This is a genomic window from Lutimaribacter degradans (genome assembly GCF_023703375.1).
In the GTDB taxonomy this organism is placed as follows: Bacteria; Pseudomonadota; Alphaproteobacteria; order Rhodobacterales; family Rhodobacteraceae; genus Lutimaribacter; species Lutimaribacter degradans.
In genome coordinates this window covers 275595-331502 of record NZ_JAMQGO010000002.1, presented here as the reverse complement: position 1 = coordinate 331502, position 55908 = coordinate 275595, and the positions used below count along the sequence as shown (strand labels likewise).

The window sequence follows — 55908 nt, the reverse complement described above, 5'->3', positions numbered from 1 at the left end:
TCTGGTTCGGGGGTGTCTGTCTCGCTCATCTCAGGCGTGGTTCTACGATGGCCAGCACCGTGGCTGCAACCGCGTCGATGGGCTGTGCGCCGTCTACCTTGACGATCCGCGACGGATATTCCCGTGCCAGGTCGAGAAAACCCGCCCGCATGTCGGCCTGCAACGCGGCGCCGAATGTTTCGAAACGCTCTTCGCCGCCATTGCGCCCCAGCGCGCGGGACAGGCCGGTTTCAGGGTCCATGTCGACCAGCACGGTCAGGTCGGGCTCGACCCCGATCATCAGGTTGTGCAGCGCGTCCACCTGGGCGCGCAGACCCGCGCCGCGCAGGCCCTGATACATGCGCGTGCTGTCGGCAAAGCGGTCGCAGATGACGATCTTGCCCGCCGCCAGCGCGGGGCGGATCGTGCGTTCGAGGTGGTCGCGCCGCGCCGCGGTAAACAGCAATATCTCGGTTTCCGCCGACCAGCGGTCGGGCGCGCCCTCCAGCACCAGGCTGCGGATTTCCTCGGCGCCGGGGCTGCCGCCGGGCTCGCGCGTCAGGACAACGTCAAACCCTTTTTCGCGCAAGCTGTCGGCCAGCCGTCTTGCCTGTGTGGATTTGCCCGAGCCGTCGATGCCTTCGAAACTGACAAAACGCGCGGGCGCGGGGGCGGTGACGGTCAAAATCCACCCTCGGGGCCTTCGTTCAGCCTGCGCAGCAGCACGGTCGAGGCGGTGGTTACGCGAGACACGAAGCCGCCGCGTTCTATCGCGCGGTCGGCCACCAGGGGCACGCGCGTTTCGGGCAGGCCCTCGGGGGCAAGGATCAGTTCAGCCAGTTCCTGGCCCTTTTCGATGGGCGCGCGGATGGGGCCGGTATAAACCACCTCGGCCTTGACCTCGTCGGCCATCAGCACCGGCACCAGCGCGGTCAGTTCCTTGGCCGGGACAAGGCCAACCCTGGGTTCGGCGCCCATCCAGACATCGGCTTCGGCGATTACCTGGCCTTCTTTCGCCAGCCGGCGTTCGGCAAACTGGCGAAAGGCCCAGTTGACGATGGCCTGGCTTTCCTCGGCGCGGGCGTGCTGGCTGGGCAGCCCGGAGACCACGAAAATCACCCGGCGATCCCCTTGCCTGGCCGAGCCAACCAAGCCATAGCCGGCCTCTTGCGTGTGGCCGGTTTTCAACCCGTCGGCGCCGATTCCCAGCCCCAGCAGCGGGTTGCGGTTACGCACGTTTTGCGGCGCGCGCCCGTCGAAGGCAAATTCCTCTTCCGCGAACATCGGGTAGAAATCGGGGAAATCCTCGATGATGCGGCGGGCCAGCAGCGCCAGGTCACGCATGCTCATCACGTGGCCCTCTTCGGGCCATCCGTTCGAGTTCTTGAAGGTCGAGTTCGTCATGCCCATCTGCTGCGCGCGCTGCGTCATCAGGCGGGCAAAACCAGCCTCGGTGCCATCGGGGCTGAGCGTTTCGGCGAGCACCGCGCAGGCATCGTTGCCCGACAGCACGATGATGCCGCGCAACAGGTCCTCGACACTGACCCGGTCGGTGGTGTCGAGGAACATGGTCGATCCGCCATAGCTCATGGCGTGGCTGGATACGGCCAATTCCTCGTCCAGGCGCAGCCGGCCCTCGCGGATCGCCTCGAACGCCATGTAAAGCGTCATCAGCTTGGACATCGACGCCGGCGGCAGCTGCTCGTCGGCGTTTTTCGACAGCAGGATCGTGCCGGTATTCATGTCCAGCACGAAGGCAGCCGAGGCCCGCGTGTCAAAGGCCTGCGCCGGCAGGACCAGCAACAGTGTCGCCAGAAGCGGGGCAATAACGCGTTTGGCGCAGACGATCATGGCAGCGATGTCCTTTCAGTATGTCCGGTCAGTTGGTTACGGCATAGGCGTCCTCGAACCCCTTGGCCTTGATCTTCTTGAGCAAGGCCGCGCGTTCCGAGGCGCTTGTTGCGGGACCGACAAGCACCCGCCAGAAAGTCTTGCCCTTCGATGTCTGTTTTTTCACTGTCGGTACCATGCCCGATGTGCGCATCGCCTGGGCGGTGTTGCTGGCGTTGGTCTCGACGCTGAAGATGCCGATCTGAAGATAGGGCTTGTCAAGCCCGCCTGCCCGCGGCCTGGGCGCGGGGGCCGAGGCGGGCTGCGGCGTCGGTTCGGCACTGGCGCTTGCAACCGCCGGCTCGGCCTCGGCCGCGTCAAGCGCGGCACTGGCCGCGGCGATCGGGTCGGTTTCCGCGTCAGCGGGGGCCAGTTCGCTGGCCGCGACCTGGGCCGGCGCGTCAAGCTGCGCGGCATCGTCTTCCTCTGCCTCGGGGCCATCGGCGGGCACCTCTTCGCGGCGCAGAGCGGTGATGTTCAATTGCATGGGCTGGCCGGCCAGCATTTCAAGCGCGGCGGCCGCGTCGGATGACACCTGCACCGCCGGGCCCGGGTTTTCACGTTCGCGCCGGAAAAGGGCACCGATGACGAACTTGTCGTTCTTGGTGTTGCGAATGATCACCCGCTCGGGCTCATCCACATCCGGGTGCGCAACCCAGACACCGCCCAGCGACGGGCGGCCATCCCACAGGCCGGGCTCGGTTACCTGGAACACTTCGGGGGCCTCGACGTCGCGCTCGATCAGCTTGACGGTGCGGGCCGCTGCCGAAACCTCGGCTTCGCCGTCCTGCGCCTTGGCCTTGAACGGGTTGAAATTACCGACGTCGCCGCAGGCTGTCAGCGCCAAAACCATTGCGCCCCCCGTGGCCAGTCTCGTCATGTGCTTCACGGGTGCTGTGCCCATCGCCCAGATGTTCATGTCTTGCCCTCTGCCCTCTGCGCGGGCTGCCGCGCGATTGCCGGGTTTTCCCGGTCGTTGCATGCCTCGCGACGCGATCAATATGCGCCGTTGTGTGCAAGAATAGCGTTAACCGGCCGTCAAGGAAAGTCTCTCGCTAGGGCTAGGCGAAATTCCCCTTGAACTATGATGCGTTTCGGACTCATACCTCCGAAAGTCGCACCAACTGCGGAGGAGTGGCAGAGTGGTCGAATGCACCGGTCTTGAAAACCGGCGTGCGTGAAAGCGTACCGTGGGTTCGAATCCCACCTCCTCCGCCACCATCACCCTATCGAACCTGTTCATGCCGCCCGTCCGAGGCGGAATTTCTCCTGTTTTCAAAGGGGTTTGCCGTATGGGTGCGAACCGCTAAGACGGCGGCGCGGAGCGATTTCCGTCTCTGAATGGCCTCTTGTCTCTGGTCGGGCGAACCGCGCCGATTTCGGTTCGGTCGGAATTCTCCCCGCCTTTCCAATGGCCTGAACCGCAACCCCGCCAAAACTGCGAGCACTGTTTCCATCGCTATCGAGCGGAACGGAGACCAATAATAAACCGTACCGCTGACCGGCTTCCCTCACCGGGAGTGCGCGGCATCGGGTTGCACTGAAGGCCACCATATCGCGACCGCTCCGCATCGTGAACACTAGGAGGGCGCGCACGCAAACAGCTTCTTGATGCCTGCGCGATTCATCAAACCGCTTGCCGCGGTGAACACCGAAGGCGCGAACTGCCAGATAGCGTGCAGCCGGCCCCGAGGATGGCAAGCGCCGCGAGGATGGCGGCGCGCTGGCTCAACTCAGATAGCGTCTACGGCCTTTGCCATGAGGTCGCGCACATCGCCTGCCACCGCCGTCAGGTCTGCGTTCTCGATCGCCTGCATCGAGGCCACCGGGTCTATGGCGCTGACCTCCACGCCGCCGTCCACCTCGCGCAGGATCACGTTGCAGGGCAGCATCGCGCCCACGCGCGGTTCGATCCCGATGGCCTGGTGCGCCATCTTCGGGTTGCAGGCGCCGAGGATGCGATAGGCCGGCATCTCGACATCGAGCTTCTTCTTCATCGTCGCGGTAACGTCGATCTCGGTCAGAACGCCAAAGCCGTGGTCGCCCAGCGCCTTGCGCGCACGAGCATCGATATCGTCGATACCGGCGCCGGAGATCAAGCGATTGATTGTGTAGGTCATGGTAAAGTCCTTTTTCTCATTTCCAAAGATGTCTTGATCAGCGCTGTTGCGACCGAAACAGGCTGCACGTTAAGCAGCAAAGCAAAGAGCCAACCAAACCCCATTCCGGGGCCTGTTTCGTTCCGGTTCATCGTCTCATCCTCCCTCGTTTCATCTACAAGATGCGCCTATTGAGCGGTCCTTGCGACAACATGGGGCAGGATGGCATCGGGTCGGGGTTGCAACGTCGGGGCGCTTTGCCCGGATGCACCGCCCGTTCAGACCGAAGACCCGTAACACTTGGCCGAGCAGATGGGGTGGCCCATCGTCTATATCGTCACTTTTGATTCAGCGAACAAAGTGGTCGCGTGGACAAGCATCAAGCATGGTCCGATTGTCCCGAAAGCAGCAGTTTTTTGCGCTGCCTGTGACCATGGCCGGGACTGGTAGACTGTTCACCGTGCCTGCTGAATGACCGCGTTCGGCAGGGTTTTGCACTATTTGCAGTGATTTGAACGTGACGCATGTCATTGCGCGGCATGTTGAGGTCGACTTGTCGGGGCCTCTATGAATTAGTGCACGGTTCGGGCAGGGCTGAAAGGTTTTCGGTGAATACCTTTTCGGCACTTGTCCGTGATTTGTCCGAAGACCAAATTGCATAAAGATCAAGCGGACCGATCGCGCAATCCGGCAGTAGCGGCCATAGTTCTCCCGAGCGGACGTAGCGTTCCACGAAATGTGTTGGCAACAACGCGATGCCGAGGCCGAGCCTGGCCAGCCTGACGATCTCATCAATATTGTTGGATGTCGCCACCACACGGCCTTGGAGGTTTTCGCGCTCTCTGAAGATCGTCAAGGGCGATAGAACTGCGCCCATTTGGTCGCTGCCAAAGGTGATGATCTCCGCGTCATGCAGGTCTTCGGGCGTTAGCCCTTTCTTTCCGTACAGTGGATGCGGTGGGCCGCAAAACGGCCCGTACACCTGCGCGACAAGCAGTCGGCTGCGGAAGCCGCGGGCATTCGCGCGCATGAGGCAGACGCCGGCCGTTGCTTGCCCCTGCCTTACCAGGCGCTGGATCTCCAGGCTTGGCAGCACGTCGATGGAAAGCGTAGCCGATGGATTGTCGGTCAAGAACCGCGCGATCAGATCGTCTAACTGGGCAGATTCAACACGACTGGCGAGCAGTAGGCGAACATGGCCCGTAACTTCCTCTTCGCCAGACATGGTCGCCACGCTCTTCAATCTGGCGACTTCGCGCATGATTACCAAGGCCATGTCATACGTGTTCCGACCCGCTTGCGTGACCCGGAAGGTTCGCGGCGAACGCTCGACAAGCCTGACCCCGAGCTCCGCCTCAAGTTTCTTCAATGACTGACTGACCGCCGGCTGGGTGAGGTGAATGATCTTGCTTGCGTTTGAAATGCCCTGTGCCTGCACGATAGCGACGAAAACCTTGAGAAGGTTGAGGTCAAGCCTGTCCAATCTGTCGTAAATGTCGTGGCTCATTAATCATAAGTATGACGAATATTTGAATTTAACAAATATTATTTTTGATAATTCAAAACCCTTGCTACGGTCATCTCAACTTGGATGCGAAGGAGACCGGGTGACATGCTGCCTACCAAGAAAACTGCGCTCGTCTACTCCGAACTTTTCATGTGGCACGATACCCAGCGTTTCAACATGCTCACCGAACCAGGGCTTTCGGTGCAGCCGGGTAAGCATGTGGAAAACGAGGAAACAAAACGAAGGATGCGCAACCTTATCGCGGTTTCGCAGCTTGAAGATTCACTTGTTCACTTGAAACCCGGCCCGGCCAATCGCGATGCTTTGCTGCGCTTTCACAGCGCGGCCCATGTTGACCGCATCGAGGCACTGTGCCTGACAGGTGGCGGGATCGCTGGCAACAAGACGCCAGTAGGACGGGCAAGCTTTGACATCGCCATGCTGGCCGTCGGGGGCGTGCTGGACGCCATAGATGGCGTGGTTTCGGGCGAATTCGACAACGCCTATGTTTTGTGCCGTCCGCCGGGGCACCATGCGGACCGTGAAACGGCCCACGGCTTTTGCCTGTTCGCCAACGGCGTGCTGGGTGTTCTTCATGCCCAGCAGGTTCATGGCATCCGCAGGATCGCCGTCGTCGATTGGGACGTCCATCACGGAAACGGGGCCGAGACGGCGTTTTATGACAATGCCGACGTGCTTACGGTTTCGCTGCATCAGGATAACCTCTTTCCTACCGATCGCGGGAAGGTGGAGGAAATCGGAAACGATGGTGGAGTAGGGGCGAACCTGAACATACCCTTGCCGCCGGGGTCTGGATCGGGCGCATATCGCGCAGCCTTCGAGGAACTGGTTTTGCCCAAGCTCGAGGCATTCCAGCCCGAGATGATTCTCGTGGCCTCGGGCTTTGACGCGGCAGCGATGGACCCGCTTGGGCACATGATGCTGAGCTCGTCGGATTATCGCTACATGACAAGGCGCTTGATGGATGTCGCGGATCGGCATTCCGGTGGGCGTATCGTCATGACGCACGAAGGCGGCTACTCGGAAGGATACGTGCCCTATTGTGGCCTCGCGGTGATGGAGGCGATGAGTGGGCAGGACAGCGGCCTGCAGGACCCATTTGAAAGCCACATTCTCATGTACGGGGGACAGGCCATCACGGCCCATCAAAAAGACCTGATACAACAGGTCAAAGGTCACCATTCGGACCTCGCGGAACTTGTGTAACGCTATGAAACAGGGAGATTTTGCAATGAAGACCAAGCAATCCAGAAATTCGGTACTTTCGCGTCGCGGATTCCTAAGATCCGCCGCGGCAGGCGGATCCGGCGCGGCGATGCTTGCCGGTATGAATAGCCAGGCCGCGGCACAGTCGTCCGATCCCGTGGTCGTGGGCGCGCCCCTTCCTCTGACGGGTGCGGCTGCAGCCGACGGCATAGAATTTCGTCGTGGGCTCGAGATGGCCGCGGACGAGATCAACGCCATGGGCGGCATTCTTGGCCGGCCCATTCAACTCGCCTTCGGAGATACAGAAAGCCAGGGTGATGACGTGATCAGCAGTGCGGGCCGGCGGCTTGTCGACCGGGAAAATGCTGCGGTACTTATCTCGGGTTACAACTTCGGTTCGAACTCGGCCTTGCCCCAGGTGGCTGCCGACGCGATGATTCCCTACCTTCATGCAGATACGGTGATCGCGCATGAAGCGCTTGTTCAATCCGAGCCCGAGACATTCTGGGGCTCCTGGATGTATGATCCGTCCGAAGCAATGTACGGTATCGGGTATCTCGACTTCCTGCGCAATCTGGAAGAGTCGGGCCAGTTCACCCCGCCCAACCGGAAGATCGCGATCATCACAGGCCCAATCGCCTATTCGATCAACATTGCCGAGGCGATCCGCGATCGGGCGGCCGATTACGGTTACGAGGTCTCCTTATACGAAACGGTGCAGGCACCGATCTCGGAATGGGGGCCCACGCTGGCAAAGATCCGCGCCGACGAACCCGGTATGATCGCCATGACGCACCTGTTCACGCAGGACCAGGCGCAATTCATGCTGCAATTCATGGAAAACCCGACCAACAGCTTGATCTACATGCAATATGGCGCGTCGCTCGCGGCGTTTCGTGAAATCACGGGTGACGCATCCGAGGGGGTGCTCTACGCGACAGTGATCGGTGCGTTGCAGGACGAAATCGGCATGATCTTCGCCGAGGGTTATAAAGAACGCTTTGGCGAAACGGCCTCGCCCAATGCCGGTGGCCAGACCTATTCGGCGCTTTATGCCTACGCGATGGCCGCGTCGCTTGCCGGTGGCGTGGGGGAACCCTATGAAGAAATGCAAAACCGCGCCATCGTGGAGCGGCTGCAGGGCTTGATTTTCCGTAGCCCGATGGGAACGATCCGCTTCAACCCGCAGACGCAGTCGGCCTATTCCTATCCCAGCCAAACCGACGACCCTTCGCTCGGGCTGCCGCATATCTTCAGCCAGATTAAGGATTCCGCCCAGGATGGCGTGATCATCGCACCGTCGCCCTACGACAAGGCGCCGTTCGAGCTGCCGCGCTGGATGAAGGCATAGGCGTGAAATGAGGATGGCTTCTGATTTCATCCTCAGCGCTCGGGGGCTCCGTCGAACGTACGGGGCCCTCCACGCGGTAGATGGCGTTGATCTGGACATCCGCGCCGGTGAGGCCGTTGGTGTGGGTGGGCCGAACGGTGCAGGCAAGACGACACTGTTCGACCTCATTTCCGGCGTCACACCGGCAAGCTCGGGCGAGATAACCTTCGACGGCCGGGTCATCAATGGCATGAACTCGCAGCAGTTGTTCCAACTTGGACTTGCCCGCACATTTCAGGTTGTCGACGGTTTCCCGCGCTTGAGCGTTTTGGAAAACATGCTTGTCGCGCAAGCGTTGGGTGTGGCCACCGCAAGGCGCGGCCTGATATTGCGGCGCCGCGATCGCGAGCGCGCCATGGCATCTCTCGACGGCTATGGACTGGCCGATATCGCCATGCAGCCTGTCGCTGAAATATCTGCTCTGCAGCGAAAGACGCTGATGGTCGCAACCGCCACCGTGGGCAACCCTCGCATGCTGATGCTCGATGAGCCGGTAGGTGGGCTGACGCCGCCTGAAATCGACGAGTTCATACAATTGATCGATCGAGTACGGGCATCAGGCGTGACGATTGTTTTCATCGAGCACGTGATGCGGTTTCTTACCACTGTCGCGGATCGGGCGGTTATCATGGATCAAGGCGGGCTTATCTTCGACGGCGCGCCGGGCGACATGATCCGCGACGAGACCATCCGCAAGCTTTACCTGGGCGAAACACCCGTCACGGAGGACGCACATGAGCCTGCTTGAGGCCAAGGGCCTGTTTGCCGGATACGGGCGTATTCGCGTTCTCTTCGACGTGGATATCACGCTGGAAGCCGGCCACGTCACGGCACTTGTCGGGCCGAACGGGCACGGCAAATCCACTCTCTTGAAAGCGTTGGCAGGACTTGTCCGCGCTCGGAGCGAGACGCTTGAGTTCGCTGGCCGGCCGCTTCCGCGCAGGGCCTCGGACCGCGCGCTTGCCGGTTTGACGCTCGTGCCTCAGGGAGACCGGCTTTTCACCGGAATGAGCGTTCAGGAAAACCTTCTCATGGGCGCCTACAGAAGAAACGAACCCGTGGATGACTTGCTTGCGCATGTCTACGATCTTTTCCCACGGCTCAAGGAGCGGCGCAGCCAGAGTGCCAGCAGCTTGTCCGGAGGCGAGCGGCGCATGGTCGGTCTGGGACGCGGAATAATGGCCGGCGGTGCGCTCATGATGATCGACGAACCATCTTTGGGCCTGTCGCCACTGCTGATCGAACAAGTCTACGAGGCGATCGAGACGATGGCCGGCGAAGGCATGTCGATCTTTGTTGTAGAGGAATCGCCAAAGCGCATCGAGTCGGTGGCTCGCTCGGTCTTGTTGATGGACAGTGGGCGTATTGCCTGGAAAGGCGACATGAGCGGCTTTTGGCAATCCGATGTCGCGCAGCAAGTCTACTTGGGGGCATGACCATGGACGCGGTGTTTCAGATTATCGTCGGCGGATTGACGCTGGGATCGACCTACGCGCTGGCCGCGATAGGCTTGTCGCTGACCTATGGCACGATGGGCATGTTCAACATGGCCCACGGTGTGCTGATGACGATAGGGGCTTACAGTGCCTACGTGGCTGCCTCGATTCTGGGCCTGCCGTTGTTCGTCGGCTTTGCCTTCGCGTTGCTCGTGGGCATGGTAACGGGCGGTCTGCTGCACCTTCTCGTGGTGCGGTACATGCTCGATACACCGCGATTCGAGATCAATGTCATCGTTGTCACGGCCGGCGTCGCCATTCTGCTAGAGGATCTGATCCTCAAGCAGTTCGGGGCCTATCCTTTCCGTCAGCCAGTTCAGTTGGCCGGATCGCTACGTATCGGCGAGGTCACTGTAACGGCGCAGAACTTGGTGACGTTCGCGGTTGCCTTTGTTCTGATTTCCGCCACCGCATGGGTTCTTTTGCGCACGCGCTTCGGACGGGCCATTCGCGCCACCGCCATGGACCGTGAGGCCGCTATGCTGATGGGGGTGAACGCCGATCGCACCTTTCTGCACGTGCTTCTGATCGCAGGGGGCCTGGCCGCGGCGGCGGGCGTGCTGATTTCTGCGCAGACGACACTCAGCCCTGCGATGGGCACCAACCCGCTGCTTCGCGCTTTTGTTATCTGCGTTTTCGCAGGGCTGGGCAGCGTCGGCGGAGCCGGGATAGCTGCCATCCTGCTGGGTCTCTTCGAGGTCGCGATACAGTACACCCTGGGTGTTCAGTATGGCTTCCCGTTCATGTTGGGCCTCGTTGTGGTGGTGATCATCTTTCGTCCGGCGGGCCTGTTCGGGCACACCGTTGTAGAGAGGAAGTGACGATCATGAACACCCTCGGAAAACATTTCGCAATTGCCGCGCTTTTGGTGCTGTCACTTGCGGTCCTGCCGGCGCTCATCACCGAACGTTATCTTTTGGGTGAAGTGGTCGTATTCATGATCTGGGCGGTCGTGGCAATGCACTGGAACGTGTTGACCGGCTATGCAGGCGTATTTTCTCTTGGGCAGATGCTGTTCTTTGCCTGCGGTGCCTACGCGATGGCCATGCTGAGCCATTACTATGATGTCAGCCCATGGGTCGGCATGCCGATTGGCGGGGCGGTCGCGGCTGCGGTGGCCTTTTTCATCGGCTTGGCCTGTCTTCGTCTCAGCACGGCGTATGTTGCGCTGCTGACCTTGGCTGTGGCGTACATGGTCTACACCCTTATCATCACCGAGAGCGGATGCATCAGCAACGAGGGTGGACGGTGCCAACGGTTGTTCGGCGGCACGACGGGGTTTTCCCGGATTGAGGATTTCGGATTCCGGCCGCTGCTGCGCGGCAACTGGATCCTGGGCAACTACTACGTAGTGCTGGGCGCGTTCGCGATCTCGATTTCAGCAGCTCTGGTGATCATACATGGCCGTCTCGGGCTGGCCTTTCGCGCGCTGGACGACAGTACCGCCTATGCTGCGGCGCGCGGCCTCAATCGTGTTCGCTACCGGCTGATCGCTTTCGTTGTCACCGCTTTTTTCACCGGCTTTATCGGTGCGGTACAAGCTATCCACTTCCGCTCGGCAGGGCCCAGCTTGTTCGATTTTTCGACGCTGCTCTTCGTGCTTTCAATGGTGATTGTCGGTGGGCTGCGTACGACCTGGGGGCCCGTTCTGGGGGCCGCGCTAATGATGATGTTGCTGGAAGTGGGCAAGAGTGTCGGAGACATCCGCAATACACTGATCGGGCTGAGCTTGGTGTTGGTTGTGGTCTTGATGCCGGGCGGTCTCATGGGGCTCATCGAGACCTTGTTCGGGCGGCTTTGGACCAGATCTAGAAAGGAAGGCTGAAAAATGTATGACACGATCATTGTCGGAGCGGGATCTGCTGGTTGCGTACTCGCGGCACGGTTGACGGAAGACCCCAACCGGAATGTTCTCCTGGTCGAGGCCGGGGGTGAGCCGCCTATCAACTCCAGGGTGCCGTCAGACTGGGTCACGCTGTTCAACACGGCGGCCGACTGGGGCTATTACACCGTTGCCCAGGAAGGGTGCCTGGGGCGGCGTATTTTCTGGCCCCGCGGCAAGATGATGGGCGGTTCCGGCTCGATGAATGCAATGATCTATATTCGCGGTCTGCCTTCGGATTTCGATGGCTGGGCTGCCAAAGGCTGCGAAGGCTGGGACTGGGAGTCGGTCATGCCCGACTTTGTGGCCTGCGAGCATAACCGCGAGTACGGCAATACCCCCTACCATGGCACAAACGGCCCGCTTCATGTGCAAAACCCAACCTACGTGCATGACCATGAACGCGACTATGTCGAGGCAGGTATCGCCGCAGGATACAAGCGCAATGATGACTTCAACGGGGCGGATCAGGAAGGTTTTGGTTTTTACCAGTTCACCATCCGCGACGGTGAGCGGCATGGCACATATTCGGCTTACTTGAAGCCCATCCAGGATCGGCCGAACCTTAAGATCATACGCGGCGCCACCGTGATGGGTGTGTCCTTCGACGGTACGCGGGCCAACGGCATCCGCTATTTCGCCCAAGGTGACACGCATTTCGCCGAGGGTGAAAAGGTCGTGCTGACTGCCGGCGCAATTGGCACGCCGCAGATTTTGATGCTGTCAGGCGTCGGCCCGGCCGACCACCTGCGGGCGCTTGACCTGGAGGTTGTCCACCATTCTGCCGAGGTTGGTGGCAATCTCAGTGACCATATCAACATTCCGATCTCGTTCTACACCAAGGACGCCGTTGGTGTTGGCGCTTGGGATGCCGAGTTCCTGACGAAAAGCTTGGCCGAGTGGGAAACGACAGGTGATGGGCCGCGTGCGGTTCCGTGGGTTTCGGCCGGAGCGCATATCCGCTCGCGCGAGGGGATAGAACCCGATCTCCAACTTTATGGGGCGGTGAGTCCGCACCGTGATTATGGGCGTTTCATGTCGGTCAAGCCCGGGATGACGCTACACTCGGTTCTCCAGCGGCCCAACAGCAAGGGCCGCATAAAATTGCGTTCCTCGTCCCCTTTCGAGGCGCCGGATATTGATCCCGCCTACTTTTCCTCGGACCCGACCGGTGAGGATCTTGCAACGCTTGTGCGCGCCGTGCGCATCCAGCGCGAGATCGCGAATTCCGAACCTTTGGCTGACCGTCTGGACGGCGAAATGCAGCCCAGCAGCGACTGCCAGACCGAGCAAGAGATCGAAACTTATGTCCGGGGCCACTGCACAACCCTATATCACGCGGCCGGCACCTGCCGGATGGGCACTGACGAGGCTGCAGTCGTGAATTCGTCGACCTTTCAAGTGAACGGGGTGGATGGCCTTTATGTTGCGGATGCCTCACTCTTTCCTGAAATGATTTCAGGAAATACAAACGCGACAACCATCATGATCGCGGAGCGCGCCGCGCGGGTGATCTGAGCCAGCTCCGCCGGAAGCGCGGTTTGCAAGACGCGACATAGGTAGTGATGCGGCAGGAAAAGCCCGTCGCATCACCAAGGGACGCCGCGATGCCTGATCGTGGCGCGGCGTCTCATCGGCGATCACCGAATTGGGGCAAGGTCGGGATCGTCAGCCATTCTTGTCCGCGATGGCACGGGCGAGAACAAACGCTGCGGTGAAGGCTACGAGCGATGCGGCATCGGGTGGGTCACTTGCAGGCACCTCTGCCTGGGCAGCGGGCGGATCTGGCGCGTCACGCTTGGATGGCTGCCGCCGCGCGAAGAGCAGCAAAGCACCCGCAAGAGACAGAAACCCGAGGCCAATCAGGAGGCATGCCGTTTCGGGCCCCAACGCAACGCTGAGAACGAGATACGCCCAAACCGTCAAGAACCCGAGGCCAGCGGCGCCGGCCAGCAAACAGGCCAGACCCAGAATAAGCGGGATCACGGCCTGCCGGGCCTGGTTGCGGGCTACACGGCCAAGGCCTTGCGCCAAGTCACCGACGCTGCTCATCAGCGGCGCGACAGCGTGCCAACCAGAAATCCCGTCGCCACCGCAAGGCCGATTGTCACGAAAGGGTGGGCTGCCACGGACGCCTCCAATTGGTCTTCTGCAGAGCGGCCCTTGCGTTCGGCATAATGCCTGGCCTCGTCGAACCCTTCTGCGATGTCGGTGGCCAGGTTGCTGCCACGCCGTCCGGCTATCCCGCTGACGGTTTCTCCAAGCTTTGTCATTTCCTCGCGCAGCGCGGTCAATTGCTGGCTGATCGCTTCGATGTCGTCGGTGGCCGATGCCGTTTTGGCGGTCTTGCTGTCATGTACCATGTTGGTCTCCATGTATTTCGGGTGATTTCGAATTCGGTATGCGTTGCCGCCATGTTTCGTGGAATGGGGTGGTGTGGGCCATTCTCAACTAGACCTGAACCGCCTTTGCGGCGCGTTCGCTGGCCTTTCCGTCAAACGCCTGGTCTGATGCAACCGCGTCGGCCCCTGTTGCCTGCACAAGCTGATCGCGGTGATGGGGCGGGCCATAAATCGTGTATAGCTTGAGCGTGTCATGGCCGGTGCAGATCACGTTGTGATGCGTGCCCGCCGGAACCACGATGCCATCACCGGCCTTTATCTTGTGGCAGGTGCCGTCGATCACGATACGCCCCTTGCCGGCCTCGACGCGAAAGAACTGATCGGTATTGGCGTGGATTTCGCCTCCGATCTCCTGCCCCGGCGTGATCGACATCACAACCAGCTGCAGCTTTGTGCCAGAGTAGAGAACGTGCCGGAAGTCTGTGTTCTCATCGGTCAGCGTTTCGATATCCGCAACGTAACCTTTCATCTTGGCTCTCCGGTCATGGCGTCACCCAGGCTGGCGACATGGGGCTTTTCTGCCGCAAATCCGGAGTCATCGCACTGATCGGGGTTAGCGTGTTGACGCGTTTCATCGCGCGGCCTGCCTTGCGCGGCAAAACTAACCTGCGTCAGTGCCGCGGGCGCTGACATCGGCTAAGTAAGATGTGTTCACCCAAGCTTTGGCGCCGCGTTTTTCAACTGCGCGACGAGCGCGCGGATGAGCCTGCCCACCGAAGGGCGACGCCTTGAAGCAGAGCGCCGCCGCGCAATAGGCGCGCGCTGCCACGAAAGAAGCCGAGTTCAATACAAGACTTGGCCCGGCGCCCTCTGCCGTACGCTGTTCAGTTGAAGCCCGATCAAATCCACGCGCCGTATCCGGGCCAGTTGTTCGGGCATCGCACTCCATGTCGACCACAGGTGTTCCCTGCGGAATCGCAATTCTTGAAAGGGGTCAAGTAATGACATCCAGATCACTCAAGACAACCACGGCAATTCTTACCGTGCTGTCGCTTATGCAACCGGCTACGGCCATGGCTCAGGTCCGGTCAGACCCCGGCAACGGCAACAATCGTGTAATTTCGAACCCGGGCGAGCGTGGCGATCCTGCCAACATCGGTGACCGTGCGAAAAATGATCGTGCGAAAAATGATCGCGCCAATAATCGTGCCAATGATCGGTCGACTGTCCGCTCGTTCCAAGAAATCTGCGACGAGGCCATGATTTCAGATGCACGCGCTTGCGAAATCTTGCTTCGCGAGCGTCTGCTAGTGGCCGAGGGCAAGGCCGAACTTGCGGCTGACAGGGCCGAAAAAGCCGTTGCCAAAGCCGAGGCTGCTGAAAAGTCAGCCGATGTTGCCAAGCCCACGGAAATGGGGGCAGCCAGGATCGAGGCCACAAGGCTGAAGGGTATGGCGGATGTCGCGACCGCGCGGGCCAGGGTGGCTGCTGAGACCGTTGAAACGCTAACAAGAGAGACCGAGGCCGCAGCCAAGGTTGCCGAGAACGCCGAGATCGATGCTGACGTCAAGACGCAGGCCGACGCTGACGCTGCTGCGCAAGTGGCAGACGACAAGGCGCGCGCCGACGCCAACGCTGCTGCGAAGGCGCAGGTCGACGCTCAGTCCGAGGCCGAGGCAGACGCCGCGGCCGCAGAGAAGGCCGAGGCACTTGTGACCGCCGATCTAAGCCAAGAAGACGCCGCAGACCCAGAAACCGCGCAGCCCCTGGCCACGTCCAACGCGCAAGACTGCCTGGCCCAGGTCTTGAATCCCGACGGAACAATCCGCTGCCTCGATGACCTGACACCAGGCTCCATTGCCGCGGTGGCGGCCGATGCCGACACCGAAACCCAGGGTGAAGTTGTCACCGAGACCGTCACGGAAAGCACGCACCGCTCCAGCAGCGAGGAGTTCAGCGAATGGACCCCGGAAGAGCAGGCGGAACGCGCGGCGTCGGGCGACGCGGATGCCGAGGTTGGCGCAACAGCGCAAACTGACTCGGGGATGAGCGACCTTGAAAAGGCCGGGCTTTTCGTCCTTGGGGCCGTTGCGGTCGGGGCAATCCTGTCCAACGGTCAGAGGGTGGAAACCAACACCGGCGACCGGGTGATCGTGCAAGATGACGACGGCTCGTACCAGGTGTTGAAGGATGACGATGCGTTGCTTCGCCAGCCCGGCTCGGAGGTGCGCACCGAACGGTTCAACGACGGCTCGACCCGCACCACTGTCACACGCGAAGATGGCACAAAGATCGTCACCATTCGCGATTCAACGGGCCGCGCGCTGCGCCGACTAAGCATAGCCCCGGATGGGCGTGAGTATCTGTTGATCGACGACACCCGCAGCTATGAGCCCGTGGTCGTGCGCCAATTGCCGCGCCCCGCCGAGGATGCGTTCGACTATCGTGAAGCGTCCGACGCCGCAACGCTGCGCCAGGCGCTGATTGCCGCCGAAAGGAACGACATCGGACGCAGTTTCAGCCTGCGCCAAGTGCGGGAATATTCCGAAGTCCGCCAACTTGCGCCTGTTATCAATCTACAGGCTGTCACTTTCGCCACGAACTCTGCCGCGCTTCAACCGTCTCAGGCCGAACGGCTTCGGCAGATGGGTTTGTTGATGCGGGAATTGATCGCTGAAGACCCGACCGAACTGTTTCTTGTCGAGGGTCACACAGACGCGGTGGGGGGCGCGGGCTACAACCTGCTTCTGTCCGACCGACGGGCGGAATCGGTTGCGCTTGCCTTTAACGAATATTTCGGCGTTCCAACCCAGAACATGATCGTTCAGGGCTATGGCGAACGTTACCTCAAGATCCCGACGCAACAGGCCGAACGCGTTAATCGACGCGTGGCCGTGCGCCGCATCACGACCTTGTTGCAGCGCAACTGATCCTTACTGACCTGGGGGCGGGCGGTTGTAAGCCTTTTGCTACCGGCCCGCCCTTGGCAATCGCTTTGCAAGACGCCATTCCTTGATGGTTGACCATCAAGGAATGGCGCGCAGGCGGCTTCGGTCATATGCCCGGCCGATTACCCCCTTGGGACCATGTTTGCACAAACGCATTCATCCCTGTCGGCTGATCAAGGTTAGTGCCGCAATCGGCGCTTTCGGCGATAAAGACTCAAGTTCCACATTTTTTCGACTTTGCATCACGGCATCCCAGTAAGGGATGCAAAAAGGACAAGTATCATGAAAATTAAAACCGGATTTCTGACAGTTGCGGCAGTCGTTGCGTTGACTGGCTGCACCTACAACGACGGCGCGCCGAACCGCCCGGTAACGGGCGCTGTTATCGGTGGAGCGACGGGGGCGGCCATCGGCAACGCCATCGGCGACGACACGAAAGCAACCGTGATCGGTGGCGCTATCGGTGCCGCTGTCGGCGGCGCAATCGGCGCGAACATGGCCCGGCAAGAGCGTGAGCTGAACCAGCAACTGGCCGGTAGTGGCGCGACCATTACCAACACCGGCAGCCAGTTGCGGGTTATCCTGCCCGAAGGCGTGACCTTTGCGACAGGGTCTGCGACCGTGGCCGCCGGGTTCCGGCCCTCGCTGCGCGAGGTTGCCCGCTCGTTGAAATCGCATCCAAACTCGACCGTGCGTGTGGTGGGCCACACCGACAATGTCGGGTCCGCGGCCTATAATCAGCAACTCAGCGAAGATCGCGCCCTGGCCGTTGCGCGCATCCTGATACGGGATGGTGTATCGTCAAGCCGGATCACCTATTCCGGGCGAGGCTACTACGAGCCGATCACCTCGAACGCGACCGTTTCCGGCAGGGCGCAAAACCGTCGGGTGGAAGTCGTGATAACCCCGACAAACTGACCCGTCTGACTGGCTATGTTCCGGCGGTCCGTTTCGAAAGGAACGGTCCGCCATTTTTCGGGGCTGGTCCGGAAAGCCGGCTCAGCCCTCGATACGGCATTCATCCGCGGCGGGCCACTCTGGCCGGATAAGCCTGAATTGTTTCCAAACGACTTGAACCCGCGAGGACCATGTAAATGAGCCGAAATTTTCTTCTCGTCCTGATCGCGGTGCTGGCCATTTGCGCCATCGCTGCAGGGTATCTCTATTACCAGGAACGCCAGAGCGGCGTCGACATCCAGATCGGCGAGCACGGTGTGACGATCGACGGTAACTGAACGCAAGCGCGGACGATTGCAGTTTTCACAATCATGGGCGTCACAAGCGCCACTAAAGGAGCAATAACCATGTCAATAGGTATCATCCTGATCGTCATCCTCGTCATCTTCCTTCTGGGCGGATTCAGCGGCCGTTTTGGCGGCTATGGCTACGGCTTCGGTCATGCTGGCGTTGGCGTGCTTGGCACGATACTGATTATCGTGTTGCTCCTGATGCTGCTCGGCCACATCTGACGCAGGGGCGCTATCGGGCAGCGGCGCGGCGCGGCGGCGGCAGGCAAAAACGGGAGCCGCCCTATGCACGCACCTCTTTGAACACGTCCGAAACGACCTTGCGCAACCACTTCTGGCCGGGCTCACGCTCGGTTCTGAGATCCCAGCACAGGTCGAACGAGAAGACCACTTCTCCCAGCGGAAGAGGCGTGGCCCTGAGATTGTTCAGGCGTGGATCCAGGGAAAACAGCCGTTTCGGAGCGATCGCAATCAGATCGGAATTTGCCACGATATCGGGAATCTCGAACCAGCTTGCGACGGTCATCGCCATGTGGCGCTTCAATCCGCGCGCTGCCAGCGAGTCGTCGATAACGGTCGTGCCGGTGGCTGACTGCGACAGCTTTACATGCGGCAGGTCGGCATAAAGCTCGGCCGTCATGGGCTCGGCTGCGCGCGGGTGGTCGCGCCTCATCAGCACAACGATGTCGTCGGCAAGCAGTCGCTGAGAGCGTACCATCTCGGGCTGGAGCCGGCCCGGCGTCAGGCGCACCTGCATGTCCACCCGATCCCAGACGCTTCCAGTTGATATGGAAAAGGGCAGTATGTCGATGGACACGCCCGGCGCCTCGACTTGCAGTCGCTCGGCCAGGCGCGGAAGCAGAAACCCCGACACGTAATCGGCAACCTGCATCGTGAACACGCGGTTGGCTTCTTCCGGCACGAACTGGTGTTGCAGGGAAATAGCCGTCGAAATGAAGCCAAGGCCGCGTTCGATATCGGTATTCAGCTCACGCGCGCGATCAGTCGGGCTGACCCCGTCGGCGGTGCGAAAGAAAAGCTCGTCATTGAGCATGACGCGCAAACGGGCCAGCGCGTGGCTGACCGCCGAGGGCGACAGCCCGATTTCCTCTGCAGCCCCCGCGATGGACCCCTGGTTCATGATGGCGCGAAAGATGACCAGTAGGTTAAGATCGAAATTGCGCAAATTCACCATCTTGTCACCGCACCAGGTTGACGATCGAAAGCGTGACTTGCGGCACGAACGCCACCAGCAGCAAAACGGCGATCATGACTCCGAGCATCGGCATCAGCGGCTTCGCGATCTGCCCGATCCTGAGCCCGCTGATCGCCGCACCCACAAAGATCGTGTAGCCGAACGGGGGTGTCGCCATGCCTATGGTGAAATTGATCGCGACCATGGCGCCGAACTGAACCGGGTCCATGCCGAGTTGCTCGCCGATCGGCACCAGGAACGACGCGAGGATGATCATGGCGGCCAGGTTGTCCATCACGCAGCCGATCACGAGCAAGAGGATATTGACCATCAACACGTACAGCACGGGCGTATCGGCAAAGCCCTCAAGCGACTGTGTCACCTGTCCGGGGATACGCTCGAAGGCCATGACCCAGCCAAACCCGTTGGCCAATGCGATGATGAACATCACGATAGTCATTGTTTTCAAAGATCCGCGCGTGACGGGAACGATGTTTCCGAGCGTCAGTTCCCGGTAGACACCAAAGCCCAGAACCAGCGCAAAGACCGCCGCCACGATTGCGGCCTCGGTCGGGGTGACGATGCCGCCATAGATTCCACCCAGCACCAGGATCGGTCCGCAAAGCGCCCATTTCGCCGCGTTGAAGGCGGCCCAGACCTCGGCGCGCGACGCCTTGGGCTGCGGCGCGATCTTGTTCTTGCGCGCATGGAGCCAGCACAACGTCATAAGACCAATGGCCAGAAGAAGGCCCGGCACGATACCGGCCAGGAACAGTTCGCTGATCGAGGTTTCCGACATGACCCCCCAAACGACCATTGGGATCGAAGGTGGCAACATCGGCCCGATGATGCCGCCGGCCACCGCGAGCGCGGTTGCGAATGCGCGCGAATACCCCCGCTTTTCCATCTCGGGGATCATGATCGCGCCGATGGCCGCTGTCGTTGCGGGCGCCGAACCGGACAGGGCGGCGAAAAATGCCGCGGCCAGCACGGCAACCATGCCCAGGCCGCCGGTACGATGGCGCACCAGCACGTCAGCAAAGGCCACCAATCGGCGTGATATGCCGCCCGCAGTCATCAGATCGCCCGCCAGTATGAAAAAGGGAATGGCCAGCAGGCTAAAGGATTGCGTGCCCGAAACCATTCTCTGGGCAAAGATCATCATGTCGATATCGGCGCTCCAAAGCGCGCCGATCGTGGCCAGCCCTATGGCAAAGGCCAGGGGCACGCGCATCATCAACATGAACGGCAGGCCAAGCGCCAGGATCAGGAGCGTTGTATTCATGTCCGCGCCTCGGCCGGGGGGGCGGGCGCGATAAGCCGCGCCAACCCGTGAAGAATGAAAAGGCCGCCGCAAATCGGAACGCAAAGGTACAGCATTTCGATGGGTAGTTGCAGCGCGGCGGTTTTCTGACCAACCGTCCGCTCGACATAGGCCAGGCCCGAGGTAAGCGTCACCCAGCCGAACAGCATGGCAAGGCCGGCAACCCACCGATCCGCCCATTTTTGCAGCCGTTCGAAACGCGCGGGTATGGATTCGATGGCAACGTGAAAGCCTTCATGCAGGCCGACCGTTGCGTATAGAAGCACAAGCCAGGCAAACAGGATGATCGCCAGTTCTTCGGTCCAGCTTGGGGGGGAGCCGAGGAAATAGCGCATGACCACCTGCGTGACCAACAGCCCCAGCATGATGAAGATCAGCCCAACGCAAAGATTGGCCACAAGCCGCGCAGTCACGCGGCTTGTGGCACAGATCAGGGAAGCGATAGCTTGCATCGAGCCTGCCCCACCTTATCAGTCGGACGAAACGGCCTGAAGGGCCTGGTCCAGCAGGTCGGACCCAATTGTTGGCTCGAACCGCTCATAGACCGGGCCGACCTTGGCACGGAACGCGCCCACATCTTCGATGTCGTTGATTTCCATTCCCTTTTCTTCCAGTGATTTGATCACATCAGCCTCGGCCGCGGCAACAGCCTTGCGCTGCTTGGCAATCGCTGCGTGACCGGCATCCATCACTGCCTGCTGAACATCATCGGGCAGGTTTTCAAGGCTGCGTTCCGACATCAGAAGGTGGATGGCCGAATAGGTATGGCGGGTAAAGCTGAGGTATTTCGTGACATCGGCGTAGTTGTTGGAGTTCACGACGGACGCCGGAATTTCAAGCCCGTCCACGGTGCCTTGCTGCATGGCGGTGAAAACCTCGCCCCAAGCCATTGGCACCGGGCTGCCACCAAGCGACGAGAACATCTCGATGAAGACGGGGTTTTGCATCGTGCGGTATTTCACGCCCTCGACATCCGCAGGTGTGCGCACGGGCTTGCTGTTGTTGATCATGTTGCGAAAACCGCCCTCGGCCGCCCCCAAAGAGATAACGCCGTGTTGACGCAGGTTGGCGGCCAACTGCTGGCCAACCTCGCCGTCAAGCACTTCGTGTGCCTGTTCAGCGCTGCCGAAAAGGAATGGAAGGTCAACCAACTGGTAGCTTGGTTCAAGGTTGGCGACCACGGCATTGGTGATAATGCCCATGTCGATGGTGCCGAATTGCAGCCCTTCAAGGATCTCCTTGTCATCGCCAAGCTGCCTGTTGGGGAAAAGCTGCACCTCGACCCGCCCGGGCAGGGCGGCCTCCAGCTCGTCCTTGAAAGCATGCGCGGTGATTGCATAAGGATCGGATTGGCTGTCAGCGGTCAGCCAGGCAACCTTGAGTTCGATTTCCGCGGCCTGTGCCGCGCTGGTCAGCGCCACGGCGCTTAAAATTGCGCCCAGAGCTCTGCGTGTGAAAGTCATGGTCATCGGATCTCCTCCCTCTGATGATCTTCCTGGCCGGGCCCATCCCCGGTATCGGAAGCCTGAGCGGAGCCTACACGCGCCCAACCCGATGCAAACAGTGCATAAGTCGCACTATAACCTGCATGATATGCATGTATATACCTGCATATCATGCAGTATGGTTTGAAAGGAATGAAGTTTCGTCAGGCCATGCAGGTCCGTAAGGTTCCCCAAAGTCCGAAAAGATGGACCGATCAAAAAAATGGGTGGGAGTCGCATGGCGCAGATCGAATTTGAAAAACGACCCGTGGCCCAAGATCTGTGCTGGCCGGGAAATCGCCGCATCGCCGTTGTGTTCAACCTTGCGTTCGAAACATGGTCACCCGGTGCAACCTCGGGCGTGGGGCCGATGGGAAACGTCTTGGCAGACGGTCTTTTCGACCCCAATGCAGACAGCTACGGGCAGTATAACGCGAACAGGGGCATTGCGCGCCTGCTTGCCATTCTCGAACGCCGGGGTGTCCCCGCCACGCTTATGACCTCGGGCCTTCTGGCAGAAACCTGCGCCGACGATCTTCGCGTCCTTGCCAGGCAGAGCCAAGACATCGTCGGCCACGGTCTTGCGCAAGACATGGTGTTCGCGACTCTCTCCATGGACGAGGCCGAACGCTCTGTCGCGCGCAGCACCGCAGCGATCGAAGCGGCAATCGGACGGCGGCCCACCGGCTGGATCAGCCCGCGCGTGACATCGTCATCGGAACACCAGCGCCTGTTCGCGGCCCACGGGTACGAATGGCATGGCGATGTCCTTGACGGTGATCTGCCCTATGTGCAGCGCTTCGACCAGGGCGAGATCCTGGCCATCCCGATGTCTGTCGAATTCAATGATCTGCCCCACGCAATGCGTTTCGGCCGCACGCCCGGCCAGTTCGTCGATCTGTTCCGCGAGGCATTGGCGGGTATCCAGTCGCAGCCCGAGGAAACGATCATACTCGACGTGTTCGCGCATGGTCATTGCTATGGCCGCCCGGCGGCGGCGTGGGCCATCGACGAGATCGCCAAGCTGTGTTGCGCGGATTCATCGCTGTGGCTTACCACCCGGTCATCGATAGCGGCGCATTGTGCGCAGATAGGGCAAAAGGCCGCGTGACACCACCGGGGTTTCCGACCTTGCCCGGTAACTGGCCTTGGCCAGTTCCTTGCGTCCGCAAGATGCTACCCGTCTGTTGCCAGCAATTGCGCAAGCTGATCACGAGCGGTCTCGATCAAGACCGAGGTATTCCGGTGGTTCGGCTTTCGATCGCTTAACCCCGGCAGGCGCGTATCGGTAAGCGGAGGGACGGCGCGGCCTTTGACGACCACTTCGTAATGAAGATGAGGTGCCGTTGACGTGCCTGTTGATCCGACATTGCCGATATCGTCGCCGGCCGCGACCCGTTGGCCGACTTCCAGGGCTTCGTTCACCGCGCTCAAATGCGCGTAGACGGTTTGGATATCTTGCGCGTGCTCGATCTCGATCATCATGCCGTAGCCGCTGCGACGCCCGATGAATGAAACGCGCCCCGACTGTGTCGCTTGAACCGTGGCCCCGTGCTCGGCAGAGAAATCCACGCCGTGATGCATCCGTACGCTGCCATGGACCGGGTGCTTGCGCAGTCCGAACGGCGAACTGAGGCGCGCCCCGCGGATCGGTTGATCGAACGCCAGCAAAGGTTGACCATCCTTGAAGATGCTGTTGCGCACGGACTCGTCGTCTGGCCATACGATCTCATACCGCGTCTCGCCCATTTCGAGCTCGGCAAAATCTATCATCGGGTCACCGATAACGCGGTCGTCCAGCCGGTTCTCTCGCCAGACGATGCGAAGACGCTCGCCACCTGCAAGTTCGCGCTGCAGATCGAGCGTTCCTGCGAAAATCAGTTCCAGGTCAGTGGCAAAACGGGTCGGGATGCCGGCGCTGTCCAGCGCGGCATATATCGATGTTCCGATCTCGGTTTCGGCGGCTTGGCGCACGGTTTCAAGCTCGGGGGGCAGTACCTTTACCGATGGCGCCGTTCCGAAAGCGGCCTGGATATTGACGCCGTTGTCAATTTCAAGCGTTGCCATGCGCGGCGATCCGTCTTGTTCCAGCTCAAGGTCAAGCCGGTGGCCCGGTTTCAGTTTCCTGAGATCGAACTCGGCCCCGAGCGCGTCGGACACCTGTGCACGGATTGCGGCGCCGAGCCCCGCCTTGGCAAGCAGCATGTCAAGGCTTTCGCCCGGGCTCACGATGCGCGACCATTTGACGGCATCATCATCAGAGGGCCGCAGGCCGGGCTTTTCTGCGGCCTTGAGTTTTCCCTCTGCCGGGGGCGGGGCGGCCGGCTCTTCTTGTTCATGGTCAGGGGCGGTCGATTGCAGCGGCTCTTCGCTGTTTTGCACCTGCGCCGCGGGTGTGCCGCCCGGCTCTTCGGGCGTGTGACTCTCCTGTTCCTGACGAACCGTCAGGACCGCGCCGGCACAGACAACAAGGATCAGTGCCGTCCAATACCTTAATCTCATCGGTTTTTCCTGACTGCCGCCATCTTCTTTTATTGTTTGGGATTAGTCCCCGGGCGAAACCGTGCCCCACCGAAACACGCCAGTGTCAATGTGTCGGACATTAGCGAGAGGGACAATGCCACGCAACCAATCGGAGGTGCGGCCCATGCACCCTTCACGGCGCCTTGATTGGCGGGGCCGCAGAGCGCCCAGGCCGTCAAGGCGTGGCGATCTGGCTTGGTAAACAGGGACCAGATTGAATTTTGCACCGATCTCGCTGACAAAGGGGTATTCAGGGTCCGACAGACCGGATGCCGCACCTTTTGAAACGGGCAGGACATGAGCGCATTCTTTGAAGAACTCGACTATTGCCCAACGCCAATCGGCGCCCTCAGCCTGCGTCGGCGCCGCGATCTGCGCCTTGGCGTGGATGTTTGGGAAATCATGTTGGGGCAGGATTTTCTGATGACCAGCCATTTCACGGCCTCCGAGGTTGCCCTTGGGCGGCTGGGGGTCGCGGCGTGCCAAGGGGAAAATCTTGAAATCGTCGTAGGCGGGCTGGGGCTTGGCTACACGGCAGGGGCGGTTTTATCCGCGTCCCGTGTCACCGACCTTCGCGTGATCGAGTATCTTGCACCGGTCATAGAGTGGCACGAAAACGGTATTCTTCCGATGGGAACACGGCTGATCGACGACCTCCGTTGCCGCATGACCGAAGGCGATTTCTTTGCCATGGCTGCGGGCGATGGGTTCGACCCGGGGAACCCGGGCCGCCGGTTCGATGCGATCCTTGCCGATATCGACCATGCGCCCGATCATCTGCTGGATGAGCGCAGCGACAGTTTCTATCACCCGGAAGGATTGCGCGCGCTCAAGCGTTACCTGAAACCCGGCGGCGTCTTTGGGCTGTGGTCGGACAAGGTCACCGATCAACGCTTTCTCGACCGCCTGCGCGCGGCCTTTCCCGAGGCCTGGGCCGAACCCGTGACCTTTGACAACCCGTTGACCGGCAAGCCGTTCACCCAAACGGTCTACTTGGCAAGGGCAGATAAGGAATGATGCCGGACGGCCCGCAGACCACGCCGGCAAATCCTGTCACGGATAGCGCGTGCCCGGTCTGCACCGCGCCCGCGCCGCATTTCCTGCAAGCCGACGGGTATGACTATTTTCGGTGCCCGACCTGTCAGGCACGTTTCCTTGATCCTGTCAGGCACCCGTCGCGCGATGCCGAGAAAACGACATATCTGCTGCACGAAAATGACCCGGGCGATCCGCGCTATCGCCGGTTCCTGTCAAAGCTGGCTGATCCGCTGATGACGCGGCTTGCGCCCGACTCTCAAGGGCTGGATTACGGGTGCGGCCCGGGCCCGGCACTGGCGCATATGCTGCGCGAGGCAGGGCATGAGGTGGCTCTTTTCGACCCGTTTTTTGCACCCGATCCGGCACCGTTGAACCGGACCTACGATTTTGTCACCTGCACCGAGGTGGCCGAGCATTTTCATCATCCGGCAAGCGAGTTCGACCGGTTGTTCGGGTTGGTTCGCCCCGGTGGATGGCTTGCCATCATGACGTGTTTTCAGACCGACGACGCACGATTTGCAAACTGGTATTACCGCAAGGACCCCACGCATGTCGTGTTCTATCGCGAAGATACGTTTCGGTATCTCGCGGGCCGCAAGGGGTGGCGCTGCGAGGTTCCAATCAAGGATGTGGCATTTATGCAGTGCCCCGAGGCACGGCAATGACCACGTGGATGCATGAGGAACGGCTCAAGGCGGTGGCCGGTGTCGTGCGTGACAGCGGTGCTGCCCGGGTGCTCGACCTTGGCTGTGGTGACGGTGACCTGTTCGTGCGACTCGCGGCCGACCCTTCCTTGACAGAGCTGGTCGGGCTCGACATCTGCCGCGCCTCTCTTGACCGTTTGCGCAACAGGCTGGCCGGCTGCGAAAGCGTGATCCCGCATATTGACCTGCGCGAGGCATCCATGACCGAGGCTGCGCCTGATCTGGCCGGGTTCGACTGCGCAATTCTTGTCGAGACGATCGAACATATCGCCCCCGACCGGCTTTCCAAGCTGGAGCATGCCCTTTTTCACAAGTTGCGGCCGCAAACGGTTGTGATCACGACACCGAACTCGGAATTCAACAGGTTGCTTGGCGTGCCAGCGCACCGGATGCGCCACCCCGATCACCGCTTCGAATGGGACCGCGCGCAATTTCGGCGCTGGTGCACGCGTGCGGCCAAGGCGGCGGGTTACGTTGCACGGGTCAAGGATATCGCGGGCCGTCATCCCGATCTTGGCGGCGCAAGCCAGATGGCCGTCTTTGAAATCATGAAAGTCGATGCGACAACGACGGTTGCATGAAACGAGCAATGGCAGCAAGAAAACTTGAAGATGACGACTGAAAGAGAGTTCGAGACCCGGCGACTGACCGATTTTCCTGGACAGCCCAAGCGCGGTCCAGCACCCGCGTTCTGCGTGAATTTGGCCAAGAACCACCGGTCCAACCGCGTAGGCGAACGGTTTGCGCATGGCCTCTCGCCCAAGCTCGTTCTGGCCGCCATGTATCTTCAAGGTAAGTTGGGGGCTGTGGAGCCAGCTCAATTCCCAAAGATAAAGCGCCTTGCCGATGCCTGAGTTCGAGATATTCCTGCGCTTGGGGTTGGCACTGGCCATTGGCCTGTTGCTGGGTCTTGAGCGCGGGTGGCACGGTCGCACCGAGGACGAGGGCGACCGCATTGCAGGGATCCGCACCTTTGCCTTGACCGGCATGTTGGGTGGGGTCAGCGGTTGGTTGGCCGATCTGATCGCACCATCATTCCCGGCTTTCGCCCTGCTTGCGCTCGGCGGGCTTCTGGCACTCAGCTATTGGCTCAGGCTGCGCGAAGACGATGACCTGGGCCTTACGACGGAAATCGCCCTCATGCTTACCTTTGCGCTGGGCGCGGCCTCGGTCATCGGGGAAATGGCGCCGGTGGCGGCGGTGGCCGTCGTTGCGGCGATACTGTTGTCGATGAAACCCACCCTGCACCATTGGGTCGGGCAGATCGAGCGGTTCGAACTGGAATCGCTGTTCAAACTCGCGTTGATCTCGGTGGTGATCCTGCCGTTGCTGCCAGACCAGGGGTATGGCCCCGGTGAGGTGCTCAACCCGTACGAGCTGTGGTGGGCGGTGGTGATCGTGGCCGCGCTGTCTTTCGTTGGGTACCTTGCGATCCGCATCGCCGGTGCGCGCTTTGGTATCCTTGCAACCGGATTGTTCGGCGGCCTTGCATCATCTACCTCGACGACGCTGGCGCTTGCCCGCCTTGTCCGGGGGGATGGTTCCTTGTCTCAAATCGCGGCGGCCGGGATCGTGATCGCGGGTTCGGTGACATTCCTGCGCATTGTCGCGCTTGTCGCGGTGTTCGAGCCCGCGCTGGTCGCGCCGCTCGTCTGGCCGATGGTCACGATGGCCGCGACCGGGCTTGCCGGTGCCGGGCTGACGCAAGTCTTTGCCGGTGGGGAAAGGGCCTTGCATGACGAAATCCCCGAGATTGGCAACCCTCTTGCCCTGAAAACCGCCTTGGGGTTCGGTGCAGTGCTGGCGGTGGTGTTGATCGCCGTTCACTACCTGCGAGAATGGCTTGGCAGCGAAGGGGTTTTCGCCGCCGCTGCCTTTTCAGGCATCACCGATGTCGATGCGCTGACCATCTCGGTGTCGCGGCTGATTGACCAGGATCTTCCCTTGGTGGACGGGGCCGTCGCCATTTTCATAGCGGCATCTGTCAACACGATCGTGAAAGCCGGTATCTCGTTGTTTGCAGGAAATGGGGGCCTGGGCCTGCGTGTCGGGGTGATTTACCTCGCAACCATCGCGGCCGGCGCCCTGAGCCTATGGCTGGTCGGATAGATATTCCGCCGTGTGGCCGGGGGCGCACAAGGTGGACAATGCAGGGCATCGCCTCTATGTTGATTGGGAAACCAGCTTGACGACCGCGTCGCACAGCGACCGTCGACCAGCATGTTTACCGAAAATTGAATAGTTTTCGCACATGGTCTGCGCCAGCATGGACAGCAGATCGTGTTGGAAAAGAATGAAAGAAGGATAGCAAGTGAGTTTGAAAGTAAAAATTCAAGAGAACACCAAAGAGGTTGTTGGAAAAGGCACGATCGATGGGGTCGTTCCGTTCTATTTCAAGGATCAGGGTCATCGTTGGATGGTTCGGATCGGCCAGAACTGGACGTTCAAGCAACGCGATCTGGTGGCCGGCGCCGGCCCATCGGTGTCGGGTGCGCGCAACAAGATGTACTGGGCCATTGCCCAGTTCCGTAACCAGTCACGCGACCTGGCAGGTACGTGACCATGGCCCGTTACCACGCAAGTATCCTTGCTTGGTAAGGTACGGGCCCCGCGCAGGGGCCTGTCGGCCAAATCACCTGGTCCGATGGCCGCATTGCCATCGTCGGGCGCCCGGTCGCGATTTCGCGACTGATTGCCGTGCTCGCCGCGTTTGATTGATCAGGTCATTCGACTTGGGGTGTGCCGTGCGTGGCGACAAAAACCTCTCGAACAATCGCATATAGGCATTTCGAACACCGTGGCCGCGCGGGCCCCTGTGTTGTTCGTGGAAACGAACTGAAACGCGCCGGTCATCACCGTGTGGCCTCAGTATTTCATCTCATCCGAGACATTTTATCGCCCATGCGCGGGGCTGGCATCTTGGCCAGCCGCTGCTGATCAATTGGCGTGTCCGTCAGGCGGACACATGTTCGGCGTGACGCCATGTTCGGGATGGTTTGGGGTTATCTGCTCGGACACCTTGTGGGAGGAGCAGAGTGGAAATGCGCACGGATTGCTTTCGCGCGGGCCTTTCGGCATGGGGGCGCCCTGACTGCGGGGCGCCGGTGTCATGACGGGGTCGGCCGCGAAAAGGATCATATCGAACGGTTTGCTGGGCCTGGCGGGGTTCTGTTTTCTGTTCGGGGCCGGTGTTACCGTCGTGGATGTCGCGTTGCGCGCGGTTGCCGGTTCGAACGTGCCCGCCGCGATCGAGCTGACCTCGCTTTCCATCGGGTTGGGCGCGCTTTTGTCGATGCCCGTGTGCTATGCCCAGCGGACCCATGTGACAGCGAAACTGCTGTCCGAGCTTTTTCCCCGCTGGTTCGCCTATCCGCTTGGCATCGTCGGCGCGGTGGCGTCGGTCGTGTTTGCCGCGCTTCTTCTTTGGTTGTCCGGCAGCAACGCGCTGTCCAGGCTCGGCTCGCCCGAGACAACGGCGGACCTGGGCCTGTCAAAACCGCTTTTGCTGATGGTCGTGGCGTTCGCGCTTGGGGTCAGCCTTGTTGCGGCCACGGCGGGCCTGTTTTTTGCCATGCGCACTGAAAGGAACAGGGTTTGAGCGGGCTTCTGCTGGGGGGCGTCGGGTTCGCCGCCGCGATCATCATGATTTTCCTCGAGATCCCGGTAGCCGTTGCGCTGGGGCTTGTCGGGATCATCGGTTCAGGGCTGATCATCGGCTTTACGGGGACGGTGGCCATCGGGGCCACGACGGTGTGGGACAGCCTGACCAATTACACGCTGACGATGCTGCCGCTGTTCGTGATGATGGGTAACCTTGCCGCCCATAGCGGGTTGTCGACCAAGCTGTACCAGTCGATGTCGATCTTGATCGGGCATCGGCGCGGCGGCCTGGCGTTGGCCACCATCGGGGCATCCGCGGGGTTCGGGATGATTTCGGGCTCGTCGCTGGCGACAACGGCGACGATGGGGCGCATCGCCTTGCCCGAGATGCGCGAGGCCGGGTATTCCAAGTCGCTTTCCGCCGGGTCGGTGGCGGCGGGCGGGACGCTGGGCATCCTGATCCCGCCTTCGACCGTTCTGGTCATCTATGCCTTCATCGCCGAGCAATCCATCCGTGATCTGTTGCTGGCAACCGCCGGGCCGATCGCTCTGGCCGTGCTGCTTTACTGCCTGGCAATCTGGGTGCCGATCTGGCTGGGCTGGTCGGTCGCGCCGCAGCGTGCGCGCGCCGAAGGCGACGAACGCCGCGATGTCGTGAAAGAGCTTTTGCCGCCCGTCGGTATATTCGCACTGATCATGGGCGGGCTTTATTCGGGCGTTTTCACCGCGAACGAGACCGCGGCCATCGGGGCCGCCGTGGTGCTGGCCTACGGGGTTCTGACCCGCCGGCTGAGCGTCGAGGGTTTCCTGTCTGCCATGATGAATACGGCGATGACCTGCGGGGCGCTGTATCTCGTGCTGATCGCGGCCAATATATTCAACTTCTTCCTGGCCCTGTCCGGCTTGCCGTTCTCGCTTACCGGGATGTTCGCCGGCATTCTCGACACGCCGATGCTGGTGATCTTGCTGATGCTGCTGATCTATCTGGTGCTTGGAACCCTGATGGACAGCCTTGCCATGCTGCTGCTGACGGTGCCGTTGTTCGTGCCCATTGCCCAGGCGGCGGGCATCGACCTCGTGTGGTTCGGCATATTCGCGGTCATGGTGGTCGAAATGGGCCTGATCACCCCGCCCGTGGGCATGAACCTGTTCGTGCTCAAGGCCGTGCAGCCCGACATTCGCATGACAGAACTGTGGAAGGGGGCTGCGCCCTTCGTCATCGCCGATTTCATCCGCGTAGCGATCATCATCGCGATCCCCGCGCTGGTGGTGTGGCTACCCAACGTCGCCATGTAATGAACATCAGGGAGGAAACCATGTTCAATCGACTTCTGACTGCCGCCGCGACGGCACTGATCCTGACGGCCCCCGCGCTTGAAGCGCGCGAAATGCGTGTCTCGTCCTTTGAGCCCGAGCAGGGCTTTTACTCTTCCAAGGTGCTTGCCCCCTGGATCGAGCAAGTAAACGAAAAGCTGTCTGCTGGTAACGCGTTCAAACTTTATCCCGGGTCGATCCTTGGTGCGCCGCCCGCGCAGGCGGAATTGGTCAAGGCCGGCGTCGCCGATGTGGCGCTGGTCGTGCCGACCTACACGCCGGGATTGTTCCCGCTAAGCGGCGTGGTCGAGGTGCCGGGCCTTGTCGAAAGCGGTGCCAAGGGGGCGGATATGCTCAATACGCTGGCCGAAGAGGGCGCGTTGGATGCGGAATACGCCGATTACAAGGTCATTGCCCTGTTCACCACGCCGTCCTACCGCTTCCTTATGGCCGACACGGAGGTGCGCACCCCTGCCGATCTCGACGGTCTGAAGCTGCGCTCTCCATCGAAATTCGGCTCGGAACTGTTTGGCATGGTCGGGGCCTCGGGTGTCGGCATCCCGGCGCCGCAGGTTTACGAGAACCTGGAACGCGGCGTCGTGTCGGGTGCGGTCTGGGTCATGGATGCCTACCGCACGTTCCGCCTCAACGAGGTTGCGCCGAATGTCACCAACACGAATTTCATCGCGCAGCCTATGGCCGTGCTGATGAACAAGACGGCCTATGACAGCCTGCCCGATTCCGACAAGGCGGTGATCGACGAGATGTCGGGCCGTGCGACCGCCGAATGGATCGCCTCGGTCATCGACGAAACCGACGCCGTCAACGAAGCCGCCTTTCGCGAAGAGGGTGAAGTGACCTTCATCGACCTCACCGATGAAGAAAAGTCCGCCTGGAATGCCGCCTTTGCGGGCGCGGCCGATGCCTGGGTGAACGGCCAGGCCGATACCGCTGCTGCGGCCGCGGCGCTGGAGCGCGCCCGCGCGATCGCCGCCGAGTGACCGGCCTTTCCCCGTCCGTCCCATGGACAGGCGGGGATCATCCCTCGGGGGGCCGGTGGCAACGGTCTAGGATGCCCCATCTCGAATTGAAATGAATGGAGACGACCATGGCAATCAATGCTCTGGGCTATCTCGGTATACGGTCTGACAAGCTGGACGACTGGGGTGATTTCGCCGGCAAGCTGCTTGGGATGCAAAAGATCGACCGGGGCGGCAAGGCGCTGGCCTTTCGCATGGACGACCGGCAGCAGCGGTTGCTGGTGTCTGATGAAGAGGGCGACACGCTGGCCTTCATGGGCTGGGAGGTCGAACACAAGGACGACCTGCAGGTTTACGCCGCGCGGCTCGACAAGGCGGGGGTAACGGTTCATCCCGGCTCGCCCGCGCTTTGCGACCGTCGGTTCGTCGACCGCCTGATCTGGTTCGAAGACCCCATGGGCAACCGGGTCGAGTTGTTCCACGGCCCGATGATTGCCTCGGACCCCTTCGTGCCGGGGCGGCCGATCGACGGTTTTCGGACCGGCCCGCTGGGCATGGGCCACGCGGTTCTGCATGTGAAGGACATCGAGGTAATGTTGCCCTTCTACCGCGACCTTCTGGATTTCCACGTCTCCGACTACGGGCTAAAGCCTTATGGTCTTTACTTCTTTCACGTGAACGGACGGCACCATTCCTTTGCGATGGTGGGGTCTGGCCAGTCGGGGTTCCATCATTTCATGGTGGAGTTCCAGAATCTCGACGATGTGGGGCAGGGTTATGACCTTGCGCAGCTGGATGAAGGCCGCGTTGCCTACACGCTGGGCCGGCACACGAACGATTACATGACCTCGTATTACGCAAATTCGCCGTCGGGTTTCTTTGTTGAAAACGGCTGGGGCGGGCGGGTCATAGACCCCGACACATGGGAACCCCACGAAACCCATGACGGCCCGAGCTTCTGGGGCCATGAGCGGCTCTATCTGCCGGAAGACGGTGGGCGAAAGGCGCTGCGCGACATGCGGCTGGACGCCGCCGCGCGGGGGCGCCGCGCGCCGCCCGTTGCGGATTGTCCGTGGCTCTTTGGTGAATTGACCAGGCAGGGAGTGTGATCATGCAAGACTACGACGTTGCCATCGTGGGCTACGGCCCGGCCGGAGCCACGCTGGCGCATCTTCTGGCCGAATGCGGGGTACGGACACTGGTGCTGGAACGTGAAGGCGCGCATTACCATTTGCCGCGTGCCGTGCATTTCGACGCCGAGGTCATGCGCACCTTTCAATGGATCGGCATAGCCGACCGGATGGAGCCCAAGACAGCCAGGCACCCCGGTATGCGCTTTGTCGACCGCGATGGCAGGCTTTTGCTTGACTGGCCGCGCCCGCAGGGCGAAGGCCCGCAGGGCTGGCGCGCGAATTACCGCTTTCATCAGCCCGACCTGGAAACCGTGCTGCGAGATCACATGACGAGCCGCGACCAGGTCACCGTGCGCACGCGCTGCGACGTGTTCCACGTCGAGGAAAACGACGACCATGTCGAGCTGCGTTTCGAGGATATGTCTTGCGGCCGGATCGAAAGGGCCCGCGCGAAATACGTGGTTGGCTGCGATGGCGCGCGTTCGCTTGTGCGCCGCTACATCGAAAGCGGCATGGAGGATTATGGCTTTCACGAACGCTGGCTGGTTGTCGACGTGATCCTGAACCGTGACAAGCCCGAGCTGGGCGATCACTCGATCCAGTATTGCGTGCCCGAACGCCCCGCCACTTACGTGCGCACCCCCGGTTTGCGGCGGCGTTGGGAAATCACGGTGCTACCGGACGAGGACAGCCACGAGATCGTGCGCCCCGACCGGGTGTGGGAGTTGCTTTCCGATTGGCTGGGCCCGGACGAGGCAGAGTTGGAACGCGCGGCGGTCTACGTGTTCCACTCGCTCGTGGCCGAAGACTGGCGCAAGGGGCGGCTGCTTCTTGCGGGCGATGCCTGCCACCAGACGCCGCCATTCATGGGGCAGGGGATGTGCGCGGGCATCCGTGACGTGACGAACCTGTATTGGAAACTGGCGCTGGTCTGCAAAGGGCTTGTCGGCGGCGAAACGGCCGATGCCCTGCTTGATACCTACGAAAGCGAGCGCAAGCCGAACGCGCGGGAATACATCCAGACGGCCGTGCGGCTTGGCGGGCTGATCAACACATCGGGCACCGAAGAGGCGCTGCGCGCCGCCCTGCCGTCAGTGGATGGTTCGGCGCGGATGAAAAGCATCATGCCGCCCATCGGGCCGGGGCTGGGTGCCGGTGACCAGGCTGGGCAATTGTTCGGCCAGCCGCGCATGGCCGATGGCACGCGCATGGATGCGCTTTACCCGCACCAATGGGTCGTCGTCACCGAGGCCGCGCTGGCGGACGGGTTGGACCTGCCGGCCGGTGTGGGTCTGGTCACGACCGCCAATTCGAACGCCGCCGAACACCTGTCACGGCTGGGCGTTCGCGCCGCCGTGCTGCGCCCCGATCGCTACACGCTGGGCGGCGTCGACACGCCCGAGGCGCTTGAGGCACTTGTCGCGCGGATACTTCCAGATATGACTGAAACGCAACAACCGGAGCTGGTCTGAAAATATGAAACTCTGTTCTTTCACCAAGGATGGCAAATCCTCTTACGGCCTCGTCACCGAGGCGGGCATCGTCGACCTGGGCAAGCGGTTCGACGCGCCCACCCTGCGCGATTTCATTGCTGCGGGTGACATGGGCGCCGCCGCGAAACTGGCGTCGGAAACCGTTGATTTCGCCTTTGACGACGTGACCCATGACCCGGTCATCCCCGACCCCGACAAGATCATCTGCGTGGGGCTCAACTTTCACGCCCATATCGAGGAAACGGGCCGCGAGGAGACCCCGAACCCGGTGTTGTTCGCGCGCTTTGCGGGGTCGCAGATCGGGCATGGTCGGCCGCTGATCAAGCCGCTGGAAAGTGACAAGTTCGACTACGAGGGCGAGGTCGCGGTGATCATCGGCAAGGAAGGGCGCCGCATCAGCGAGGCAGACGCCCTGGACCACGTGGCGGGCTATGCCTGTTACAATGATGGCTCGGTGCGCGATTGGCAGAAGCACACGCATCAGTTCTTGCCGGGCAAGACCTTTGCGGGCACGGGCGGTTTCGGCCCCTGGATGACCACCGCCGACGAGATCCCCGATCCGGGCAAGATGCGCCTTCAGACACGGCTGAACGGCGAAACCGTGCAGGATACGACACTCGATCTGCTGGTGGCCTCGATCCCGCGACTGATCGCCTATTGCTCGACCATACTGCCGCTCTTGCCGGGTGATGTCATCGTATCGGGCACGCCGGGCGGGGTCGGCGCACGTCGCAATCCACCGCTTTTCATGAAAGACGGCGATGTTTGCGAGGTCGAGGTTTCAGGCGTCGGCATCTTGCGCAACCCGGTCGTGGCCGAAAGCTGACTTCCGGCGCGGCGGAGCTTGTGAGATGGTTGCCCCATGACAGAAGACTCCGTTGCCAGGTCAAACAGCGGCTCCGTGCGTGCACTCGCGCGGGGCCTTGCCATTCTGCACCATGTCAACAAGACCGGCGAGGCGCGCCCCGGTGAAATCGCCAAGGCGCTGGGTATTCCCCGTCCGACCGTCTATCGCCTGCTCGAAACACTTGAAGAGCTGGGCTATCTCGCATTCTCGGCCACGTCGAACTACGTGCGGGTTACGCGCTTCGCGGCGGCGCTGGGCGACGGCTACACGCTGACCAGCGAAATCGCGCAAGCGGCGGGCCCGATCTTTGCCGCCTATTCGAAACAGCTTGTCTGGCCGCTTGACCTGACAGTTTATCACAACGCTGCCATGGTCATCCAGGAAACCACGCATGGCCGGTCGCCGCTTTCGATCGACAGGGGCATGACGGGTTTCCGGCTGCCGATGCTGCGCTCATCGGCGGGGCGCGCTTATCTTTCGGCCTGCCCCGAGGAAGAACGTGGCCTGATCCTTGAACATCTGCGGCGGTTGAACGACCCCGAAGACCTGCCATTTTTGGAAGACCGCCTGCTGACGCATCTTCTGGACGAGACGCGCGCCCGCGGCATCGCCGTCCGCGACAGCGGTGAGTTCCGCCAGGAGACCGCCTCGATCGCGGTGCCGATCAAGGCGGACGGAACGGTGCTTGGTTGCGTGTCGCTTATCTGGATACGCAGCGCGATGAGCACGCGCCGCGCGCTGGATGATTTCGGCGCTCCGTTGCTGGAGATTGCGCAGCGAATTTCCGGGGCCCTTCCGGCCTGACGGGAAATCCGCCAGCGCGTTAAGAAAGCGGATGTGCCTCAAGCTCGTCGGCAATTTCCCTGTCCAGCGGCACCTGGTAGGTCATCAGGATCGTGCCCAGAACCGAGTAGAACCCGACGGTTGCAATCAGGTCGAACACGGCCTCGCGCCCGATGGTTGCGGCCAACTCTTGCTCAAGGCTTTCAGGCAGGCGGTGTTCGTCGATGATTGCATCGACCGCGCGCGCCAAAAGCCCGTCTTCCCCCTCGGGCATTCGCAGAATGGCCGCGATCCTTTCATCCGAAATGCCGATTGCGCGGGCCCGGACGACGTGGTGCGCCCATTCGTAGGATGACCCCAGCCGTACGCCCGTCCGCAGGATCACGACCTCGGATCGTTCCGGCCCTAGGGCCGTGTCCTTGACGATGTGCTGGCGCAAGGGCGCCCAGGCGCGCAACAGCGCGGGGTGATGCGCCATCATGCGATAGACATTGAGCGCGCCGGCAAATCCTGTCCGCAGATCGCTGATGTCCTCGGGCCAGTTCCCGTCAGGGATCGGGCCCGGTGTTTCGGCTTCTTGCATTGTTTACTCCGTTTTACGCCGATCTTTTCGGGGGGGTGCGTGTTTTGGAAATACCCGTGGTGCTATCGTCCGGTCTGCGGACATCCAAAACGGCCGGCACAAGAATATTCAATGAAGAATCCGCGAGAGCGCCGTCAAGGTAAGAGGCATGCGGCGGGCGGGGCACAGGCCCGTATGCCGGCATATGCGTGGCTGACGCGTTCGATGGGGCGGCGAAACCTGCCTGCCGCCGCCGCTTGATATGGCCCAGCCGGCTCATGGGGGCGAAAGACCGGTCAGTTTGATGTGGTCAAAATCGGCGCTTGGTGCTAGGCCAAGGCCGCACAGCCAATGAGGGGGAGGCATTGCGCGCGATTTTCCTATCTATTTGTCAAACGCTTGACCGTGTTACGGTCGGTCTTTGCTTCTTGGCTTGCGTTGTGATGACGGGCGCGGTCCTGGGTATCGTGATCCTGCGTTTCGGGTTCGACACAGGGTTCATCCAGTTGCAGAACCTCGCTGCATATGCCTTTGCCGTTCTTCTGATAATGTCGCTGCCCTATTGCTTGCGCCGGAGCGGGCATGTCCGGGTCGAGGTTCTTTCGGAACGGTTGCCTGCCGGGTATCTGCCAATCGCGGACAGCGTGGCCCTGTTGCTGTTCATGGTGCCGGTTTTCGGCCTGCTTGCCTGGGCCTGGATGCCGGACCTGCTCTACAGTTGGTCGATCCGCGAGGGTTCGGTCGAAACCGGCGGTCTTGGCGGGGTGTTCCTTGTCAAGACGACCATTCCGCTAAGCGGCGTCTTCATGATCCTTCAGGGGATCGCCCTTCTGCTTGATCCCGAGGATGCCGGCACATGATCGTCAATGAACTTTTCCTGGCGGGCATGGTGCTTTGCCTGTTCGGCGGTATCCTCAGCGGTATTCCCGCGATGCTGGCGATTTCGGGCGTGCCCCTTGTTGCGGCCTTCATCGGGTCGATGGTGGGCGTGTTTGACCTGGGGTTCCTGAAGTTCTTTCCGGCGCGGGTTTACGGGACGATGTCGAACCCGCTGCTCATGGCGGTTCCGCTATTCGTGCTGATGGGGGTTTTGCTGGAAAGGTCGCGGCTGGCCGAATCCATGCTCGAGGTGCTGGGCCGGATGCTTGGTGGATCAACGCGCGGCATTGCCTTGTCGGTGCTGGTCTTCTCGGCGATCATCGCGGCCTCGACCGGGATCGTGGGGGCAACCGTGGTGATGCTGGTGCTTATCAGCCTGCCCGCGATGCTGGACGCCCATGTGCCCAAGCGCATGGCGACGGGAATCATCTGCGCCAGCGGCACCCTGGGGCAGATCATTCCGCCCTCGATCCTGCTGGTGCTGCTGGGCGACCAGATCGGGAACACCTATCTTGAGGCGCAGCAGAAGGCTGGAAATTTCGCACCTGACCCCGTTTCCGTGGGTGATCTGTTCGCCGGTGCGATGCTGCCCGGGCTGCTACTGGTAAGCCTTTACGGTATTTATATCTTTTTCGGGCTGAAGCCGGTCGCCAAGAGCCCCGGAGCTGCGCGCGTGATCACGCGGGTCGGCCTGGGCGAGGTGCTGTCGAGTTTCGCGCCGCCGCTTTTGCTTATCCTGGCGGTACTCGGGTCGATCCTTGCAGGGATCGCCACCACGACCGAGGCGGCGGGCCTGGGCGCGATCGGTGCCCTGATGTTGGCCGCCTATCGCAGCGGGCTGCCGGGGTTTCAGCGCAACCTTGTGTTGGCGGGGGTTCTTGCGGCTTTTGCACTGATGGCGCTGCGCCTGTTCAGCGATGCCCGCAGCGAAAGTGCCGCGATGGGCGGGCTGGCCATCGCGCTGGCGGTTTTGCTATTGCTGGGCGTTGCCGTCGCGGCCTGGCGCCTTTCGATCGAAAAGGTGTTGCATGGCGCGGTCGGTGACACGCTGCGGATATCCGGCATGGTTTTCGGAATCGTCGTGGCCGCCACTTTGCTTGCCCTGGTTTTTCGCGGGTTTGGGGGCGACGAAATCGTGATGGAGATCATGGATGGCATGCCGGGCGGCGAGTGGGGCGCCCTCGTGGCGGTCATGCTGGTCGTTTTCCTGCTGGGGTTCATCCTCGAAGCGGTCGAGATCATTTATATCGTCGTGCCGCTGTTGGGGCCGCCACTGTTGGCGGGCGACATCTCTCCGATCTGGTTCGGCGTGCTGTTGGCGATGAACCTGCAAACCAGTTTTCTGACGCCGCCCTTCGGGTTTGCCCTGTTTTATTTCCGCTCGACCGCGCCGCGCCACATCACCACAACCGACATCTACGCTGGCGTTGCGCCTTTCGTGGTGCTTCAACTGATCGGGCTGGGCCTGCTGATTGCCTTCCCGGCTCTGGCTACCTGGTTGCCGGGCGTGGTGTTTGGTGGATAAAGTTCACATGTAGGAGGAAATCATCACATGAAACGCAGAACATTTCTCGCGTCCGGGGCGGGTATCGCCGCCGCCGCGACCACGCTAAGCAGCCCGGCGATTGCCCAGGGCAAAATCGAATGGAACCTGCCGACGGCCTTTCCCAAGAACGCACCCGGGGTTGGCACCAACGTCCAGAACTTTGCCGCCAAGGTCGCGGCCATGTCCGACGGACGGATGTCGTTCAAGATTTTCGGCGGGGGCGAGCTCGTGCCGCCTTTCGCGGTCGAGGACGCGGTGCAGCAGGGCAATGCGCCTGCCGGGCACGGGCCGACATATTACGCCGCCGGCAAGAACCCGGCCTTGCACTGGTTTACCGCCGTGCCGTTCGGGATGACATCGTCCGAGCATTTCGCCTGGCTGAAATACGGTGGCGGGCAGGAAATCTGGGATGACATCTATTCCCAGCGGGGGCTGAAGCCATTCTATAGCGGCAATTCCAACACCCAGTCCGCCGGCTGGTTCAAGCGCGAGATCAACAGCCTTGACGATCTCAAGGGGCTGAACATGCGTATTGCCGGTTTGGGTGGCGAAGTGTTCCGCAAGCTTGGCGTGAATGCCGTGCTGATGCCGCCGCCGGAAATCTTCCAGTCGCTGCAATCGGGCGCGATCGACGCCGCGGAATGGGTCGGGCCGATGCTGGACCAGGCGTTTGGCCTGCAAAAGATCACCAAGCTGTGCTACCTGCCTGCCCTGACCGAGCCCGGCGCGGGCCTGGCCGTCGTGTTCAACCAGGACGCATGGGATGAATTGCCCGCCGATCTGCAAAGCATCTGCGAGAACGCTGCCCATGCTGCGGCGCTCGAAAGCCATGCCGAGTTCGATTTCTACAACGCACAGGCCATGGCCTCCCTGCGCGAGGACGGTGTTGATTTCCGTGCCTTCAACGACGAGATCGTTGCCGGAATGCGCGATGCCTGGGCCGAGGTTCAGGAGGAACTGACGCAAGGCAACGCCGACGTTGCCCGCGTGCGCGAAAGCTATGACGCCTACCTGGCGCAGGCCCGTGATTTCGCCAGCGCCATGACCCTGCCCATGCTGGGCGGACGCGGCTGACAAAAAACGGGATGCGGCGGCGACGTGCTGCCGCATCCCCCAAGCCTTTGACGGGCAGCCGTGTTTTGCAGAAAACCGGCACGATGCGCGCAGGCCGCCCGGCAGGCTTCGCGCCTGACCTGACCATCTTCCATCTCAGTTTCGAAACCCACCGGGAAATGCCGGCAGGGCCGTGATGTGCGGCTATCGCGTATCACGATGTCCCACCGTGACTGGCAGTATTTACGAATGTTGACAATCTTATCAATTCCGCGTCAGTTTATCCATGAGGCGGAGAACAGACATGCGGCGAGTGGTGATCATTGGGGGCGGCTTTACCGGAACCGGCGTTGCAATACGGCTTTGCGCCAGCATTCCGGCGGCGTTGAACATCACGATCATTGAGCCACGTTCTGAACTGGGTGGCGGGCTTGCCTACGGGGGCAATGACCCAGACCACCGCGTGAATGGTACGCATGAGCTGCTGGTTCTGTTCCCAGACGATATCGGCCATTTCGCGCGTTGGTACGACGCGTCGGGCGCGTCGGAACAAGACCCCGACGCGCAGGCCGCGTCAGGCGTTCGGTATGTGCGCCGGTCTGACGTCCGACGCTACCTGGGCGAGACGTTGCAACAGGCACTTGCCGAGAATGTCCACGGTTCCAAGGTTCATCACCTTCGGGATCGTGCCGTTGGCGTGCAACGGCACGATGATGAGCTGCAGATCGAACTGGCCTCGGGGGGCAGGGTGCTTTCTGATCTGACAATTCTTGCATTTGGTGGGCAGCGGCCCTCTTTGCCGGGGGCGGTTTCAGCCAGCGCCGCGAACCATACCGAATTTATCGGTGATCCGTTCGATTCACGGGCGATATCGGCCATTTGCCGCAAATCCAAGGTGCTTCTTGTAGGGACCGGACTGACTGCCGCCGACGTGGTGGCAACCCTTTCGCGCCAGGGCCATCGCGGGCCGATTACCGCGATATCGCGCCGTGGCCTGGTGCCCCAGCCCCAGGGCGATGCGCCGGACGTGGCTGCGCTGATGCAGCGGTTGGCGCGCCCGGTGCCGCGTTTCATCGAACGTCATGGCAAGGGGCTGTCGCTTCTTGCGGCATTTCGCGCGCTGCGGCGTGACATGGCCGCCGCCACCGCCGAGGGGCGAGACCTGAAAGCCCCCTTCGACGAGGCGCGCGATGCCTCGGGGTGGCTCTGGCCCAATTTCACCGAGGCCGAGAAACGCAGGTTCCTGCGCCACCTGAAGCCGTGGTATGACGTCAACAGGTATCGCATGGTGCCGCAAACCGGGGCCGCGGTCGCGGCCATGCAGGATGCCGGGCAACTGGTCTTTCGCGTGGCGCGGCTTGATGGGCTTGAAGCCAAGGGCGACCACCTCGATGCGCGGTTGGTCGGGCGCGACAGGAGCGTGACCCGCGAATTTTTTGACACGGTGATTAACTGCACCGGACCGAAAACCCTTTCGGAGGCGCCGTTTGTCAGCGCCCTGTGCGATCAAGGTCTGGCCCGCCGTGACAGCCTGGGGCTGGGCTTCGATGTCGATGGACTGTGTCGGGTCGTGGACGAAAACGGAAAGGCGCAGGACGGGCTATGGGCCTTTGGCCTGCTGACACGCGGACGGTTCGGCGACATGACCGCCATTCCCCAGATCGCTTTCCGCCTGCATCGCAGCCTTCCGGCCCTGGGCCGGGTGCTTGCAAACCCCGAAACGCCATCAACCCATGAGGTGACGTGATGCTGGCGACGTGCATGCCCCCGATACCGACCCCAAGACGCGCGGTTCGACCGGTCCGCTGGCCATGTTCGGTGCCTGCGTATGAATGAAGGAGCGCGCCAGAACGCCATTTTGGGGGTCGGCTTCGTTCTGATCTACCAGACCGCGGTGGTGGCCGCGGTGCAAACGGCACCAGTGCTTGCGCCCTTCGCGGCGCTTGGGCTTGGCCTTGATGCCGATCTGATCGGGCTTTTCACGGCCATCATCTTTGCCATGGCGCTGGTCTCGTCAACGGGTACGGCCGGCGTGGTTGCCAGGTGGGGCTCGTTTCGTGGCGCCTCCGCTTCGCTTGTCGTGGTGGCGCTGGGTGCACTGGCGCTGGCGCTGGCGCAAGGGCCGGTGCTGGTTCTGCTGGGGGCGGTGCTGATCGGAGTCGGCTATGGGCCGGTCAACCCTATCGGGTCAAGGTTGCTCAACAAGATTGCTGTGGGACGGCATAGGAACCTGGTCTTTTCGTTCAAGCAATCCAGCGTCGCTATCGGCGGCGCGGCGGCGGGCTTTATCCTGCCGGTTATCGTACTGGTTTCCGGCTGGCGCATGGCGGCGCTTGCCACCATGGCCTTGGCGCTTGCGGTTGCGGCCTTGTCACCCCTTGTCGGCAAAAGGCTTGGGCAAGATGGGCTTGCGGGTGTTTCGATCCGGTTCAAGCTGCCTTTTGCGCCCGCGCGTGACGTGTTGGCAGACCCGATGCAACGTGGCCTGGCAATCGGGGTTTTCGCCTTCTCGATGGCGCAGTTCGGGTTCATGTCGGTCTATATCGCGATGATCTGGCGGGAAAGCAATCTGCCCCCCGAAGGAGCGGCGGCCATGCTGTCTCTGACGATGACGGCAAGCATTTGCGGCCGGCTGTATTGGGGTTGGCGCGCTGACCGGGGGCGCCCGCGCCATGTCTTGTCCTGGCTTGCATGGTCGGGCGCTGCGTTGTTGCTGCTTTTGCTCTTTCTGGGGCCGTCATGGCCGTGGGCGGCCATTGCCCTGGTCAGCGTCGGGCTGGGTTTTGGCCCGATGGGTTGGAGCGGCGTGTTGCTTGCGGAGGTTGCGCGGGCCGGCGAGGCGCGCGGCGGACCGGGTGGTGTTCTGACCGCCACGGCAGGGTCGATGGTCTTTGCCTACCTGGGCGGACTGTTTGGCCCGGCATTGTTGAGCATCTCTGTCCTGCTAAGCGGGAGCTACACACCGGGCATCGTCTGTCTTGCCGTTGCGTTTGCCGTCTGTGCGGTGGTCGTGGTCAGGGGCACGGAAACATCTGGAAAGGAAACGAACCCATGAGTCAGAAGACACTGATAGTTACGGGCGCAGCTGGTGGCATCGGGGCCGCGACCGCCAGGCTGGCCGCGGCACGGGGCTGGGCTGTCGCCGTTCATTACAGGTCTGACCCCGAAGGCGCGAAAAATGTCGTCGCCGAGATCGTCGATGCGGGTGGGGTCGCACAGGCCTTTCGCGCCGATATCGGCAACGAGGTTGAAGTGATCGACCTGTTTTGCGCCGTTGACAAGGCGTTGCCGCCTCTCGGGGGCCTTGTGAACAACGCCGCGCGCGTCGCCCCGCGCGCCATGCGCCTTGACGAGATGGACGCCGCCGAGATCGACGGGTTGATGCGTGTGAACGTCACCGGGGCGATGATCGCCGCACGAGAGGCGGCGGCCCGCCTGTCGACCGCGAAGGGCGGTGCAGGTGGCACGATCGTCAATGTCTCGTCGCTTGCGGCGGTTCATGGCGCCCCGAAACTTTATGTCCACTACGCCGCGTCGAAGGCGGCCGTCGATGCCTTCACACACGGCTTCGCACTGGAAGTGGCGCGCGAAGGGATCAGGGTGATGTCGGTACGCCCCGGGCTGATCGACACGCCCATTCATGCGCGTGCGGGAATGGCCGGCCGCATCGAGAAGGTCGGGCCGCGGATGCCGATGGCGCGCGCAGGCACCCCCGACGAGGTTGCCAACGCGATTGTCTGGCTGCTGTCGGACGAGGCCTCTTATATCACCGGCACGACGCTCGATGTCGGCGGGGGCGCCTGACCTGCGTCGTCATTATTTCTGGTCGCGCGCGAAGATGCGCGGCCCGAACCCCTGTTGATGCGGCATCAGTTCCAGTTCGGTGACATCGACATGCGCGGGCATCGCCGCCGCGAAAAACACCGCTTCGGCGATATCTTCGGCAGTCAGCGGCTGATAGCCGGCGTAAGCCTTGGCGGCCCGTGCCTCGTCACCCTGCCAGCGGACCAGAGAAAATTCGGTCTCGGCCGCACCGGGCGCGATGTAGCTTGCCCGGACCGGCGTGCCGATCAGATCGGTTTTCAGGGCCTTGGTGAATTGAAGCACGAAGGATTTCGTGGCGCTGTAAACGGCGTTTGTCGGCCCGACGGCCCGGCCTGCGACCGAGCCGATGTTTATGATCTGGCCTCGGCCCCGCGCCAGCATCCCGGGAAGCGCGTGATGCGTCATGTGCAGCAGGCCCCGGATGTTGACGTTGACCATGTCGTCCCAGTCGGCAAGGGCCGCGTCCTGGGCGGCCCCTCGGTCGGTGCCGAACCCGGCATTGTTTACCAACAAGGTAATATCACGGAAATCTGCCGGAAGCTGTTCCATTTCCCGTGCAATGGCGGCAGTGTCTGCAACATCGAGAGCAAGCGGCATCAGGCGCGCGCCCAATTCTTGCTTCAGGGCATCGAGGCGGTCGGCGCGCCGCCCCACGGCGATAACCTTGGCGCCAGCCGCGTGAAACTTGTGGGCAATGGCGCGCCCAAAGCCCGCCGTGGCCCCTGTAACCAGTACCGTATCACTTTGAAATTCCTTGCGAAGCATCGTTTTCATCCTCTTTCCATAATGAATAGTTGACGCAACGGAATTAAGAATGTCAACATTCATAAGCAGTCGAATCCTTGGGTTTGCCACGGAAGACGGCGCTGAGAAGTCCAGAATTGGACATAGGGAGGAAACATGTCTGGAAATTTTGTTAACACGCTTCGGCGTGCACGTACCTTTGCGACCTTGGGTCTAGGCCTTGTTGCTGGTGGCGTGTGGGCGCCGATTGCCGCGGCGGACGAGATTGTGGCGCGCCTCAGCTATCACTGGGCCCCCAAACACCACAGCGCGATATACAGCCAGGAATTTGCCGACCGGGTGAATGCCAGGGGCGAGGGCAAGATCCGGATTGAGACCTTCCCGTCAGGGCAGTTGTTCGGCATCCGCGAGATCATGGGCGCACTGACATCCGGCTCGGTCCAGCTTGGCGGCGTTGTCGGAACGGTCAGTTTTCCGCCAGTCAATCGCAACTACAACGTCGAGGCGCTGCCTGGGGTTTTCGAGGACTTCGGCCATCTTCGCAAGTTCTTCCGTGAAACGGAAGTGGGTCAGGAAGTCTGGAACGATGTCCTCAATCGGACGCGGACCAAGTTCCTTGCCTATAACCCGACCGGGCCGTTCATGACGTTCACGTCCCAGCGCCCGCTTACCTCGACTGAATCCTACGAGGGTCTGAAGGCGCGCTACCTCAGTGGTGTCGAGCGGCCCCGCTGGACCGCGCTTGGGGCCGATGCTGTTTCAATGCCGACCGGCGAAGTTTACACGGCGCTTCAGAACGGGATGATCGACACCTTTGCGACCGTGCCCTCGGCCATCAAGGCCTATAGCTGGTGGGACCACGTCAAATATGCCGAACTTCCTCACCAGTTCTACGCGGACTCGTTCATAATGGCCAACCAGGCGTGGTTCGACGGGCTGCCCGAAGACGTTCAACAACTGCTGATCGAAGTGGGCGAGGAAATATCCGAGGAATCCACCGCATCGATCATGGAATTCTCCGATAAGGTGCTTGAAGAATTCGTTGCCATGGGTGGTCAGGTGAACACCCTGAGCGAAGAGGCACAAGCAGAGTTCGAGCGCATCAACCGTGAGGAAGTCTTTCCCGGGCTGAGCGAGATGATCGACCCCGAAGTGCTTGACGCGGCGTTGGAGTTCTCAAGCCAGTAGGCTGTACGCTGGGCGCTGCCCCGCCAGGCGCGGGGCAGCGCCCGTACCGACTACCCATTTCGGGAGATATCAATGAGATCCGCGCTTCGCGCCCTGGTCGGGCTGAATGACGTTCTTGAAATTGTCGTAAAAACATTGGCAGGGCTTCTTGTGGCCTTCATGGTCTTGGCGGTTTTTGGTGGCGCCGTCACCCGCTACGTGACTGGCATCGGATACAACGTGGTGATGGAATTGCCGCCGATGCTGATGCCGTGGCTTATCTTTCCGGTTGCCGGCATCCTGCTCAGAAGCGGCTCACATATTGCCGTTGATTTCCTGCCCGAGCGATTGTCCGACCGACCCTCGCGCGTGTTGCGTGCCATCATTTCATTGATCGCGATCTGGGCCGGCGCCGTCTTTTGCTATGCCGGCTACGAGGCCACTGCGCTGTTCAAGCTGGTTGGACAAAGAACCGAGATGGAATGGGCCTTTCCGATCTGGTGGATCTACCTGTCCTTTCCCGTCGGATTTGCCATCCTTACCAGCTTTGCGCTGGAAAACCTGCTGAAAGCTCTTGTCGAGGATACCGATCCCGACGGGCCTGAAACCCATTCCCCCCAAGCGGAGATTTGAGCCATGGTTTTCGTCGTCATCAGTCTTTCGCTTGTTCTGTTGTTTCTGTCGCTCCCGATTTTTCTGGTTTTCGGTATCGGTTCGAGCGTGGTCGCAACCCAGGGCTTGGACCTGCCCTGGTCAACGTTGATCCAGATCGCGTTCGGCGCCGTCACCAAGCAGGTGCTTCTCGCCATTCCGCTTTTCGTTTTTGCCGGCCTGGTCATGCTCCGCTCGGGCGTGGCGCGGCGGCTTGTCGATTTCGCCATGGCGCTTGTCGGGCACTGGCCCGGCGGGCTTGGCGTTGCGATGGTGATCACGATGGGGTTCTTCGCCGCGTTTTGCGGGTCGATCCTGGCCGCGATCACGGCGGTCGGGGCGATCATGATGCCGCAGATGCTGCGCAAGGGCTATTCCGCGCCGTTCACCGTGGCGCTTGCCGCGGCGGCTGGCCTGCTGGAAGCGCTGATCCCCCCCTCGAACGCGGCGATCATCTATTCGGCGCTGACCGGCGTTCCGGTGTCAGACACCTTTGCGGCAGGCGTTTTTCCCGGCCTGACGCTGCTCGTCATCCTTATCCTGGTCGTGATCGTCCGCTGCCGGCACATGGAGCGCGAAACGCGTGCCAGCCTTTCCCATCGGATCAGCACCTTTCGCGAGGCGTTGCCGGGGTTGCTGACGCCGGTGATCATCCTGGGCGGTATCTATAGCGGCTTGCTGACCCCATCGGAAACGGCGGCTGTCGCCTCGGTCTGGGCGATATTCCTGGGGTTTACGATACACCGCGAACTGACCTTTGGCGGGCTTTGGCAGTCTCTGCAGGGAACGGCGGTAACCACGGCGGTGATTTTCTCGATCATCGCGATGGCCACCTTCCTGTCTGTCGTGCTGACCTATACCCAGGCACCGCAAAAGCTCACGACCTTCTTCATTGAATACGGTGTCACGCCGATCATGTTCCTGTTCATGGTCGGGGCGATCTGCCTGATACTGGGCACGTTCGTCGAGATCGTTCCGGTGTTCTACCTTACGGTTCCTGTGTTCATGGCCATAGCCATGAGCCTCGAAGTGCCGCTGACGCATCTCTACATCGTGTTCACGGCCTTTGCCGGCCTAGGGTTGCTGACGCCACCGGTTTGCGTTGGCCTATACACGGCATCCAGCGTCATAAACCTTTCTGCGGACAGGGCCTTTGGGAGTGCGATGCTGTTCGTGGGCGTGGGTATCGTCTATGCGGTCATGATGATATTCCTGCCTGGTCTTGCGACCTGGCTGCCGGCAGCGCTGCGATGACCCAGCGTTTGAGGGTTTCCGAACAGGGCGGTGGCGTCGTGGTCGTGACGCTGGATCGGCCCGATGCAATGAACGCTTTCGATACCGCGATGGCCGAAGAGATGCTTGCCCTCTTCGGCACGACGCTCAGGCGGCGCGATGACATTCGCGCGGTTGTGCTGACAGGGGCGGGTGACCGGGCGTTCTGTGTCGGTGCGGACCTCAAGGAACGCGCCGGGATGACGAACGACGCATGGCGCAAGCAGCATGCGCTCTACCGCGATACGTTTGAAAGCCTGTGGAACTTCCCGTGGCCAATCATCGCGGCCATCCGCGGCTATGCCCTGGGTGGCGGTTGCGAGCTCGCGCTGGCCGCGGACTTCGTTCATGCCGCCGATGACGCGGTGTTCGGCCTGCCCGAGATCAATCTTGGAATCATGCCCGGTGCAGGGGGGACGCAGCTATTGTCACGCGCCGTCGGATTGCGGCGCGCTAAAGAGCTGATCCTGACCGGCAAGAAATTCTCGGCCCACGAGGCGCGGGACTGGGGGCTTGTCAACGCGATTCACCCAGCCGGCGAAGAGCTGGAGGCTGCCGTCGCGGTAGCGCAACGGATTGCCGGGAATGCACCGCTTGCGGTGCAGGGCGCGAAACGGGCTATGGACGGCGGCATTGGTGCGCCGCTCAAGGTTGGGCTGGCGCTGGAAGTTTCAGTTCATCAGCGTCTTTCGGCGAGTGAAGACCGGGCCGAAGGGGTGGATGCATTCAATGAAAAAAGGACGCCGCAATGGAAATTTCGCTGATCGAGACCGTGACGCGTGCAGCCGAAGCGGCGCGAGAGGCCGGGGCAAGCGCAATTTCGGAGGGCGAAGCCAAGGCGCTGCTGCGCGCCGCCGGAATCCCGGCCCCGCATGGGCAGCGGTTGCGCCATGCCGAAGACGTCACCGACACGTCACTTGCGGGGTTGCGCCCGCCCATGGTCGCCAAGGTGCTGACACGCGATGGTGCGCATAAATCCGATTTTGGCGGTGTCAGGCTGGGCCTTCAGTCCACGGACGAGGTTCGCGAGGCAATCGCGGGTATCGCGGATGCCGCCAAGCGGACAGGGGTGCCGGTTGACGGGTTCCTCGTGGAAGAGCAGAGCGCGCCGGGCCTTGAAATGGTTCTTGGCGGGTTCTGGGATGCCCGGTTGGGCCCATGCGTGATGATTGGCCTTGGCGGTGTCTTTGTCGAGATATTCGAGGATGTCGCTTTTCGTGCCTGCCCGATCACCGAGGCGGATGCGCGCAGCATGATCGACGGCTTGCGCGCGGCCGCGCTGTTGCGTGGCGCGCGTGGCATGGCCGCCCATGACGAAGACGCGGTCATTTCCGCGCTTCTGGCACTGGGCGGGCGCGATGGGTTGATGTCGGCGCTGGACGGTCAAGCCACCGCCATAGACATCAATCCTCTGATCGTTCACGCCGACGGTGCCATCGCGGTGGATGCGCGTATTCTTCTTGCGCCCGCCCCGTCACAACCCGTCCCCGAGGCCCCGCCGGTCGATTGCGAACAGGTGAACAAGACGTTTCGTCCCCTGTTCATGCCACGGTCAATCGCGGTTCTGGGCGCCTCGGCGAGCGGGACGAGTTTCGGCAACGAGGTGATCCGCCATAGCCTTGCCTACGGGTTCAAGGGGCGGGTTCAGCCGGTGCATCCGAAAGCGGCCGAGGTGGAGGGGTTCGCGGCAGTTCCGACCCTTGCCGATCTCCCCGAGCCAGTGGATTTCGCCTATGTCGCTGTTGCGGCCGAGGCGGCGATTGATGCGATTTCCGGCGCGCCGGGCAGTGCGCGGTTCGTTCAGGTCATGTCATCCGGTTTCGGTGAGGCCGAGGATGGACACACTCGAGAGGATCGCCTGCTTGAGGCGGCGCGCGCTTCGGACATGCGGCTGATCGGGCCGAATTGTCTTGGCGTGCACAGTCCGCGTGGTGGCTTGACCTTCGTTGGCGGCTCAACCCCCGAACCTGGCGGCGTTGCGGTGATTTCGCAATCCGGCGGGCTTGCCGTTGACGTGATCCTGCGCGGTGAAACGCGCGGCCTGCGTTATTCGGCTGTAACGACGCTGGGCAACAGTGCCGATCTTGGCCCGGCCGATCTGCTGGAATACCACCTGTGCGACCCCGATACCAAGGTGATCGGCCTATATATCGAGGATGTGCGGGACGGTCGCCGTTTCGTGACCCGCCTCAGGCAGGCCGGTGCCCGGAAACCGGTCGTTTTGTTGCTTGGCGGGCGCACTGCCGAGGGGCGTCGGGCCGCGGCATCCCATACCGGGGCACTGGCCGGGGAGGCCCGGTTGTGGGATGGTATTGCCCAGCAAACGGGCATGGTGATTACCGAGACACTGGATGATTTCCTCGATACCCTGCTGATCTGCCAGGCCGAGGTAGAACGTCCCGCGCGGCCATTGCGGCGGGTTGCCTTGTTCGGCAATGGCGGCGGCACAAGCGTCTTGGCGGCTGATGCCTTTTCGCGGGCGAGCCTGACCACGCCCGAGGTGCCTCAACCCGCGTTACAACAACTTGAAACGCTGGGGCTTCCGCCCGGGACCGGCCTATCCAATCCCGTCGATACGCCAGCGGGTACCTTGCGCCATCGCGACGGTGCCGTTGCGGGTGAAATCCTTGATATCCTTGCCGGGGCCGGTGCCTATGATGCTATCGTCGTGCATGTGAACCTGCCGGTATTTACCAGTTCCGCCAACCAGTCTGTTGATGTGATCGGCGGTCTGGTGCGCGAGGCTGTGCGCGTCAGCGCGCTGGCCGATGCCCCGCGTATCGTGTTGGTGTTGCGCTCCGATGGTGCCGAGGCCACAGATGCACGGCAACGCCGCGACAGCGAGCGCGCGCGACAGGCCGGTCTTGCGGTTTTTGCCGAACTGCCCCAGGCCGCCCGTGCACTTGGGGCGCTGTCATCCTGGGTGGGGTTTCGGCATTCTCGTGGGCAGGGCGAAAACGACTGAGCCAAGCTCAGTCGCCGCCGTCCTCGCTGCGAAGCATCTTGATCGCCATGGCCCGCGAGTTGTCGACCAGCTCGCGGGCTGCCTTTTCCGCCTCGATCTCGTCACCCGCCTGGATACAGGCCAGCAGCCGCGCCCATGTGTTGGCAGAGATCTTGCGCCTTTCCGGTGTCGACAGCCCGATACGGGTGTACCGAATGGTCTGGTGAAACAGAGAATAGACGATCGAGGTCAGCCGCTCACTGCCCGTGCTGGCGCATAACAGAAAGCTCAATTCCTGGCTTATGGCCACGTAGCGTGTCGCGTCCTGATCTGCCTTTGTGGTCAGCTCCTGAAGCTTGGATATCCGCTGGGCGATCTGGGCCAGCTTTTCTGGCGGCGCTTTGCGCGCAAGGCGCCGCGCGGCCAAACCCACCAGAACGGCGCGTATTTCGAAAATGTCCTCCACCTCTTCCACCGTCAGCTTGGTGACGATGGCGCCGCGCCTGGGCTGGATCGAGACAAGCCCGGCATTTTCGAGAATGCGCAAGGCCTCGCGCACCGGGCCCCGGCTCACCTGAAATTGCTCGGATACGGCAACTTCGTGGATTCGGGCGCCGGGCGCGTATTCTTCGTTGATTATGGACTCCGCCAGTTGCGTCGCAATTTGCTCTGCAAGCGAAAGGGCCTGATGCCCATCAGTTAGGTTTGGGCGAATTGCGCCCAAACTCTGTTCTATGCGACTTGCACTTCCAAGGGTCACGTCAGATTCCAGTCGAAACACGTATTGATTGTCTGAGCATGACCTATAGAATCACGTGTCGACAATAGCAATCATTTGACCCTCTGCTATTGCACTGCCTTCCTCGACGAGAAGCTTTTGAAGTGTGCCTGCGCAAGGTGCAAGAACCGGGATTTCCATTTTCATGGATTCCAGGATCATGATCACGTCGTCTTCTTCGACTTTGTCCCCGATCCCCATTTCGATTTTCCAGACGGTTCCGGTGATCTCCGAGCAGATCTGTTCTTCGGCCATGTCGTTACTCCCTAACTTGGTTGATTGGTCTAAAGATTGATTTGTTGTCAGAATGTGGTCGGCCAGCTTGCAAGCGCCCGGCGGGAAAAACCGCCTTCCCTGTCACGGGAATGCACGCTGAGCATGGACATCAGCCATTGGCGCGTTTTGCGGGGGTCGAGAACCGACTGCGCGGAATAGATCGCGGCGAGATCGTAGGCAGATGTCTCGCGGGATATTTCGGCTTTAAGTTCCTCGAATTTCTGCGGGTCGCTTTCTGCCGTCACCCCGTACACGACATTGACGCCGATATTCGGGTCCATGAAACCGACATCGGCGGTCGTCCAGGCGGCCATTTCGTCGGAATTGCGCGATCCACCCATGTTCAGATAGGCTTGGCCATAGGATTTACGCGTAACGATCGAGAATTTGGGCACGCTGCACATTTGCAAGGCAGACATGAAATTCATTATCTTGCCCGGTGCCTTGCGCCTTTCCCCTTCGACACCGATCAGAAAGCCCGGCGTATCCGTGAGCATGATGACCGGAATGTGAAAGCTGTCGCAGAGAACCAGAAAGCTGGTTATCTTGTCGCATCCATCCGGATCGAGGGCCCCGCCCTTGAACATCGGGTTGGTGGCAACGAAACCGACCACCTGTCCGCCCATGCGCGCCAGTGACGTCGTGGCGACCCGGCCGAATCGCGGCTTGAGTTCGAACACCGACTCCGGGTCGGCGATTGCAGCAATGAGTTTCCGAACGTCGTAGACCTTTTGGCGCTCTGCCGGAACGATGTCGGTGATCGACGCGCCGTCAATCTCGGTTTCATCCGGGGGCTCTGCCGCGGGGGGGAGCTGCTCGGCGTGAGAGGGCAGATAGGACAAGAACCGCTTTATCAGGTCCAAGGCTTCTTCGTCGCTGTCCACCGCGTAATCGACAAGCCCGGTCCTTTCCGTGTGCAGCTTCCAGCCGCCGAGCTCTTCCAGTTGCACCTCTTCGCCGATGGCCAGCGAGGTGACGCGCGGCGATGAGACAGCCAGACACGCGCCTTTGCGCATCACCACGAAATCCGACAGCATGGTGAACCAGGTGCCAGTGCCATAGCTTGGCCCCAGACAGGCAGACACGTAGGGAATTTCGCGACCGCGAATGAACTGTTCCGGGTCTTGCCCCAAGGCGCCGGTTCCTTGTGCGCCCATCGTGTCGGGGATGCGTGCGCCGGATGTTTCATTGAGAAAGATCATCGGCATGCCGTTGCGAATGGCCGTGCGGCGCAGGTGCCCCATCTTGCGCACGTTCGTCAGGCTTGATGATGCGCCCAGGGTTGTGATGTCACACGAAACGATCGCCGCCGGGCGCCCGTCGATCCGCCCATAGCCACAAACCTTGCCGTCAGCGGGCGATTTTTCACGCATTTCGGGCCGGTGCGACGTGGCGAACATGCCCGTTTCCGCAAAGCTTTCGGGGTCGAACAGGTGATCTATCCGCTCTCGTGCATCCATGTGCCCCGCGGCCTTGCGTGCAGCGATCTTCTCTTTGCCACCCATTTCCTTAACCCGGGCGCGGCGCGCCTCAAGGTCTTGGGTAAGCTCATCGTGTCGAGACATTGCATTTCCTCCGCTCGCAATTCGTCTTTTATTGATGATGAAATCATTCACAATGTCAACATTACTTGTTACGCTGAACTCGCACTGGCGCGTCCGGTGATGGAGATACAAAGAGGGAATCCCGCATGAGCTGGCAAAAAGAAGTCGATGAAATAGCAAGGCGCAGGAAGATCGCCGAAGATCTGGGTGGAGCCGAGGCGGTAGAGCGTCAGCATGCCGCCGGGCGTTTCACGGTGCGCGAACGTATCGCGAAGCTGGCCGATCCAGGCAGCTTCCGCGAAATGGGCGCCATGGCGGGCAAGGGAACATATGACGCGAAACACAATCTTGTTTCGGTCAGGCCATCGAACGCGGTGATCGGTACGATCAAGATCGATGGGCGCAAGGTGTCGGTCGATGGTGACGACTGGACGATCCGGGGCGGATCATCCGAGGCAACGGTATCGGAAAAGTGGATCTACGCGGAAAACTACGCGCTTGAAATGCGGCTTCCCCTTGTTCGGCTTGTCGAAAGCGCGGGCGGTAGCGTGCGCCTTTTGGAACAACAGGCGTCGACCAAGATACCGGGCTATCCCACATGGCTTATGGCGTCGATGCTGGGCTATATCCCCGTCGTCGGGCTTGCCCTTGGCCCTTGCGCCGGTCTCGGGGCGCTCAAGGCGGCCTGTGCGCATTTCTCTGTCATGGTAAAGGGTACATCGCAGGTGTTCGCGGGCGGTCCGCCCGTGGTCGAGCGTGGAATGGGCGTAAAGGTCGACAAGGAAGAGCTTGGCGGATCGCATATTCACACGCGTGAAAGCGGGGTTATCGGCAACGAGGCCGAAACCGAGGAAGAAGCCTTCGACATGGTGCGCAAGTTCCTGTCGTATCTTCCCTCCAGCGTGTTCGAGGCGCCACCCGTCATCGACTGCGATGATCCGCGTGACCGGCGAGAAGAAGAACTGCTGTCGATCATCCCGCGCGAACGTCGCCGGGTCTACAAGCCACGGCGGTTGATCGAACTGGTCATGGACAAGGGCTCGGTCTTTGAAATGACGCGGCATTATGGTCGGTCCGTCGTGACCTGTTTTGCGCGCCTTGATGGCCGCCCGGTGGGCGTGATCGCCAACGACCCTATGTTCTACGGCGGCGGGCTGACCCGTGCGGCAGCAGAAAAGATGGAGGCATTCATTGACCTTTGCGATACGTTCCATCTTCCGGTGGTGAACTTTGTCGACCAACCAGGCACGGTGGTCGGACCCGAAGCCGAACGCATGGGAACGGTCAAGGGCTCTGTGCGCGTGGTTTCCGCAATCGAACAAAGCCAGGTGCCATGGTGCGCGATCATAGTGCGGCGTCTTTATGGGCTCGCCGGAACGACGTATGGGCGCCTTCAAGGGATCAATCTGCACTACGCTTGGCCTTCGGCGCGCTGGGGCTCGATTCCTGTCAGCGGCGGTGTTGAGGCGGCGTATCGAAAAGAACTCGAAGCCCTGTCGCCCGAGGAACGCGCCGAACGATTGGCCGAGTTGGAAGAGATGTATGACCATCTTGAATCTCCGTTCCTCACCGCCGAACGGTTCAAAGTGCCCGACATCATTGATCCGCGCGAAACCCGCGCGCTGTTGAACGATTGGCTGGATGATGCGTGGCGGCTGCTGCCTGAGCAGTTGGGCGTGAAAAGCCGAACGATTCGGATTTGACAGGGAGCAGAGCATGAAAAGAGTACTTGTCGCCAATCGAGGCGAAATCGCATGTCGCGTGATCCGCGCTGCTCAGAAACTGGGAATGGAGGCTGTGGCCGTCTATTCCGACGCTGATGCCGAGGCGATGCATGTCGGCATGGCCGACGCCGCGGTTCGGATCGGCCCGCCGGCCGCGGCCGAAAGCTATCTCCGGCAGGATGCGATCCTTGCGGCCGCACGGGAAACCGGCGCCGATGCCATTCATCCGGGCTATGGCTTCATGGCCGAGAACGCGGATTTTGCCCGTGCGGTCATGGATGCCGGGTTGACCTGGGTCGGACCGCGCCCTGAAACGATCGAGGCCATGGGCGACAAACAGCGGGCCCGCGATCTTGCACAAAAGGCCGGGGTTCCGGTTGCAAGCGGTTCCGACCGGCTGCAACCCGGATCGCTGGACGGCCTTGAACAGATGGCAGAAGCCGTTGGCTACCCGCTGCTGGTGAAGGCTGCGGCTGGTGGCGGTGGCATCGGCATGCGGCGCGTGGACAGCGTCGAGA

The 55908-nt window shown here is 61.4% G+C and carries 57 protein-coding genes and 1 tRNA gene (2 of these 58 running past the window's edge); 39 read left to right on the top strand and 19 right to left on the bottom strand.

Annotation, left to right across the window (positions count from 1 at the left end):
* The 4 genes in view from M8744_RS06110 to M8744_RS06095 are tightly spaced (at most 28 nt apart) and all read right to left on the bottom strand, a layout consistent with a single transcriptional unit that may run on beyond the window.
* Positions 1-29 carry the start of a DNA polymerase III subunit delta' gene (locus M8744_RS06110; RefSeq protein ID WP_251411025.1) on the bottom strand. 1090 nt of this gene lie to the left of the window's left edge, so the window shows 29 of its 1119 coding nt (coding positions 1-29); its start codon is at positions 27-29; the stop codon falls past the left edge of the window.
* Positions 26-664, bottom strand: coding sequence for a dTMP kinase (gene tmk / locus M8744_RS06105; protein WP_251411022.1), 639 nt, complete (start codon positions 662-664; stop codon positions 26-28). The genes M8744_RS06110 and tmk overlap by 4 nt, the downstream gene beginning before the upstream one ends.
* Complete coding sequence (locus M8744_RS06100) at positions 661-1830, bottom strand: D-alanyl-D-alanine carboxypeptidase family protein (protein WP_251411019.1); 1170 nt, start codon at positions 1828-1830, stop codon at positions 661-663. Before M8744_RS06100 ends, tmk begins: the two co-directional genes overlap by 4 nt.
* A gap of 28 nt (positions 1831-1858) precedes the next feature.
* Positions 1859-2773 carry an SPOR domain-containing protein gene (locus M8744_RS06095; RefSeq protein ID WP_434481350.1) on the bottom strand — a complete coding sequence of 305 codons (915 nt, stop codon included), beginning with the start codon at positions 2771-2773 and terminating at the stop codon, positions 1859-1861.
* A gap of 224 nt (positions 2774-2997) precedes the next feature.
* Between M8744_RS06095 and M8744_RS06090 the strand changes: the two genes are divergently transcribed.
* Positions 2998-3087: transfer RNA gene (locus M8744_RS06090), tRNA-Ser, on the top strand.
* A 515-nt stretch (positions 3088-3602) separates the two neighbouring features.
* Here the strand turns inward: M8744_RS06090 and M8744_RS06085 are convergent.
* Together M8744_RS06085 and M8744_RS06080 are read right to left on the bottom strand one after the other, a co-directional pair.
* Positions 3603-3989 (bottom strand): DUF302 domain-containing protein, encoded by a 387-nt coding sequence (locus tag M8744_RS06085; RefSeq protein WP_251411014.1) that lies wholly within the window; start codon positions 3987-3989, stop codon positions 3603-3605.
* A 544-nt stretch (positions 3990-4533) separates the two neighbouring features.
* A complete protein-coding gene (locus tag M8744_RS06080; protein ID WP_251411011.1) occupies positions 4534-5475 on the bottom strand; it encodes a LysR family transcriptional regulator in 942 nt (313 codons plus the stop codon).
* A 105-nt stretch (positions 5476-5580) separates the two neighbouring features.
* Here M8744_RS06080 and M8744_RS06075 point away from each other — a divergent pair, with 105 nt between their 5' ends.
* From M8744_RS06075 to M8744_RS06045, 7 genes are all read left to right on the top strand, one after another.
* The gene (locus M8744_RS06075) at positions 5581-6702 is read left to right on the top strand and encodes a class II histone deacetylase (protein WP_251411008.1); all 1122 of its coding nucleotides are present in this window, start codon (positions 5581-5583) and stop codon (positions 6700-6702) included.
* Positions 6703-6811: 109 nt separating this feature from the next.
* Positions 6812-8053 (top strand): ABC transporter substrate-binding protein, encoded by a 1242-nt coding sequence (locus M8744_RS06070; RefSeq protein ID WP_251411005.1) that lies wholly within the window; start codon positions 6812-6814, stop codon positions 8051-8053.
* A 13-nt stretch (positions 8054-8066) separates the two neighbouring features.
* The gene (locus M8744_RS06065) at positions 8067-8840 is read left to right on the top strand and encodes an ABC transporter ATP-binding protein (protein WP_251411002.1); all 774 of its coding nucleotides are present in this window, start codon (positions 8067-8069) and stop codon (positions 8838-8840) included.
* On the top strand, positions 8827-9528 hold the full coding sequence (locus M8744_RS06060; RefSeq protein ID WP_251410999.1) for an ABC transporter ATP-binding protein: 702 nt from the start codon (positions 8827-8829) through the stop codon (positions 9526-9528). Before M8744_RS06065 ends, M8744_RS06060 begins: the two co-directional genes overlap by 14 nt.
* Positions 9525-10409 carry a branched-chain amino acid ABC transporter permease gene (locus tag M8744_RS06055; RefSeq protein WP_251410996.1) on the top strand — a complete coding sequence of 295 codons (885 nt, stop codon included), beginning with the start codon at positions 9525-9527 and terminating at the stop codon, positions 10407-10409. Before M8744_RS06060 ends, M8744_RS06055 begins: the two co-directional genes overlap by 4 nt.
* Positions 10410-10414: 5 nt before the next feature.
* Positions 10415-11413 carry a branched-chain amino acid ABC transporter permease gene (locus M8744_RS06050; RefSeq protein ID WP_251410994.1) on the top strand — a complete coding sequence of 333 codons (999 nt, stop codon included), beginning with the start codon at positions 10415-10417 and terminating at the stop codon, positions 11411-11413.
* A gap of 3 nt (positions 11414-11416) precedes the next feature.
* Complete coding sequence (locus M8744_RS06045; protein WP_251410991.1) at positions 11417-12988, top strand: GMC family oxidoreductase; 1572 nt, start codon at positions 11417-11419, stop codon at positions 12986-12988.
* 150 nt (positions 12989-13138) lie between these two features.
* On the opposite strand, the gene M8744_RS06040 is transcribed toward M8744_RS06045, so the two are convergent.
* The 3 genes from M8744_RS06040 to M8744_RS06030 all read right to left on the bottom strand — a co-directional run bounded on the left by M8744_RS06040 (position 13139) and on the right by M8744_RS06030 (position 14341).
* Complete coding sequence (locus M8744_RS06040) at positions 13139-13522, bottom strand: hypothetical protein (protein WP_251410988.1); 384 nt, start codon at positions 13520-13522, stop codon at positions 13139-13141.
* The gene (locus tag M8744_RS06035; RefSeq protein WP_251410986.1) at positions 13522-13833 is read right to left on the bottom strand and encodes a hypothetical protein; all 312 of its coding nucleotides are present in this window, start codon (positions 13831-13833) and stop codon (positions 13522-13524) included. Before M8744_RS06035 ends, M8744_RS06040 begins: the two co-directional genes overlap by 1 nt.
* A gap of 88 nt (positions 13834-13921) precedes the next feature.
* Positions 13922-14341, bottom strand: coding sequence for a cupin domain-containing protein (locus M8744_RS06030; RefSeq protein ID WP_251410983.1), 420 nt, complete (start codon positions 14339-14341; stop codon positions 13922-13924).
* 472 nt (positions 14342-14813) lie between these two features.
* Here M8744_RS06030 and M8744_RS06025 point away from each other — a divergent pair, with 472 nt between their 5' ends.
* The 4 genes from M8744_RS06025 (at position 14814) to M8744_RS06010 (ending at position 18229) form a co-directional block, all read left to right on the top strand.
* Positions 14814-16742, top strand: coding sequence for an OmpA family protein (locus tag M8744_RS06025; protein ID WP_251410980.1), 1929 nt, complete (start codon positions 14814-14816; stop codon positions 16740-16742).
* Between the two features lie 300 nt (positions 16743-17042).
* Positions 17043-17678 carry a YiaD family glycine zipper/OmpA-like lipoprotein gene (locus M8744_RS06020; RefSeq protein ID WP_251410977.1) on the top strand — a complete coding sequence of 212 codons (636 nt, stop codon included), beginning with the start codon at positions 17043-17045 and terminating at the stop codon, positions 17676-17678.
* 176 nt (positions 17679-17854) lie between these two features.
* Positions 17855-17995 (top strand): hypothetical protein, encoded by a 141-nt coding sequence (locus tag M8744_RS06015; RefSeq protein WP_251410974.1) that lies wholly within the window; start codon positions 17855-17857, stop codon positions 17993-17995.
* Positions 17996-18064: 69 nt separating this feature from the next.
* Complete coding sequence (locus M8744_RS06010; RefSeq protein WP_251410971.1) at positions 18065-18229, top strand: DUF3309 family protein; 165 nt, start codon at positions 18065-18067, stop codon at positions 18227-18229.
* Positions 18230-18290: 61 nt separating this feature from the next.
* Here the strand turns inward: M8744_RS06010 and M8744_RS06005 are convergent, their stop codons facing one another.
* From M8744_RS06005 to M8744_RS05990, 4 genes are read right to left on the bottom strand one after another with little or no spacing between them, the layout of a single operon-like run.
* Entirely contained in the window at positions 18291-19202 is a 912-nt protein-coding gene (locus tag M8744_RS06005; RefSeq protein ID WP_251410968.1) for a LysR family transcriptional regulator, read from the bottom strand.
* 4 nt (positions 19203-19206) lie between these two features.
* Positions 19207-20487: a TRAP transporter large permease gene (locus M8744_RS06000; RefSeq protein WP_251410965.1), complete on the bottom strand. Its 1281-nt coding sequence runs from the start codon at positions 20485-20487 to the stop codon at positions 19207-19209.
* Positions 20484-20978 (bottom strand): TRAP transporter small permease, encoded by a 495-nt coding sequence (locus M8744_RS05995; protein ID WP_251410962.1) that lies wholly within the window; start codon positions 20976-20978, stop codon positions 20484-20486. The genes M8744_RS06000 and M8744_RS05995 overlap by 4 nt, the downstream gene beginning before the upstream one ends.
* An 18-nt stretch (positions 20979-20996) precedes the next feature.
* Positions 20997-21995, bottom strand: coding sequence for a TRAP transporter substrate-binding protein (locus tag M8744_RS05990; RefSeq protein WP_251410959.1), 999 nt, complete (start codon positions 21993-21995; stop codon positions 20997-20999).
* A 253-nt stretch (positions 21996-22248) separates the two neighbouring features.
* Between M8744_RS05990 and M8744_RS05985 the strand changes: the two genes are divergently transcribed.
* On the top strand, positions 22249-23121 hold the full coding sequence (locus tag M8744_RS05985; protein WP_251410956.1) for a polysaccharide deacetylase family protein: 873 nt from the start codon (positions 22249-22251) through the stop codon (positions 23119-23121).
* A gap of 65 nt (positions 23122-23186) precedes the next feature.
* Here the strand turns inward: M8744_RS05985 and M8744_RS17760 are convergent, their stop codons facing one another.
* On the bottom strand, positions 23187-24512 hold the full coding sequence (locus tag M8744_RS17760) for a M23 family metallopeptidase (RefSeq protein ID WP_285813416.1): 1326 nt from the start codon (positions 24510-24512) through the stop codon (positions 23187-23189).
* Positions 24513-24830: 318 nt separating this feature from the next.
* On the opposite strand from M8744_RS17760, the gene M8744_RS05975 reads away from it, so the two are divergent.
* From M8744_RS05975 to M8744_RS05915, 13 genes are all read left to right on the top strand, one after another.
* Positions 24831-25550 (top strand): polyamine aminopropyltransferase, encoded by a 720-nt coding sequence (locus M8744_RS05975; protein ID WP_251410954.1) that lies wholly within the window; start codon positions 24831-24833, stop codon positions 25548-25550.
* Complete coding sequence (locus M8744_RS05970; RefSeq protein WP_251410951.1) at positions 25547-26236, top strand: class I SAM-dependent methyltransferase; 690 nt, start codon at positions 25547-25549, stop codon at positions 26234-26236. The genes M8744_RS05975 and M8744_RS05970 overlap by 4 nt, the downstream gene beginning before the upstream one ends.
* The gene (locus tag M8744_RS05965; RefSeq protein ID WP_251410948.1) at positions 26233-26856 is read left to right on the top strand and encodes a methyltransferase domain-containing protein; all 624 of its coding nucleotides are present in this window, start codon (positions 26233-26235) and stop codon (positions 26854-26856) included. Before M8744_RS05970 ends, M8744_RS05965 begins: the two co-directional genes overlap by 4 nt.
* A 30-nt stretch (positions 26857-26886) precedes the next feature.
* On the top strand, positions 26887-27129 hold the full coding sequence (locus tag M8744_RS05960) for a hypothetical protein (RefSeq protein ID WP_251410945.1): 243 nt from the start codon (positions 26887-26889) through the stop codon (positions 27127-27129).
* Positions 27122-28384 carry an MgtC/SapB family protein gene (locus M8744_RS05955; protein WP_251410942.1) on the top strand — a complete coding sequence of 421 codons (1263 nt, stop codon included), beginning with the start codon at positions 27122-27124 and terminating at the stop codon, positions 28382-28384. Before M8744_RS05960 ends, M8744_RS05955 begins: the two co-directional genes overlap by 8 nt.
* A 202-nt stretch (positions 28385-28586) precedes the next feature.
* A complete protein-coding gene (locus M8744_RS05950; RefSeq protein ID WP_251410939.1) occupies positions 28587-28835 on the top strand; it encodes a hypothetical protein in 249 nt (82 codons plus the stop codon).
* 549 nt (positions 28836-29384) lie between these two features.
* Positions 29385-29873, top strand: coding sequence for a TRAP transporter small permease (locus M8744_RS05945; RefSeq protein WP_251410936.1), 489 nt, complete (start codon positions 29385-29387; stop codon positions 29871-29873).
* A complete protein-coding gene (locus M8744_RS05940) occupies positions 29870-31171 on the top strand; it encodes a TRAP transporter large permease (RefSeq protein ID WP_251410933.1) in 1302 nt (433 codons plus the stop codon). Before M8744_RS05945 ends, M8744_RS05940 begins: the two co-directional genes overlap by 4 nt.
* 20 nt (positions 31172-31191) lie before the next feature.
* Positions 31192-32190 carry a TRAP transporter substrate-binding protein gene (locus M8744_RS05935; RefSeq protein ID WP_251410930.1) on the top strand — a complete coding sequence of 333 codons (999 nt, stop codon included), beginning with the start codon at positions 31192-31194 and terminating at the stop codon, positions 32188-32190.
* A 107-nt stretch (positions 32191-32297) separates the two neighbouring features.
* Positions 32298-33278 carry a VOC family protein gene (locus M8744_RS05930; RefSeq protein ID WP_251410927.1) on the top strand — a complete coding sequence of 327 codons (981 nt, stop codon included), beginning with the start codon at positions 32298-32300 and terminating at the stop codon, positions 33276-33278.
* Between the two features lie 2 nt (positions 33279-33280).
* Entirely contained in the window at positions 33281-34774 is a 1494-nt protein-coding gene (gene mhpA / locus M8744_RS05925; RefSeq protein ID WP_251410924.1) for a bifunctional 3-(3-hydroxy-phenyl)propionate/3-hydroxycinnamic acid hydroxylase MhpA, read from the top strand.
* A gap of 4 nt (positions 34775-34778) precedes the next feature.
* The gene (locus tag M8744_RS05920) at positions 34779-35621 is read left to right on the top strand and encodes a fumarylacetoacetate hydrolase family protein (RefSeq protein WP_251410921.1); all 843 of its coding nucleotides are present in this window, start codon (positions 34779-34781) and stop codon (positions 35619-35621) included.
* 36 nt (positions 35622-35657) lie between these two features.
* Positions 35658-36446 carry a DNA-binding transcriptional regulator gene (locus tag M8744_RS05915; protein ID WP_251410918.1) on the top strand — a complete coding sequence of 263 codons (789 nt, stop codon included), beginning with the start codon at positions 35658-35660 and terminating at the stop codon, positions 36444-36446.
* A 19-nt stretch (positions 36447-36465) separates the two neighbouring features.
* Here M8744_RS05915 and M8744_RS05910 read toward each other — a convergent pair whose 3' ends face one another.
* Positions 36466-37008, bottom strand: coding sequence for a carboxymuconolactone decarboxylase family protein (locus M8744_RS05910; RefSeq protein WP_251410915.1), 543 nt, complete (start codon positions 37006-37008; stop codon positions 36466-36468).
* A 422-nt stretch (positions 37009-37430) separates the two neighbouring features.
* On the opposite strand from M8744_RS05910, the gene M8744_RS05905 reads away from it, so the two are divergent.
* The 6 genes from M8744_RS05905 to M8744_RS05880 all read left to right on the top strand — a co-directional run bounded on the left by M8744_RS05905 (position 37431) and on the right by M8744_RS05880 (position 44269).
* On the top strand, positions 37431-37847 hold the full coding sequence (locus tag M8744_RS05905; protein WP_251410912.1) for a TRAP transporter small permease subunit: 417 nt from the start codon (positions 37431-37433) through the stop codon (positions 37845-37847).
* On the top strand, positions 37844-39391 hold the full coding sequence (locus M8744_RS05900; RefSeq protein ID WP_251410909.1) for a TRAP transporter large permease: 1548 nt from the start codon (positions 37844-37846) through the stop codon (positions 39389-39391). Before M8744_RS05905 ends, M8744_RS05900 begins: the two co-directional genes overlap by 4 nt.
* 27 nt (positions 39392-39418) lie before the next feature.
* On the top strand, positions 39419-40486 hold the full coding sequence (locus M8744_RS05895; RefSeq protein WP_251410906.1) for a TRAP transporter substrate-binding protein: 1068 nt from the start codon (positions 39419-39421) through the stop codon (positions 40484-40486).
* Between the two features lie 265 nt (positions 40487-40751).
* Positions 40752-42212, top strand: a complete 1461-nt coding sequence (locus M8744_RS05890; protein WP_251410903.1) for an FAD/NAD(P)-binding protein — start codon at positions 40752-40754, stop codon at positions 42210-42212.
* An 81-nt stretch (positions 42213-42293) separates the two neighbouring features.
* Positions 42294-43520 (top strand): MFS transporter, encoded by a 1227-nt coding sequence (locus M8744_RS05885; RefSeq protein ID WP_251410900.1) that lies wholly within the window; start codon positions 42294-42296, stop codon positions 43518-43520.
* On the top strand, positions 43517-44269 hold the full coding sequence (locus tag M8744_RS05880) for an SDR family oxidoreductase (RefSeq protein WP_251410897.1): 753 nt from the start codon (positions 43517-43519) through the stop codon (positions 44267-44269). Before M8744_RS05885 ends, M8744_RS05880 begins: the two co-directional genes overlap by 4 nt.
* Before the next feature lie 12 nt (positions 44270-44281).
* Here the strand turns inward: M8744_RS05880 and M8744_RS05875 are convergent, their stop codons facing one another.
* Positions 44282-45064 (bottom strand): SDR family NAD(P)-dependent oxidoreductase, encoded by a 783-nt coding sequence (locus tag M8744_RS05875; protein ID WP_251410894.1) that lies wholly within the window; start codon positions 45062-45064, stop codon positions 44282-44284.
* 204 nt (positions 45065-45268) lie between these two features.
* Here M8744_RS05875 and M8744_RS05870 point away from each other — a divergent pair, with 204 nt between their 5' ends.
* The 5 genes from M8744_RS05870 (at position 45269) to M8744_RS05850 (ending at position 51089) form a co-directional block, all read left to right on the top strand.
* Positions 45269-46222 (top strand): TRAP transporter substrate-binding protein, encoded by a 954-nt coding sequence (locus M8744_RS05870; RefSeq protein WP_251410891.1) that lies wholly within the window; start codon positions 45269-45271, stop codon positions 46220-46222.
* A gap of 72 nt (positions 46223-46294) precedes the next feature.
* Positions 46295-46834, top strand: a complete 540-nt coding sequence (locus M8744_RS05865; protein ID WP_251410888.1) for a TRAP transporter small permease — start codon at positions 46295-46297, stop codon at positions 46832-46834.
* 3 nt (positions 46835-46837) lie between these two features.
* Positions 46838-48106, top strand: coding sequence for a TRAP transporter large permease (locus M8744_RS05860; protein ID WP_251410885.1), 1269 nt, complete (start codon positions 46838-46840; stop codon positions 48104-48106).
* Positions 48103-48888: an enoyl-CoA hydratase/isomerase family protein gene (locus M8744_RS05855; RefSeq protein ID WP_252409382.1), complete on the top strand. Its 786-nt coding sequence runs from the start codon at positions 48103-48105 to the stop codon at positions 48886-48888. Before M8744_RS05860 ends, M8744_RS05855 begins: the two co-directional genes overlap by 4 nt.
* A complete protein-coding gene (locus M8744_RS05850) occupies positions 48873-51089 on the top strand; it encodes an acetate--CoA ligase family protein (protein ID WP_251410883.1) in 2217 nt (738 codons plus the stop codon). Before M8744_RS05855 ends, M8744_RS05850 begins: the two co-directional genes overlap by 16 nt.
* A gap of 7 nt (positions 51090-51096) precedes the next feature.
* Here the strand turns inward: M8744_RS05850 and M8744_RS05845 are convergent, their stop codons facing one another.
* From M8744_RS05845 to M8744_RS05835, 3 genes are read right to left on the bottom strand one after another with little or no spacing between them, the layout of a single operon-like run.
* On the bottom strand, positions 51097-51828 hold the full coding sequence (locus M8744_RS05845; protein ID WP_251410880.1) for a GntR family transcriptional regulator: 732 nt from the start codon (positions 51826-51828) through the stop codon (positions 51097-51099).
* A 51-nt stretch (positions 51829-51879) separates the two neighbouring features.
* Positions 51880-52101, bottom strand: a complete 222-nt coding sequence (locus tag M8744_RS05840; RefSeq protein ID WP_251410877.1) for a biotin/lipoyl-binding carrier protein — start codon at positions 52099-52101, stop codon at positions 51880-51882.
* Between the two features lie 47 nt (positions 52102-52148).
* Positions 52149-53687 carry an acyl-CoA carboxylase subunit beta gene (locus M8744_RS05835; RefSeq protein ID WP_251410874.1) on the bottom strand — a complete coding sequence of 513 codons (1539 nt, stop codon included), beginning with the start codon at positions 53685-53687 and terminating at the stop codon, positions 52149-52151.
* Positions 53688-53812: 125 nt separating this feature from the next.
* Here M8744_RS05835 and M8744_RS05830 point away from each other — a divergent pair, with 125 nt between their 5' ends.
* Together M8744_RS05830 and M8744_RS05825 are read left to right on the top strand one after the other, a co-directional pair.
* Positions 53813-55369, top strand: a complete 1557-nt coding sequence (locus M8744_RS05830) for an acyl-CoA carboxylase subunit beta (protein ID WP_251410871.1) — start codon at positions 53813-53815, stop codon at positions 55367-55369.
* Positions 55370-55382: 13 nt separating this feature from the next.
* Positions 55383-55908: the 5' portion of an acetyl-CoA carboxylase biotin carboxylase subunit gene (locus M8744_RS05825; protein ID WP_251410869.1), read on the top strand. It continues 833 nt past the right edge of the window; 526 of the gene's 1359 nt are visible here — the first part of the coding sequence; the start codon lies at positions 55383-55385; the stop codon falls past the right edge of the window.

Excerpts from the sequence above, each read along its gene's own strand:
- M8744_RS06100 (WP_251411019.1), bottom strand. The coding sequence starts at position 1,830 with ATGATCGTCTGCGCCAAACGCGTTATTGCCCCGCTTCTGGCGACACTG.
- M8744_RS06095 (WP_434481350.1), bottom strand. The coding sequence starts at position 2,773 with ATGGGCACAGCACCCGTGAAGCACATGACGAGACTGGCCACGGGGGGC.
- M8744_RS06085 (WP_251411014.1), bottom strand. The coding sequence starts at position 3,989 with ATGACCTACACAATCAATCGCTTGATCTCCGGCGCCGGTATCGACGAT.
- M8744_RS06080 (WP_251411011.1), bottom strand. The coding sequence starts at position 5,475 with ATGAGCCACGACATTTACGACAGATTGGACAGGCTTGACCTCAACCTT.
- M8744_RS06075 (WP_251411008.1), top strand. The coding sequence starts at position 5,581 with ATGCTGCCTACCAAGAAAACTGCGCTCGTCTACTCCGAACTTTTCATG.
- M8744_RS06070 (WP_251411005.1), top strand. The coding sequence starts at position 6,812 with ATGCTTGCCGGTATGAATAGCCAGGCCGCGGCACAGTCGTCCGATCCC.
- M8744_RS06065 (WP_251411002.1), top strand. The coding sequence starts at position 8,067 with ATGGCTTCTGATTTCATCCTCAGCGCTCGGGGGCTCCGTCGAACGTAC.
- M8744_RS06060 (WP_251410999.1), top strand. The coding sequence starts at position 8,827 with ATGAGCCTGCTTGAGGCCAAGGGCCTGTTTGCCGGATACGGGCGTATT.
- M8744_RS06055 (WP_251410996.1), top strand. The coding sequence starts at position 9,525 with ATGACCATGGACGCGGTGTTTCAGATTATCGTCGGCGGATTGACGCTG.
- M8744_RS06050 (WP_251410994.1), top strand. The coding sequence starts at position 10,415 with ATGAACACCCTCGGAAAACATTTCGCAATTGCCGCGCTTTTGGTGCTG.
- M8744_RS06045 (WP_251410991.1), top strand. The coding sequence starts at position 11,417 with ATGTATGACACGATCATTGTCGGAGCGGGATCTGCTGGTTGCGTACTC.
- M8744_RS06040 (WP_251410988.1), bottom strand. The coding sequence starts at position 13,522 with ATGAGCAGCGTCGGTGACTTGGCGCAAGGCCTTGGCCGTGTAGCCCGC.
- M8744_RS06035 (WP_251410986.1), bottom strand. The coding sequence starts at position 13,833 with ATGGTACATGACAGCAAGACCGCCAAAACGGCATCGGCCACCGACGAC.
- M8744_RS06030 (WP_251410983.1), bottom strand. The coding sequence starts at position 14,341 with ATGAAAGGTTACGTTGCGGATATCGAAACGCTGACCGATGAGAACACA.
- M8744_RS06025 (WP_251410980.1), top strand. The coding sequence starts at position 14,814 with ATGACATCCAGATCACTCAAGACAACCACGGCAATTCTTACCGTGCTG.
- M8744_RS06020 (WP_251410977.1), top strand. The coding sequence starts at position 17,043 with ATGAAAATTAAAACCGGATTTCTGACAGTTGCGGCAGTCGTTGCGTTG.
- M8744_RS06015 (WP_251410974.1), top strand. The coding sequence starts at position 17,855 with ATGAGCCGAAATTTTCTTCTCGTCCTGATCGCGGTGCTGGCCATTTGC.
- M8744_RS06010 (WP_251410971.1), top strand. The coding sequence starts at position 18,065 with ATGTCAATAGGTATCATCCTGATCGTCATCCTCGTCATCTTCCTTCTG.
- M8744_RS06005 (WP_251410968.1), bottom strand. The coding sequence starts at position 19,202 with ATGGTGAATTTGCGCAATTTCGATCTTAACCTACTGGTCATCTTTCGC.
- M8744_RS06000 (WP_251410965.1), bottom strand. The coding sequence starts at position 20,487 with ATGAATACAACGCTCCTGATCCTGGCGCTTGGCCTGCCGTTCATGTTG.
- M8744_RS05995 (WP_251410962.1), bottom strand. The coding sequence starts at position 20,978 with ATGCAAGCTATCGCTTCCCTGATCTGTGCCACAAGCCGCGTGACTGCG.
- M8744_RS05990 (WP_251410959.1), bottom strand. The coding sequence starts at position 21,995 with ATGACCATGACTTTCACACGCAGAGCTCTGGGCGCAATTTTAAGCGCC.
- M8744_RS05985 (WP_251410956.1), top strand. The coding sequence starts at position 22,249 with ATGGCGCAGATCGAATTTGAAAAACGACCCGTGGCCCAAGATCTGTGC.
- M8744_RS17760 (WP_285813416.1), bottom strand. The coding sequence starts at position 24,512 with ATGAGATTAAGGTATTGGACGGCACTGATCCTTGTTGTCTGTGCCGGC.
- M8744_RS05975 (WP_251410954.1), top strand. The coding sequence starts at position 24,831 with ATGAGCGCATTCTTTGAAGAACTCGACTATTGCCCAACGCCAATCGGC.
- M8744_RS05970 (WP_251410951.1), top strand. The coding sequence starts at position 25,547 with ATGATGCCGGACGGCCCGCAGACCACGCCGGCAAATCCTGTCACGGAT.
- M8744_RS05965 (WP_251410948.1), top strand. The coding sequence starts at position 26,233 with ATGACCACGTGGATGCATGAGGAACGGCTCAAGGCGGTGGCCGGTGTC.
- M8744_RS05960 (WP_251410945.1), top strand. The coding sequence starts at position 26,887 with ATGACGACTGAAAGAGAGTTCGAGACCCGGCGACTGACCGATTTTCCT.
- M8744_RS05955 (WP_251410942.1), top strand. The coding sequence starts at position 27,122 with ATGCCTGAGTTCGAGATATTCCTGCGCTTGGGGTTGGCACTGGCCATT.
- M8744_RS05945 (WP_251410936.1), top strand. The coding sequence starts at position 29,385 with ATGACGGGGTCGGCCGCGAAAAGGATCATATCGAACGGTTTGCTGGGC.
- M8744_RS05935 (WP_251410930.1), top strand. The coding sequence starts at position 31,192 with ATGTTCAATCGACTTCTGACTGCCGCCGCGACGGCACTGATCCTGACG.
- M8744_RS05930 (WP_251410927.1), top strand. The coding sequence starts at position 32,298 with ATGGCAATCAATGCTCTGGGCTATCTCGGTATACGGTCTGACAAGCTG.
- mhpA (WP_251410924.1), top strand. The coding sequence starts at position 33,281 with ATGCAAGACTACGACGTTGCCATCGTGGGCTACGGCCCGGCCGGAGCC.
- M8744_RS05920 (WP_251410921.1), top strand. The coding sequence starts at position 34,779 with ATGAAACTCTGTTCTTTCACCAAGGATGGCAAATCCTCTTACGGCCTC.
- M8744_RS05915 (WP_251410918.1), top strand. The coding sequence starts at position 35,658 with ATGACAGAAGACTCCGTTGCCAGGTCAAACAGCGGCTCCGTGCGTGCA.
- M8744_RS05910 (WP_251410915.1), bottom strand. The coding sequence starts at position 37,008 with ATGCAAGAAGCCGAAACACCGGGCCCGATCCCTGACGGGAACTGGCCC.
- M8744_RS05905 (WP_251410912.1), top strand. The coding sequence starts at position 37,431 with ATGACGGGCGCGGTCCTGGGTATCGTGATCCTGCGTTTCGGGTTCGAC.
- M8744_RS05900 (WP_251410909.1), top strand. The coding sequence starts at position 37,844 with ATGATCGTCAATGAACTTTTCCTGGCGGGCATGGTGCTTTGCCTGTTC.
- M8744_RS05895 (WP_251410906.1), top strand. The coding sequence starts at position 39,419 with ATGAAACGCAGAACATTTCTCGCGTCCGGGGCGGGTATCGCCGCCGCC.
- M8744_RS05890 (WP_251410903.1), top strand. The coding sequence starts at position 40,752 with ATGAGGCGGAGAACAGACATGCGGCGAGTGGTGATCATTGGGGGCGGC.
- M8744_RS05885 (WP_251410900.1), top strand. The coding sequence starts at position 42,294 with ATGAATGAAGGAGCGCGCCAGAACGCCATTTTGGGGGTCGGCTTCGTT.
- M8744_RS05880 (WP_251410897.1), top strand. The coding sequence starts at position 43,517 with ATGAGTCAGAAGACACTGATAGTTACGGGCGCAGCTGGTGGCATCGGG.
- M8744_RS05875 (WP_251410894.1), bottom strand. The coding sequence starts at position 45,064 with ATGAAAACGATGCTTCGCAAGGAATTTCAAAGTGATACGGTACTGGTT.
- M8744_RS05865 (WP_251410888.1), top strand. The coding sequence starts at position 46,295 with ATGAGATCCGCGCTTCGCGCCCTGGTCGGGCTGAATGACGTTCTTGAA.
- M8744_RS05860 (WP_251410885.1), top strand. The coding sequence starts at position 46,838 with ATGGTTTTCGTCGTCATCAGTCTTTCGCTTGTTCTGTTGTTTCTGTCG.
- M8744_RS05855 (WP_252409382.1), top strand. The coding sequence starts at position 48,103 with ATGACCCAGCGTTTGAGGGTTTCCGAACAGGGCGGTGGCGTCGTGGTC.
- M8744_RS05850 (WP_251410883.1), top strand. The coding sequence starts at position 48,873 with ATGGAAATTTCGCTGATCGAGACCGTGACGCGTGCAGCCGAAGCGGCG.
- M8744_RS05840 (WP_251410877.1), bottom strand. The coding sequence starts at position 52,101 with ATGGCCGAAGAACAGATCTGCTCGGAGATCACCGGAACCGTCTGGAAA.
- M8744_RS05835 (WP_251410874.1), bottom strand. The coding sequence starts at position 53,687 with ATGTCTCGACACGATGAGCTTACCCAAGACCTTGAGGCGCGCCGCGCC.
- M8744_RS05830 (WP_251410871.1), top strand. The coding sequence starts at position 53,813 with ATGAGCTGGCAAAAAGAAGTCGATGAAATAGCAAGGCGCAGGAAGATC.